Annotated in this window: 57 protein-coding genes (2 of these 57 only partly in view); 42 read left to right on the top strand and 15 right to left on the bottom strand. The window is 49.6% G+C overall.

The features are described from left to right. Both AJ81_RS10480 and AJ81_RS10475 read left to right on the top strand, forming a co-directional pair. Positions 1–16 carry the 3' end of a bifunctional enoyl-CoA hydratase/phosphate acetyltransferase gene (locus AJ81_RS10480; protein WP_031502833.1) on the top strand. Its footprint begins 872 nt before the window's first position, so the window shows 16 of its 888 coding nt (coding positions 873–888); the start codon falls outside the window, past its left edge; it ends in the stop codon at positions 14–16. 2 nt (positions 17–18) lie between these two features. Continuing rightward, positions 19–951 (top strand): helix-turn-helix domain-containing protein, encoded by a 933-nt coding sequence (locus tag AJ81_RS10475; protein WP_031502832.1) that lies wholly within the window; start codon positions 19–21, stop codon positions 949–951. Here the strand turns inward: AJ81_RS10475 and AJ81_RS10470 are convergent. After that, positions 938–1,699 carry an IclR family transcriptional regulator gene (locus AJ81_RS10470; protein ID WP_031502831.1) on the bottom strand — a complete coding sequence of 254 codons (762 nt, stop codon included), beginning with the start codon at positions 1,697–1,699 and terminating at the stop codon, positions 938–940. The genes AJ81_RS10475 and AJ81_RS10470 overlap by 14 nt on opposite strands. Before the next feature lie 5 nt (positions 1,700–1,704). After that, positions 1,705–2,727 carry a sugar kinase gene (locus tag AJ81_RS10465; RefSeq protein ID WP_031502829.1) on the bottom strand — a complete coding sequence of 341 codons (1,023 nt, stop codon included), beginning with the start codon at positions 2,725–2,727 and terminating at the stop codon, positions 1,705–1,707. Between the two features lie 129 nt (positions 2,728–2,856). Between AJ81_RS10465 and mnmA the strand changes: the two genes are divergently transcribed. The 11 genes from mnmA to AJ81_RS10410 are packed head-to-tail and all read left to right on the top strand — an operon-like array spanning position 2,857 to position 17,842. Beyond that, complete coding sequence (gene mnmA, locus AJ81_RS10460) at positions 2,857–3,906, top strand: tRNA 2-thiouridine(34) synthase MnmA (protein ID WP_031502828.1); 1,050 nt, start codon at positions 2,857–2,859, stop codon at positions 3,904–3,906. A 40-nt stretch (positions 3,907–3,946) separates the two neighbouring features. Then, positions 3,947–4,651, top strand: a complete 705-nt coding sequence (locus tag AJ81_RS10455) for a rhomboid family intramembrane serine protease (protein ID WP_031502827.1) — start codon at positions 3,947–3,949, stop codon at positions 4,649–4,651. 12 nt (positions 4,652–4,663) lie between these two features. Next, on the top strand, positions 4,664–6,076 hold the full coding sequence (gene gatA / locus AJ81_RS10450) for an Asp-tRNA(Asn)/Glu-tRNA(Gln) amidotransferase subunit GatA (RefSeq protein WP_031502826.1): 1,413 nt from the start codon (positions 4,664–4,666) through the stop codon (positions 6,074–6,076). After that, on the top strand, positions 6,073–7,512 hold the full coding sequence (gene gatB, locus AJ81_RS10445; protein WP_031502825.1) for an Asp-tRNA(Asn)/Glu-tRNA(Gln) amidotransferase subunit GatB: 1,440 nt from the start codon (positions 6,073–6,075) through the stop codon (positions 7,510–7,512). Before gatA ends, gatB begins: the two co-directional genes overlap by 4 nt. Next, entirely contained in the window at positions 7,509–8,270 is a 762-nt protein-coding gene (locus AJ81_RS10440; RefSeq protein WP_031502823.1) for a hypothetical protein, read from the top strand. Before gatB ends, AJ81_RS10440 begins: the two co-directional genes overlap by 4 nt. Further along, positions 8,203–9,369 (top strand): coproporphyrinogen-III oxidase family protein, encoded by a 1,167-nt coding sequence (locus tag AJ81_RS10435; protein WP_231845426.1) that lies wholly within the window; start codon positions 8,203–8,205, stop codon positions 9,367–9,369. Before AJ81_RS10440 ends, AJ81_RS10435 begins: the two co-directional genes overlap by 68 nt. A 5-nt stretch (positions 9,370–9,374) precedes the next feature. Then, positions 9,375–9,956, top strand: a complete 582-nt coding sequence (locus AJ81_RS10430; protein WP_031502818.1) for a flavin reductase family protein — start codon at positions 9,375–9,377, stop codon at positions 9,954–9,956. Then, positions 9,953–10,933, top strand: coding sequence for a DHH family phosphoesterase (locus AJ81_RS10425; protein ID WP_031502817.1), 981 nt, complete (start codon positions 9,953–9,955; stop codon positions 10,931–10,933). The genes AJ81_RS10430 and AJ81_RS10425 overlap by 4 nt, the downstream gene beginning before the upstream one ends. Continuing rightward, positions 10,920–14,975, top strand: coding sequence for a diguanylate cyclase (locus AJ81_RS10420; RefSeq protein WP_031502816.1), 4,056 nt, complete (start codon positions 10,920–10,922; stop codon positions 14,973–14,975). Before AJ81_RS10425 ends, AJ81_RS10420 begins: the two co-directional genes overlap by 14 nt. Further along, on the top strand, positions 14,956–17,118 hold the full coding sequence (gene rnr / locus AJ81_RS10415; protein ID WP_031502815.1) for a ribonuclease R: 2,163 nt from the start codon (positions 14,956–14,958) through the stop codon (positions 17,116–17,118). The genes AJ81_RS10420 and rnr overlap by 20 nt, the downstream gene beginning before the upstream one ends. Then, on the top strand, positions 17,090–17,842 hold the full coding sequence (locus AJ81_RS10410) for an alpha/beta hydrolase (protein WP_031502814.1): 753 nt from the start codon (positions 17,090–17,092) through the stop codon (positions 17,840–17,842). Before rnr ends, AJ81_RS10410 begins: the two co-directional genes overlap by 29 nt. Positions 17,843–17,844: 2 nt before the next feature. On the opposite strand, the gene AJ81_RS10405 is transcribed toward AJ81_RS10410, so the two are convergent. Genes AJ81_RS10405 through AJ81_RS10380 form a run of 6 tightly spaced genes read right to left on the bottom strand, consistent with a single transcriptional unit; the run spans position 17,845 to position 22,135 of the window. Continuing rightward, positions 17,845–18,672 (bottom strand): LysM peptidoglycan-binding domain-containing protein, encoded by an 828-nt coding sequence (locus AJ81_RS10405; protein ID WP_407636276.1) that lies wholly within the window; start codon positions 18,670–18,672, stop codon positions 17,845–17,847. A gap of 47 nt (positions 18,673–18,719) precedes the next feature. Further along, the gene (locus AJ81_RS10400; RefSeq protein ID WP_031502810.1) at positions 18,720–19,760 is read right to left on the bottom strand and encodes a protein-glutamate methylesterase/protein-glutamine glutaminase; all 1,041 of its coding nucleotides are present in this window, start codon (positions 19,758–19,760) and stop codon (positions 18,720–18,722) included. Further along, positions 19,742–20,194, bottom strand: a complete 453-nt coding sequence (locus AJ81_RS10395) for a diacylglycerol kinase family protein (RefSeq protein ID WP_031502802.1) — start codon at positions 20,192–20,194, stop codon at positions 19,742–19,744. Before AJ81_RS10395 ends, AJ81_RS10400 begins: the two co-directional genes overlap by 19 nt. Continuing rightward, complete coding sequence (locus AJ81_RS10390; protein ID WP_031502800.1) at positions 20,187–20,789, bottom strand: 2-oxoacid:acceptor oxidoreductase family protein; 603 nt, start codon at positions 20,787–20,789, stop codon at positions 20,187–20,189. The genes AJ81_RS10395 and AJ81_RS10390 overlap by 8 nt, the downstream gene beginning before the upstream one ends. 4 nt (positions 20,790–20,793) lie before the next feature. Beyond that, a complete protein-coding gene (locus AJ81_RS10385; RefSeq protein ID WP_031502799.1) occupies positions 20,794–21,615 on the bottom strand; it encodes a 2-oxoacid:ferredoxin oxidoreductase subunit beta in 822 nt (273 codons plus the stop codon). Continuing rightward, positions 21,605–22,135: a deoxycytidylate deaminase gene (locus AJ81_RS10380; protein ID WP_031502795.1), complete on the bottom strand. Its 531-nt coding sequence runs from the start codon at positions 22,133–22,135 to the stop codon at positions 21,605–21,607. The genes AJ81_RS10385 and AJ81_RS10380 overlap by 11 nt, the downstream gene beginning before the upstream one ends. Positions 22,136–22,439: 304 nt before the next feature. Between AJ81_RS10380 and AJ81_RS10375 the strand changes: the two genes are divergently transcribed. From AJ81_RS10375 to hisS, 10 genes are read left to right on the top strand one after another with little or no spacing between them, the layout of a single operon-like run. After that, complete coding sequence (locus AJ81_RS10375; protein WP_031502793.1) at positions 22,440–22,973, top strand: cupin domain-containing protein; 534 nt, start codon at positions 22,440–22,442, stop codon at positions 22,971–22,973. 16 nt (positions 22,974–22,989) lie between these two features. Next, positions 22,990–23,403 carry an adenosylmethionine decarboxylase gene (gene speD / locus AJ81_RS10370; protein WP_031502790.1) on the top strand — a complete coding sequence of 138 codons (414 nt, stop codon included), beginning with the start codon at positions 22,990–22,992 and terminating at the stop codon, positions 23,401–23,403. Next, positions 23,396–24,268 carry a polyamine aminopropyltransferase gene (gene speE, locus AJ81_RS10365; RefSeq protein WP_031502787.1) on the top strand — a complete coding sequence of 291 codons (873 nt, stop codon included), beginning with the start codon at positions 23,396–23,398 and terminating at the stop codon, positions 24,266–24,268. Before speD ends, speE begins: the two co-directional genes overlap by 8 nt. Further along, the gene (locus AJ81_RS10360; RefSeq protein ID WP_051673626.1) at positions 24,265–25,071 is read left to right on the top strand and encodes a 50S ribosomal protein L11 methyltransferase; all 807 of its coding nucleotides are present in this window, start codon (positions 24,265–24,267) and stop codon (positions 25,069–25,071) included. Before speE ends, AJ81_RS10360 begins: the two co-directional genes overlap by 4 nt. Next, the gene (locus tag AJ81_RS10355) at positions 25,041–25,556 is read left to right on the top strand and encodes a DUF501 domain-containing protein (protein WP_031502782.1); all 516 of its coding nucleotides are present in this window, start codon (positions 25,041–25,043) and stop codon (positions 25,554–25,556) included. Before AJ81_RS10360 ends, AJ81_RS10355 begins: the two co-directional genes overlap by 31 nt. A gap of 27 nt (positions 25,557–25,583) precedes the next feature. Then, positions 25,584–26,138 (top strand): RNA polymerase sigma factor, encoded by a 555-nt coding sequence (locus AJ81_RS10350; protein WP_031502780.1) that lies wholly within the window; start codon positions 25,584–25,586, stop codon positions 26,136–26,138. Next, positions 26,135–26,488 carry a hypothetical protein gene (locus AJ81_RS10345; RefSeq protein WP_031502778.1) on the top strand — a complete coding sequence of 118 codons (354 nt, stop codon included), beginning with the start codon at positions 26,135–26,137 and terminating at the stop codon, positions 26,486–26,488. The genes AJ81_RS10350 and AJ81_RS10345 overlap by 4 nt, the downstream gene beginning before the upstream one ends. Before the next feature lie 22 nt (positions 26,489–26,510). Continuing rightward, entirely contained in the window at positions 26,511–27,329 is an 819-nt protein-coding gene (locus AJ81_RS10340; RefSeq protein WP_031502776.1) for a hypothetical protein, read from the top strand. 10 nt (positions 27,330–27,339) lie between these two features. Then, positions 27,340–28,989, top strand: a complete 1,650-nt coding sequence (locus tag AJ81_RS10335) for a radical SAM protein (RefSeq protein WP_031502775.1) — start codon at positions 27,340–27,342, stop codon at positions 28,987–28,989. Positions 28,990–29,011: 22 nt separating this feature from the next. Next, on the top strand, positions 29,012–30,277 hold the full coding sequence (gene hisS / locus AJ81_RS10330) for a histidine--tRNA ligase (RefSeq protein ID WP_031502774.1): 1,266 nt from the start codon (positions 29,012–29,014) through the stop codon (positions 30,275–30,277). A gap of 88 nt (positions 30,278–30,365) precedes the next feature. Here hisS and glyA read toward each other — a convergent pair whose 3' ends face one another. Genes glyA through AJ81_RS10310 form a run of 4 tightly spaced genes read right to left on the bottom strand, consistent with a single transcriptional unit; the run spans position 30,366 to position 35,095 of the window. Beyond that, positions 30,366–31,640, bottom strand: coding sequence for a serine hydroxymethyltransferase (gene glyA, locus AJ81_RS10325; RefSeq protein WP_031502772.1), 1,275 nt, complete (start codon positions 31,638–31,640; stop codon positions 30,366–30,368). Positions 31,641–31,643: 3 nt separating this feature from the next. After that, entirely contained in the window at positions 31,644–33,038 is a 1,395-nt protein-coding gene (cysS, locus tag AJ81_RS10320) for a cysteine--tRNA ligase (RefSeq protein ID WP_031502770.1), read from the bottom strand. After that, on the bottom strand, positions 33,038–34,456 hold the full coding sequence (gene gltX / locus AJ81_RS10315; protein ID WP_031502768.1) for a glutamate--tRNA ligase: 1,419 nt from the start codon (positions 34,454–34,456) through the stop codon (positions 33,038–33,040). Before gltX ends, cysS begins: the two co-directional genes overlap by 1 nt. Positions 34,457–34,468: 12 nt before the next feature. After that, entirely contained in the window at positions 34,469–35,095 is a 627-nt protein-coding gene (locus AJ81_RS10310) for an N-glycosylase/DNA lyase (protein WP_051368910.1), read from the bottom strand. Between the two features lie 71 nt (positions 35,096–35,166). Here AJ81_RS10310 and AJ81_RS10305 point away from each other — a divergent pair, with 71 nt between their 5' ends. Then, positions 35,167–35,592 carry a Fur family transcriptional regulator gene (locus AJ81_RS10305; RefSeq protein WP_051368913.1) on the top strand — a complete coding sequence of 142 codons (426 nt, stop codon included), beginning with the start codon at positions 35,167–35,169 and terminating at the stop codon, positions 35,590–35,592. Here AJ81_RS10305 and infB read toward each other — a convergent pair. Continuing rightward, positions 35,576–37,597: a translation initiation factor IF-2 gene (infB, locus tag AJ81_RS10300; protein WP_031502762.1), complete on the bottom strand. Its 2,022-nt coding sequence runs from the start codon at positions 37,595–37,597 to the stop codon at positions 35,576–35,578. The two genes, AJ81_RS10305 and infB, sit on opposite strands and share 17 nt — an antisense overlap. Positions 37,598–37,717: 120 nt before the next feature. Here infB and AJ81_RS10295 point away from each other — a divergent pair, with 120 nt between their 5' ends. Next, positions 37,718–38,722 carry an SIS domain-containing protein gene (locus tag AJ81_RS10295; protein WP_031502760.1) on the top strand — a complete coding sequence of 335 codons (1,005 nt, stop codon included), beginning with the start codon at positions 37,718–37,720 and terminating at the stop codon, positions 38,720–38,722. On the opposite strand, the gene AJ81_RS10290 is transcribed toward AJ81_RS10295, so the two are convergent. Both AJ81_RS10290 and AJ81_RS10285 read right to left on the bottom strand, forming a co-directional pair. After that, positions 38,706–39,995 carry a B12-binding domain-containing radical SAM protein gene (locus AJ81_RS10290; RefSeq protein WP_231845427.1) on the bottom strand — a complete coding sequence of 430 codons (1,290 nt, stop codon included), beginning with the start codon at positions 39,993–39,995 and terminating at the stop codon, positions 38,706–38,708. The two genes, AJ81_RS10295 and AJ81_RS10290, sit on opposite strands and share 17 nt — an antisense overlap. Positions 39,996–40,036: 41 nt before the next feature. Further along, on the bottom strand, positions 40,037–40,801 hold the full coding sequence (locus AJ81_RS10285; protein ID WP_031502756.1) for a type III pantothenate kinase: 765 nt from the start codon (positions 40,799–40,801) through the stop codon (positions 40,037–40,039). Between the two features lie 38 nt (positions 40,802–40,839). On the opposite strand from AJ81_RS10285, the gene AJ81_RS10280 reads away from it, so the two are divergent. The 17 genes from AJ81_RS10280 to AJ81_RS10200 all read left to right on the top strand — a co-directional run. Then, complete coding sequence (locus AJ81_RS10280; protein ID WP_038059555.1) at positions 40,840–41,526, top strand: DUF554 domain-containing protein; 687 nt, start codon at positions 40,840–40,842, stop codon at positions 41,524–41,526. A gap of 11 nt (positions 41,527–41,537) precedes the next feature. Beyond that, on the top strand, positions 41,538–44,624 hold the full coding sequence (locus tag AJ81_RS10275; RefSeq protein WP_031502752.1) for an O-antigen ligase family protein: 3,087 nt from the start codon (positions 41,538–41,540) through the stop codon (positions 44,622–44,624). Then, complete coding sequence (hslV, locus tag AJ81_RS10270) at positions 44,621–45,151, top strand: ATP-dependent protease subunit HslV (RefSeq protein WP_031502751.1); 531 nt, start codon at positions 44,621–44,623, stop codon at positions 45,149–45,151. Before AJ81_RS10275 ends, hslV begins: the two co-directional genes overlap by 4 nt. Positions 45,152–45,165: 14 nt before the next feature. Further along, positions 45,166–46,554, top strand: coding sequence for an ATP-dependent protease ATPase subunit HslU (hslU, locus tag AJ81_RS10265; protein WP_031502749.1), 1,389 nt, complete (start codon positions 45,166–45,168; stop codon positions 46,552–46,554). A 10-nt stretch (positions 46,555–46,564) separates the two neighbouring features. Next, positions 46,565–47,812, top strand: a complete 1,248-nt coding sequence (locus tag AJ81_RS10260) for a carbohydrate ABC transporter permease (RefSeq protein ID WP_031502747.1) — start codon at positions 46,565–46,567, stop codon at positions 47,810–47,812. A gap of 10 nt (positions 47,813–47,822) precedes the next feature. Then, complete coding sequence (locus AJ81_RS10255; protein ID WP_031502745.1) at positions 47,823–50,057, top strand: carbohydrate ABC transporter permease; 2,235 nt, start codon at positions 47,823–47,825, stop codon at positions 50,055–50,057. Between the two features lie 10 nt (positions 50,058–50,067). Further along, positions 50,068–50,283, top strand: a complete 216-nt coding sequence (locus AJ81_RS10250) for a hypothetical protein (RefSeq protein WP_031502743.1) — start codon at positions 50,068–50,070, stop codon at positions 50,281–50,283. Further along, positions 50,280–51,050, top strand: coding sequence for a class I SAM-dependent methyltransferase (locus AJ81_RS10245; RefSeq protein ID WP_031502741.1), 771 nt, complete (start codon positions 50,280–50,282; stop codon positions 51,048–51,050). The genes AJ81_RS10250 and AJ81_RS10245 overlap by 4 nt, the downstream gene beginning before the upstream one ends. Then, a complete protein-coding gene (miaA, locus tag AJ81_RS10240; protein WP_031502739.1) occupies positions 51,047–51,955 on the top strand; it encodes a tRNA (adenosine(37)-N6)-dimethylallyltransferase MiaA in 909 nt (302 codons plus the stop codon). The genes AJ81_RS10245 and miaA overlap by 4 nt, the downstream gene beginning before the upstream one ends. Before the next feature lie 21 nt (positions 51,956–51,976). Then, the gene (gene hfq / locus AJ81_RS10235) at positions 51,977–52,255 is read left to right on the top strand and encodes an RNA chaperone Hfq (protein ID WP_031502737.1); all 279 of its coding nucleotides are present in this window, start codon (positions 51,977–51,979) and stop codon (positions 52,253–52,255) included. A gap of 25 nt (positions 52,256–52,280) precedes the next feature. Then, complete coding sequence (gene hflX, locus AJ81_RS10230; RefSeq protein ID WP_051369031.1) at positions 52,281–53,510, top strand: GTPase HflX; 1,230 nt, start codon at positions 52,281–52,283, stop codon at positions 53,508–53,510. Further along, positions 53,498–54,472, top strand: a complete 975-nt coding sequence (locus AJ81_RS10225) for a M23 family metallopeptidase (protein ID WP_031502734.1) — start codon at positions 53,498–53,500, stop codon at positions 54,470–54,472. Before hflX ends, AJ81_RS10225 begins: the two co-directional genes overlap by 13 nt. Before the next feature lie 5 nt (positions 54,473–54,477). Continuing rightward, positions 54,478–54,810: a hypothetical protein gene (locus tag AJ81_RS10220; RefSeq protein WP_031502732.1), complete on the top strand. Its 333-nt coding sequence runs from the start codon at positions 54,478–54,480 to the stop codon at positions 54,808–54,810. Further along, the gene (metK, locus tag AJ81_RS10215) at positions 54,807–55,997 is read left to right on the top strand and encodes a methionine adenosyltransferase (protein ID WP_031502730.1); all 1,191 of its coding nucleotides are present in this window, start codon (positions 54,807–54,809) and stop codon (positions 55,995–55,997) included. Before AJ81_RS10220 ends, metK begins: the two co-directional genes overlap by 4 nt. Positions 55,998–56,008: 11 nt before the next feature. Then, entirely contained in the window at positions 56,009–56,299 is a 291-nt protein-coding gene (rpsT, locus tag AJ81_RS10210) for a 30S ribosomal protein S20 (RefSeq protein ID WP_096325194.1), read from the top strand. Positions 56,300–56,402: 103 nt separating this feature from the next. Beyond that, positions 56,403–56,966, top strand: a complete 564-nt coding sequence (locus AJ81_RS10205) for a CPBP family intramembrane glutamic endopeptidase (protein ID WP_031502727.1) — start codon at positions 56,403–56,405, stop codon at positions 56,964–56,966. Between the two features lie 21 nt (positions 56,967–56,987). Continuing rightward, a protein-coding gene (locus AJ81_RS10200; RefSeq protein ID WP_031502725.1) for an ATP-dependent Clp protease ATP-binding subunit crosses the window boundary here: on the top strand, positions 56,988–57,671 show its start. Its footprint extends 1,770 nt past the window's final position; the window shows 684 of its 2,454 coding nt (coding positions 1–684); the start codon lies at positions 56,988–56,990; the stop codon falls past the right edge of the window.

Here is a 57,671-nt window from a genome sequence, read left to right as displayed (position 1 = left end):
CGCGAGCGAGGGATAGGTATGATAAAGGTCCTGCTGCCTTCGAACGTGCTCGGCAGTGTTGAACTTTCCTCGAGCAAAGAGAGGCTCTTCGTTGATTTCTATGATGAAGATGACTACGACAAAAAGCTACTCGAAGAGTTCTGGGACGTGGTGATGGGACCGAAGAAATTCGACAATCCCACCACGATCTTCGTCAGTTCGATGGACGGTGTGACGATGGCCATCAGGTATCTCGAGAGCAGGCTCGAACTGGATGAACTCAAGAGGAAGCACGAGGTGCTGTACAACTTTGCTGAACTACAGGGTTTAACCGCGCATGAGATCTTGAGGGAACTTCAAAAACTTCGCAACGGTTGTGAAAAGGCGATCGCTTTCGTGGCTGAAAGAGGAGTGCACCTGCTTGCGTATCTTGAATACTTCTCCGCGGGCAAGTACGTGCAGCACGAAGAGGGCATCTTCGAGGTCAATCTGAACGGTAAGACGAAAAAGATCGTTTTCAGCGATCTTCCCGTGGAAGGTTTTCACAACCTTCGCATTCCCCCCTTGAGAGAGCGTAAGAACGATATTCCCTACATGGTCGACTGGGTTCTTTCTTCGATACACCAGAAGCACAGATACCTACCATTGAAGTTCCCGAGTGAAGAGATCATGGACCTGTTTCTGAAATACGATTGGCCTGGGAACACGGAGGAGCTTGTCAAAGTGGTACACATGTATGCGGCAGGCTTGGACGTGGTCAGTTACTTCGTGAATTCGATCCCGAGTCGGGCCGAGCAAGACCTGAGATTGCCAGAGTACGTGAAGAAGGTTGTCACGAGCGTTGAAAAGAGAGCCATAAGACTCTTTTTGGAGAAGTACAACTGGAATCGCAAGAAAGTGGCCTCAGCGCTTGGCTTGAACTACAAAACGCTCTGTTACAAGATCAAGAAATACGGTATCACGAAACGATGACGGCCCCCAGCTTTTTCGAGATTTCTCTCGCTGTGTTCATGACCTCGCGAGCGATTTTTGGTATGGTCTCTTCGTTCAGCAGACCAGCCGCGCCTGTGACGCTGATGGCACCAATGACTTTGTTGGTGTAATCGAACACCGGTGCTCCAACGCACTTGACCCCGTATTCATTCTCCTCGTTGTCGATGGCGTAGCCTCTTTCTCTCACCAAGAGTAATTCTTGCTTGAGTTTTTCAGGGTTTGTGATGGTGTTTGGCGTGCATCTGCTGAGTGGTACGTTCTTCAGATACTGTTCGAGCTCTTCCTCGCTCAGGAAAGCGAGGATGGCTTTGCCGAAACCCGTTGAGTACAGTCTCATCTTCATTCCTATCCTCGAAACTGTTGGAATCGTTCTTGCACTCTCGACCTTGTCGACGTAAACACCTTCGAAACCATCTTTGAGGGCGAAATGGACCGTCATGTTGGTCTTCTCCATCAATTCGATCAAGAGTGGATGGGCTATCTCGCGCACTTCTATGTTCCTGAGGACTATGCTCCCGAGCTCGGCCAGCTTGTAGGAGGCGAAGTATCTGTGGGTGTACGGATCTTTGAACGCGTAGCCACACCTGACAAGTGTTTCAAGGTGCTTGAACGCCGCTGGTGCTGTTACGTTCAAAAATTCCGCAACGTCGCGAACCCTGACACCGTTCCTTTTCGAAGCGATGTACTCAAGGACTTTCAAAGATCTCTCAACCGAGTAGATGGACATGAATTTCACCTCACAACCCTTCCACTTCCAGAACCTTTCATCAGGCTCTTCACCTCGTCGACGGTGACCTCGTTGAAGTCTCCGACGATCGTGTGTTTCAAACATGAAGCAGCAACGGCAAACTCCAGAGTTTCTTCAGGTTTCATACCGTTCAGAAGACCGTATATGATGCCTGCAGAGAAGGAATCTCCCGCGCCAACTCTATCGACTATGTGAACTGTGTACTGCTTGGCACTGTAGAAATCGTCTCCGTCGAGCAAAACACCAGACCAACCGTTTAGATTGGCAACGATGCTTTCTCGCAGGCTTATCGCCACCTTTTTGAAACCGAACCTTTCCTTAAGCCTGCGACACACCTGCTCGTATCCTTTCAAACTGAGTTTACCCTCCACGACGTTGCTCTCGTCCGCCTTTATACCGAAGACTTTCTCCGCGTCCTCCTCGTTCGCGAAGAGAACGTCGACGTACTTAACGAGCTGTGACATCACCTCTCTCGCCTTTTCCTGGCTCCACAGTTTGGCTCTGTAGTTGAGATCGCACGACACAATTATGCCTTTCTCTTTGGCCTTCTTCAGAGCATCGAGACACGCTTGCACCAAGTTGTCCCCGAGTGCCGGCGTTATTCCGGTGAAGTGGAACCAGTTTGCGTTGTTCAGGATCCGATCCCAGTCGTACTCCTCGGGGCTGGAAAGGGCGAACGCGGAATTTGCCCTGTCATAGATCACTTTCGAAGGCCTTTGAGAATAGCCGGTTTCAAGGAAATAGACACCCAGCCTTCCCTCTCCAAAGATTATGTGAGACGTATCCACATTGTACTGTCTGAGATAGCGCAGAACTGCGATACCGAACTCGTTCTTGGGAAGTTTCGTCACAAATGATGCTTCCAGACCGAAGTTTGCGAGTGAGACGGCCACGTTCGCTTCCGCCCCAGCATAGGTGACATCGAAACTCCTCGTCTGGACAAACCTCAAGAAATTCGGTGTTGCGAGCCTCATCATGATCTCTCCGAAGGTAACAACTCTGGCCATAGTCGCACCTCCATAACTACTGGTTAATGAAACAAATCTTAAGTCAACGCTATGAGAATTCTACCACATGTTGCGTCATTCGAGCAAGAACACGATTTGAGGTACAATGAAAATGGGAGGAGTCGAGCATTGAGAGTCGGAGTTCTACTGAGTGGTGGAGTCGACAGCGCGGTGGCACTGTACAGTTTGCTCGAAGCAGGTCACGAGGTGATCGCCTATCACATGAAAACCATGCCGGACGAATTCTACCTCACCAGACAGATAAAACACAAAGTGTGTTGCTCTCCCGCCGACACGTTCGATGCTCAGCTGATAGCGAAACACTTTTCTGTGCCACTAAAAGTGATCCACGTGGAGGACGTCTTTCGTCGAACCGTGATCCAGTACTATCTGGAGGAATACAAAAACGGAAGAACGCCCAATCCATGCTATCTGTGCAACAGATTGATCAAGTTCGGTTTCGTGATGGATCTCATCCTGAACGATGGTGCGGACATGATCGCCAGCGGGCATTATGCGAGAATCGTCGAAGGTAAGCTTTACAGAGCGCTGGACAGAGAGAAGGATCAGTCCTACTTTTTGGCCTCAATCGAGAGACGCAGACTCGCCAAGATCATCTTCCCAAATGGTGACAAAACCAAGTCTCAAGTGAGAGAAATCGCAGTCAAGGCACGGATTCACGTTCATTCGAAACAGGAATCTCAAGATCTGTGTTTCATCCCGGACGGCGATCAGGAACGTTTCTTCAAAGAACACAACGTGGAATTCAGTGAAGGTCCGATCTACGATGTTCATGGCAGAGAATTGGGCAGGCACAAAGGTTTAATTCGTTACACTGTGGGTCAGAGGAAACTTGGAATCTCACTGGGGTCGAGAACGTACGTGGTGCGAATCGATCCGGGAAGGAACGCAATAATCGTTGGAAAAGAGGAGGATGTTTACCGAAAAAGCTTCTCGGTGAGCCGTCTCAACTTATTGGAGTACCTTCCCGAAGAGTTCACAGCAAGTGTAAAAGTAAGAAAGAACACATCAGAAGTGCCATGTTTCGTGAGACACAACGGAAGCGAAGCGCATGTTGAAACACAGCAACCCATTTTCGCAATCACACCTGGTCAAGCAGCGGTGTTTTACGATGGTGAGCTCGTGCTTGGTAGCGGAATTATCGAAGAAGTTTTGTGATAAAATTTGTTATTAAGAAGACAAACGGGGAAGTGGTGGTTTGATACCTCTGTACGACACCATACCGAGCAGGAGAAAACCGTACGTGGTCTATGGGCTGATCACGATCAATGTTGTGGTCTTCATCTACCAAGTCATGCTTAGCCGTGTCGAACTGATTGAGTTCCTGTACAATTTTGGACTCGTACCGGCGCGATTCACGTCGACGAGGTGGGCCACGGTGTGGCAGCTCCGCACGGGTTTGAGCTTGTATTCGAACAAGTGGTTGACTTTCTTGAGTCACATGTTCCTGCACGGTGGATGGTCCCATTTGATTGGAAACATGTGGTTTCTGGGATTGTTTGGAGATAACGTGGAAGACGAGCTTGGTCACGTTAGGTTTTTGATCTTTTATCTGTCTGGCGGTGTGCTCGCGAGTCTGGTACACTTTTCACTGAATCTGGGATCACAGGTTCCGATGGTTGGAGCTTCCGGTGCGATATCCGCCGTCATGGGGGCTTATTTCGTACTCTTTCCATATTCGCGTATCGTTTCGCTCGTGCCTCTATATTTCTTTATGCCTTTTTTGGTTGCCATACCTGCGTTCACGTACTTGTTCGTTTGGTTCATCTTCCAAGTGCTCAGCGGTTTGCTGGACAGCCCAACAGGTTCTGGTGTGGCGTATTGGGCGCACATCGGGGGCTTCGTCGTGGGTATGATCTATGGCTACGTGCGACGGTTGCGAAGAAGACGATATTACTGGTGAGGGAGGTTCGACATGTTTCAAAAGCTGACCATAGAGGACTGTCTCGAGGTCGAAAGGCGAAATCTGGTGAAAGAGTCTCTGAGCGAAATAGGAAGGGTCGATGGGGTCCTCAAGAGCTTCATCACAGTACTCAACGAAGAACAGATCGAAGTCAATGAAGGTCCATTCAAAGCCATTCCGATAGCCATAAAGGACAACATCGTCACGAAGAACATCAGAACGACCTGTGCATCGAAGATCCTCGAAAACTATGTACCTCCGTACGATGCTACGGTCGTGAGAAAGCTGAAAAAGGCCGGTTTTGCAATCGTTGGGAAGACGAACCTCGATGAGTTCGCGATGGGTTCGAGCACGGAACGTTCTGCATTTTTCGTCACGCGTAATCCTTGGGATCTTTCGCGCGTTCCGGGCGGCAGCAGCGGTGGATCTGCTGCAGCGGTTGCGAGTGGTGAGGTGGTGGCGGCGCTCGGCAGCGACACGGGTGGCTCCGTGAGACAGCCAGCGGCGTTCTGTGGCATCGTGGGTTTCAAACCCACGTACGGTTTGGTCTCTCGATATGGACTTGTGGCGTTCGCTTCCTCGTTGGACCAGATAGGACCGATGACCAAGAGCGTTAGGGACGCCGCCATCCTCATGCAGATCATTCATGGCAAAGATGAGTTCGATTCCACAACAGTCGATGTGAAAATGGATTTCTTGTCGCACATAGAGCAGGGAATCGAAGGTTTTCGTTTCGCCGTTCCTGTAGAAGTTTATGAGTACGAAGGTCTGGACAAAGAAGTCGCAGAAAGGTTCGAAGAGTGCATCAAACTCGTCGAGAAACTTGGAGGAAAGGTCGAGAAGGTGAAAATCCCCACGCTGAAGTACGCGGTTGCGACGTACTACGTGATCGCTCCTGCGGAGGCAAGCTCGAACCTCGCAAGGTACGATGGCGTCAAGTACGGTTTGCGCATTGAGAAAGCCGGTTTGAAGGAGACCTATTCGGTCACGAGAACGACCGGTTTTGGGGAAGAGGTCAGAAGAAGGATCATGCTGGGCACGTTCACTCTGAGCGCGACTTACTACGAAGCCTACTTCAACAAGGCACAGAAGGTGCGAAGGTTGCTTGCCAACGACCTGAACGCAGTGTTCGATCGATTCGATGCAATCCTCACCCCCACGTCTCCCATACCAGCCTTCAAGATCGGTTCAATAACGGATCCTCTCGCATATTATCTCATGGACGTGTTCACAACCTTCGCCAACCTGGCTGGCGTGCCAGCTTTGAGTGTGCCCTTCGGCTTTGCCCAGGGCCTTCCCGTAGGCATTCAGGTGGTGGGAAAGAGGTTTGAAGATCCAAAGGTGCTGAGGATCGGTAGATCGATCGAGAAATTCTCTCCGTACAACGAAAACGGTCGTATTCCCTTACCGGTGGTGAGAACATGAGGTTCAAGACCGTGATAGGTTTGGAAATACACGTACAGCTTTCGACCAAGACCAAAGCTTTTTGTAGCTGTCCTGCGGACGTTTTCGAAATGCCGGCCAACACGGCGATCTGTCCCGTGTGCACGGGTCAGCCTGGAGCCCTGCCAGTGGTGAACGCAGAGATGGTGGACTACGCCATTAAGCTCGCACTGGCACTGAACTGCAAGGTGAACGAATATTCGAGATTCGACAGGAAGAACTATTTTTATCCGGATTTGCCGAAGGGTTATCAAATAAGTCAGTATTTTTATCCACTCGCAGTTGAAGGTTATCTCGACATAGATGTTGATGGAACGACGAAGCGCGTGAGGATAAGAAGATTACATCTGGAGGAAGATGCGGGCAAGCTCATGCACGAGGGTGATTCGATAACGCAAGCCAAGTACTCTCTGGTGGACATGAACAGGTGTGGTGTTCCGCTGGTTGAGATAGTGACGGAACCAGACCTGTCGTCACCAAGAGAGGCACGCATCTTCACCGAAAAGCTGCGCTCCATACTGAGGTATTTGAAGATAAGCAGTGGTGACATGGAAAAAGGTGCCCTGAGGTGCGATGCGAACATTTCTGTCGTTGATGTCGAGAAGAAGGTTTCAAGCAACAGGGTCGAGGTCAAGAACATGAACTCCTTCAAGTTCATCGAAAAGGCGTTGGAATACGAGGAACAGAGGATCAAAGAAGCGCTCGTGAGAGGAGAAAACGTCGAGAAAGAAACGCGCGGTTGGGATCTTTCTACGAAAACGACCGTTTCGATGAGGGGCAAGGAGGAAGAAAGCGATTATCGTTACTTTCCGGAGCCCGACATACCACCGGTCGTTGTCAGCAGAGAGCGGATCGAAAGACTGAGGTTCAGTCTGCCAGAGCTCCCGGATCAGAAAAAGCAGAGGTTTGTTCAAGATTACGGGCTTCCAGAATACGACGCATCCGTACTCACGGCGGACGAATGGATTGCGAACTTCTTTGAGGTGTGCGTTGAACTGACCAAAAAACCCAAGGAAACGAGTAACTGGATCATGACGGAGATGCTGAGAGAAATGAAGGAGTTCGAGAGCGAGGAACTGAAAATCAAACCTGAACACATTGCGGAACTCATAAGGCTGGTCGACCGTGGTGAAATTTCTATAAAGACGGCCAAGGAGATCTTTCCAGAGATGTTCAGAACGGGTAAAATGCCAGGCCGGATCGTCGAAGAAAAGGGGTTGAAACAACTGAGCGACGAGCACACCATCACTGAGATTGCAAAAAAGATTCTCGAACAAAATCCACATGTTGTGGACCAGTATAGGTCCGGAAAAACGAACGTTATTTCTTTCTTCGTCGGTCAGGTGATGAAACAGACCAGGGGCACGGCGAATCCAAAAATCGTGAACGAGGTACTGAGGAGGTTGCTCGAGAGGTGAAGCGGTATCTCTTGGTGCTGTTGATTCTTCTGGGTTGGGTTACCGTATTCGGTGTGGAGATGCTCTATGTCGATGGCTTGGAGCACTTCATCGATGTTGGGAATTTTCTCATCAAAACTTCGGAGAACGACCTTCAACTCGGAGCGATTTACGAAAACGAGAAAACGATCCTGCGAAGAGTGGGTTTCCTCAGGATCAAAGAGGCTGACGCAAAGATGAGAGTTGGCTTCACCGTCGGGAAGAGTTGGTCCGTTCTTGCGACCTTCGACGTCGAGAGCTTCGGTTTGATGCCGTCACGCTACCGGATGCTCTTTTCTATCGCTCCTGAGAGTTCTTACGCTGTGATGGGTGCTGAACAAAAATTCTTTCTTGGTAATTACACGATCAACTTCTCTTCCTTCGACATCTTTGGTCCCGTCACCATGGGCATGAGCAGGTTGTATGTGAAGATGCAGAACCGAGAGATCGGTTTCTATGCACTCGACAAGGCACTGTTCGCAGGCTTCTATCCTTACTCGAGGGGGCAAACTGGGGACGAAGGGTTCTTCATGGGCGTGGGATGGAAAGATGGATTTTCGGGAGCCTTGGCGATGAAGTTCAGAGTTCCGATCTGGAACCTTTCAATAATGGTAGACTTCATTCTTGCACTCAGCCAAGACAGTGCATCGGTTGGAATCAGGAGTGAATGGATTGGAGAGAATTTCAAACTCGACACTTGTTTCATTGATGGAAAGTTTGTCTTCAACGTTAGTTTCTGAAAACATAGGTTTGTACCTCCACGTTCCTTTTTGCAAGCGCAGGTGCACGTACTGCGACTTCGTTTCATTCACGGATTTTTCTCAGGTTAAAGAGTACTTTGAAGCATTATGGAAGGAGATCGAACTTTGGTCGAAGTTTCTACCCAGAATTCACGTGGAGACGATATACGTTGGAGGGGGAAGTCCGAGCGACGTTCCGTTCGAGTTACTCGAGAAAACTCTCGAGCGCATTCGGGATATGTTTCTCATCGCGGATGATTTCGAGTTCACGATCGAGGTGAATCCGAATTGTGAGTTCGTCGAAAGGCTCAGATTTCTGGACGTGAACAGGGTGAGCATAGGTCTTCAAGCAGCGGACGATGAGGTACTGAAATGCGTCAGGAGAAGACATTCGGTCGGTGATTTCTTCAGAACGTTCGAAACGGCAAAGAACTTTGCCAAGGTCAACGTGGATTTCATCGTGGGTCTTCCGAATGAGAGCGATCGCACGATAGAGAACGACGTGCACGTGGTGGAAACGTTGAGGCCGGATCACGTATCGATCTACCTTCTGGAAACGCACGAAAGCGAGTTTGAAACCGCGATCAGCGAGGTAGTTGAGAATCGCTACGAACGTTTCGTCGAAGCGGTGAAAGAGATGGGTTATGATCGTTACGAGATTTCGAATTTTGCTCTCAACAACAGTTTCTGCAGACACAACTTGAAGTACTGGAGAAACGAGGATTACATCGGTCTCGGCGTGGCCGCAGGTGGGCATCTGGGCAGGATCAGGTACGTGAACAGTCCACGGCTCGGAGAGTACATCTCGAAGTTGAAGGAAGACGATTTCGTATTCGACTATTTTTCAAGGAACGACGATCTGCAAGAGTTGAAAGAAACCATATTCATGGGTTTGAGGCTGAGCGAGGGCGTGAACATCGAGAAGTTGAGAGAGATTTGGTGGATGTTCGATCCCTACGAGCTCTTTCACGACCTTTTGGGTGAGTTTTTGGAGATCGAGGATGGCTTTCTCAAACTCACCGAACGAGGTTTCGACCTGTCTGCTCGGGTCCTCGCCGATGTCATAGATCGTGTTTCTCTGATGGCCGTTGGGAGGTGATCGAAATGGTCTTTGTGGAAACTTTGCAGAAGTACAACTTACACTATCCTGCCAACGTTGCACTGATATGCAGTATGTACGAAGAGAGGATCAACGCGATGGCTGCTGCCTGGCACACGCAACTGTCACACGATCCGCCTCTGTACGGTGTTTCGATTTCACCCAAACGACTGACGCACGATCTGATTCTGTCTTCAAAGGAGTTCACTGTGAACTTCATAAGGTACGATCAAAGCAGACTCGCATCCTTCGTTGGAAAGACCTCGGGAAGGGACATCGATAAACTCAACGTTTTCGAGATAAACCTCACCAGTGGCAACAAGGTGAAGGTGCCGATACTGAGCGATTGCTATGCGGCGTACGAGTGCAAGCTGGTAGATTTCAGGCGTACTGGAGATCACACCTTTTTCATAGGTCTCATCGTAGGTGTTCATTACGATCCAAACGCTTTCACACAGGTTCTCAACGTTCAACCAACGCTGTACCTTGGTTCTGACAACTACGTCACAGTGGACTTTTCCACCAAGAGGGTGCACGATGAAAAACAGGTGAAGGATTATCTGTCGAAGTGGGTGCAGGGAGGATGACGAAGTTCTTGTCCGTAATCTCACAGCTCATATCGGAAGATAACATTCTCGTTTTGGGACACGTGATGCCGGATGGCGATGACATCAGCAGTGTGGCTTCTCTCGCCGAGGGGTTGCGAAGGCTTGGCAAGAAAGTCAGAGCCGCCATTGACGATCAGATTCCGTGGTATTACAAGCTCTTCTTCGCAGTGGATTCTATAGAGTCTTTCGAACAGTTGCAGGACTTTCATCCAGATTTGATAGTGGTTGTTGACTGTTCTTCACCCGACAGGGTGGGAAGGTTTCAACACTTGCTGAAGAACTCGAAAACGATTGTCATAGACCATCACGAAACAAATTCGATGTTTGGAGACTTGAACTTCGTCGACGTCACGAGTGCTTCGACAGCCCAGATAGTTTATAATATGAACAAAGCCATGGGTGTAGTGTACGATCCAGAGCTCGCAACGACCAACTATCTTGGCATCGCCACGGACACAGGCTTCTTCAAGTACTCCAACACGGATGCGAACGTGCTCAAGATCGCCGCAGAACTCGTAGAATTGGGTGCAAAACCATACTTTGTTGCATCAGTGATCCTGGAGAACAAAACGCCCCAGCAGTTCAAACTTCTTGCGAAGATGATCGAACACATGAAAATCGAGGGTGAATTGGTGTACTCTTGGTTGAGTTATGAAGATTACCTTTCACTCGGTTGCAACGAGGACGACAGCAGCGGGTTCGTCTCGGAACTGAGATCTATGAAGGATATAGAGGTCGCGATATTGTTCACGGAGTTTCCCAAGGGTGAAGTCCACGTGAGTTTCAGATCGAAGCAGTGGTTGAACGTGAGCAAGATCGCTTCGGCTCTTGGTGGAGGGGGGCATGCGCGTGCGGCGGGTTGTTCTTACAAGAACGTCGAGCTCGAGAAGGTCATCGACGAGGTTTTGAGCCTGACGCGCGAAGCCATGGTGGGAGGAAGGCATGAGGTTGGTTAAATTTTTACGGCAAACTTACAGTGGCGATGAGTTTTTGATCGTGGCGAACAACGTGTACAAGAGGCTCAAGGTTGTAAAGAGAGAGGCCGTGGAAGAAGGGCGAGAAGAGCTCATAGATTTTCTCACAAAGCTTTCAAGAATGAAACATCCCGCGATCGCACCGATCGAGGAATCTGACTTTCGTTCTGAACTGCCTCAGGTACAGTTCACCTACTACGGTGGAGAGCCCATCGAGATGAAGGAAATGAAGGATGCGCAAGAATTTGCCATGTTCTTGCTTGCTTTGCTGAGGGAGCTCGTCCATCACGGAATCGTCATTCCCGTGATTGGTTTTGAGGATTTTCTGAAGCGAGACGGTGATTATTCCATGATCGCACCGTGCTGGCGCAACCACAAAGAAATTCCTGAGAAAGAAGGTATATTCGTTGCACCGGAGTTTGCCAGTCATGGTGTTGCTTCGGTTGCTTCAACGGCCTACGTGTTCGGCAAGATGATCCTTTCTTTCTCTCAAGATGAGACGATCAGAGAGCTCGTCAGTCAATTTGTTCAGGAAGATCCTACCAGAAGAAGATTGCACTTCGTCATTTCGAGCTCCTCGGTGGGCAGCTTTGGTCGCGTCAGGATCAGGCCAGTCATCCTTGCCCGGCGTGAGGAGGAAGAAATCCTGAGTTTTGTCAAAAACCTTGCGCCGAAACTCAACACGATCTTGGTCTATGGACCACAGAGGAGTGGGAAAACCACGCTCTTAAGTTCGCTCGTCGATCAGTTCAGACATTCAAATATCCCAACAGTTTGGTTGACCAACGTGGATGCACTCGTCACGGACTTGGTTCAGCTGCTGGATGACGAAACCTATTTGAGTTTGGACGATGTGACGAAGAACAACGTTTCCAAATTCCTCTCATCGCAGCTATTGTCATCGGACGAGGTGATACTCACCGTCGCCAAACTTCTGAACAGAATGCGAACGCTGGTCCTTGTGGCAGATGACACGCACGAGTTGACGGCGAGCATGAAAACTCTCTTGAGACAACTGAACGAGTACGTTTATCCTCATGGGCATGTGCTGCTTCTGGCTTCGATCACCGAGGATGTTGGCCTGCCTGTTGATCTGAAGACAGGAGTGGGCCCGCTGAGTTTCGAAGAGACCAAAAGGTTGATCAGCCAATCACTTGCCATCGGTGAAGATAGGATACCCGGTGAGTTCCTTCGCTGGTTGTACACGGTCACACAGGGTCTGGCTGGAAAGATCGCAGAGGTGCTCAAGATCTTGGCTAAGGAGAATAAATTGAGCTTTTCAGAAGGGAATCTTCAAGTAGACAAAACATTCCTCGAGAGCGACATGAGTGGTGTGTTGGAATTGTCCCTGGAGAAATACATGTCTTTGAACGAGGCTTTGTTGAGCCTGTGTGGAGAGAAGTTCTCTCCCGAGGAAGTCCAGATACTCTGTGAGGCGCTCGATTTGAAGAGAGAGGAGTTGAACGACTCGCTACGAACGTTGATGAAAGATGGTTTGATCTACTACGAGAACGAACGTTTCAGGTTCACTTTGCCAGAGATCTGGCGTTCGTTCTACGACAGTGTCTCACCATCGATTCGGAACCAAGCGCACAGTTTCCTGGCCGCGAAGGTCTCTGACCGGGAGAAAAGGGCTTGGCATCTCAGAATGTTGGGCAAGACCATTTCTGCGGCAGCCATGTACCTTCTGGCGGCTCGAAGGGAGATCTCTTCGTACGGGGACATCTCGGCGGCGCTCGATTACCTTGCTCAGGCTCAGCAGTTGATGCGAGATAGAGAAAGTTACGCTTTGGTGAGTTTGAAGTTCAAAGCGTTGGGCATCAAGGGACAGTCGAACAGTCTGAAGCTCTTCGCGAAAGAACTTGAAAAGAAGGAAAAATTCGCTTTCTTCAGATACGCTGCACTCGTCATAGCGGGTGAAGTAAGAGAAGCTTCTGAACTCGAAAAAGAGATCGATTTTTCAGGCAGAGCTTCTTACTCTGAACTGTCCAGACTCATTTACAGAGCTCGAAGAATTCTCCGCTCGGGCGAGAGAGTCGATCAAGAACTCATCAAAAAGCTTTCATTGCTTGTTTCTAACTTGCTGGATCTACCACTGCACAAAAAATTGAAAGCTTCCACCCTGAACGTTCTCGCTCGTGCCAGGGGCATCGAATCGATGCGCAGTCTGGATTTGCTCAATACCGCCAGATCTCTCGCCGAAGAAGGACCTTTCTACGATGTTCTGGCGGACACGCTACTATTGCTTGGAACGCGTTTGACGGCCACGCCTGAAGCGCAGAGACTCTTTTCACAGGTTGTTGAAATCGCCAACAAGATAGGTTCTCAGGATCTTTTGATGACCGCGCTTAGTAACATGATGTGGACCAACCTGTACAGAGGCGAAATCGAGAAGATGTTCAGTGCGATGTACCAACTCAGGGAGTTTGCAAGGATGGTTGCGAACGGTGTGACCGAGGCTTACACGTACTTCGTGGAAGCGCAGTACCACACGTACAACAAACAATTGGAAGAAGCTTTGGAGGATCTCGAAAAAGAAAGGTCCATAGAGAAGTCACTCGGCATAGAAGAACGAGGGCTAAGGGCGATGGTTGCAGCACATGCGATCTGTGGAAACATCGATGAAGCAAGAAAAATTTTGAAGGAGAACATAGACAATCCCGCTTTGAACAATCCATTGTTCGTTGAATTCAGGGATCTTTTACTTGCTGAGAATGATGAAGAATTGTTAAGATCGTGGAAAAAGTTTTTGAGCAAAGATCATCTCTATTGGATGGAAGAAGCTTACCAAGTGTTTGGAGCGAAGATCGCAGTTCTCGACAGAGACTCTTTCTTCAGCTTTGCCGAGAGGCTTGAGAAGGAAGCGATAAAGTCTGGTGCATTTCTTTCACTCGCTCAAGTGCTCGAATCTCTGGCTCTGGCCTATAAAACGTTGGGGGAAGATTTGCTCGCTCTGAACTACGCAGAGAGAGCGACCACAATTTACAGGACTCACAGCTTCGATGCCGCAGCCGATTGGCTCGAAAACAGACTCGGCGTGGAATCAGAAATGAGTAGACTCATGCGAACGCTCGAGATGGGTTCTGTGAAAGAAGAAGATATCAAAGTGAAGCTTGGCGATCTGAGATCTTTGGTGAGAAGTTTTGTGGACAGCTATGCCGTCACGCAATACGCGTTTGACACGCTCAAGGTCGCGGATATTCAAGACGATTTGAAGTCCATCTTGGATTTTTTGCTCTCCAGAATGATGAACGTTCTACCTGTGAACTCGGCGGCGTTGATTTTGACCGATGGTTCTGGAAGGATTGTTGAGCTTTCGCAATTCAACGTGAAGGATATTCCAAAGAACCCGGCTGCGTCTTATGAACCGTTCGAGGTCTATCACACAATACAACTTGATCACAATTACAGATTGAGCCTGTATCTGGCGAACAAGTCGCTGTACGTCAACAGGATTCAGGGTGAGAACCTGATGAGGATCGTTTTGAACTTGCAGGATATCTCAACGCACATTCTGAAGAACGCACTCTCTTACAGACGTAGCATAACCGATCCTCTAACGGGCCTTTACACCAGATGGTACTTTCTTCAAAGACTGCGTGAGGAGTTCGAGAGAGCCAAGAGGTACAGCGGTAGCTTCTCGGTGGTCATGGCCGACATAGACGATTTCAAGAAGGTGAACGACACTTACGGTCACAAGATCGGAGATGAGGTTCTGAAATTCATCTCATCTGTGATGAGAACTTACACGCGTACGACCGACATAGTGGGTCGCTATGGAGGAGAAGAATTCATTTTGATACTGCCCAACACTGACAAAGAGAGTGCGGCTTTGGTCTGTCAAAAGATACTGCACGGTATGATAGCGATGAACCCGTTCGATTTCAGAATCACCATGAGTTTCGGTGTGGCGGGTTATCCGGAAGATGATGTGTTCGAACCCGACGAGCTCGTCAGCCTCGCTGACAAAGCTATGTACATCTCGAAAGAAAGGGGTAAAGCTTGTGTCACGGTCTATAGATGATCTGAAGAGAGAAATCCTGTCGCTCTTCGAAGCAGACAGCAAGTACACGTTGAAGGCCATCTACAAGGCACTCAAGGTGAAAGCAAAAGATGAAAAACGTATGGTGAGGGATGCGATCAGGCAACTGCTCGAGGAAGGGCAATTGATCAGGGACGGAAAAGGGTATTATCATTCGGCAGAGTCGAGCAACCTGGTGGCTGGCACCATCGAATTTTCCAGAAGGGGCACCATCGCCTTCGTCACCACCGATCAGGGGCAAGAGATCGCGGTACCGGTTGAATTCACATCCAGCGCCATGCATGGTGACAAAGTTTTGATAGAGATCGTGGGTAAATGGCGGAACCTGCCCATGGGGAAGGTCACGCGCGTTTTGAAACGTGGTAAGGAAAAGATCGTGGGCGTCTTCGAAGTGAGAAGAACTCGTGGTTTTGTTATCCCAGATGATCCAAAAATAATCTATGACTTTTACGTTCCCATTGAATGCATAAACGGCGCAAAACCCCATCAGCGTGTCATCGCGAGGATCACGAAGTGGCCAAGGAAGGGCAAAGATCCGGAGGCTTGTATTGAGACCGTTCTCGGTAACGTGGACGATCCGAAGACCGACGTACCTGCCGTGATGGCGAAGTACGATCTTACGGACCGATTCCCCGACGAAGTGCTCGCCGAGCTGGAACAACTCCCCGACGATGTGAGACAAGAAGACATCGATGGCAGGATGGATCTCAGAGACGAGATCGTCTTCACGATAGACGGTGAGGATGCCAAAGATTTTGACGATGCCGTGTCGATAAAGAAACTCCCCAAGGGGAAATACCTGCTTGGGGTCCATATCGCCGATGTTTCCCATTACGTGAAGGAAAATACGGCTCTTGACAAAGAAGCGTATCGTAGGGGAACAAGCGTGTATCTGCTCGACACGGTTGTTCCGATGTTGCCCTTCAAACTGTCCAACAATCTGTGCAGCCTGATGGAAGACAAGGATAGGCTCACCTTCACCGTCGAGATGATCATAGACGAAGAAGGACGAGTGCTCGATTTCGATGTCGCACCGAGTGTCATAAGGAGCAAAAAGAGACTGACTTACACCATTGTGAACAGGTTGCTCGAGGGTGACCAAACGATTGAGCGCGCTCTTGGAAAACAGATTACCGATTCATTGAAAATGATGCACGAACTTTCCTTGATCTTGAGGCAGGCTCGCCAGAAACGGGGTGCCATAACGGACATAGAGGGTGGAGAAGTTGAGGTAGTGATGGATGATAAAGGGCAGGTTGTGGACATCGTGCCGAGGAAGCGCGGACCTGCTGAAATATTGATTGAAGAGTTCATGATAAGGGCGAACGAGACGGTTGCCGAGATCTTTCACAATGCCGGGCTTCCTTTTGTCTACAGGGTTCACGAAGAGCCGGATCCGGAGACCATTCTCCAGCTGAAGGAGTACGTGGAGGCACTCGGACTGAAGGTGAAATTTCCAAAGACAATGCATCCGAGCATTCTGCAGAAGGTGCTCGAGTTGGTCAGGGATCATCCACTGCGCTCCAGCGTCGAGAAGTTGATGGTCAGGTCCATGAAGCGTGCGATGTACTCCTTCACGAACATAGGACACTTTGGACTTGCTTCTTATGCGTACACACACTTCACCTCGCCGATCAGGAGGTACCCCGATTTGGTCGTTCACCGTCTGTTGAAACTTTATCTCAGGCAGGGGAATAGGTTCACGGAAAAACAGATCGAGATCTATTCGAAGCTCTTGCCGAAGATAGCCCAGCACTGCAGCAAGCGAGAAAGGATCGCGGACGAAGCTGAATGGGACCTTTTGGCAATGAAAAAGGTGGAGTACATAAGCAGGCACATGGACAAGATTTTTGACGCAGTCGTGACGAACGTCACGCGCTTCGGTTTGTTTGTTGAAATACCAGACAAGCTCATCTCTGGGCTTGTTCATATCTCAACGCTCGATGATTACTACTTTTACGATGAGCGAAAAAACATACTCGTGGGAGAACGAACGGGAAGAATCTTCAAAATAGGTGACACACTCAAAGTCAGGGTCCTGCGTGCGGACAAGATCGCTGGGGAGATAGACTTCGAGCTGGTGGGGGAAGAGGAACGTGTGGATAAAAGAGTTTCAAGGAAATGAAGGGCACGTGATTTTGGTGCACGGTCTCGGTGAGCATGCGAAACGTTATCAATGGCTTGTCGATTTGCTCATTCCACGGTTCGGAGTGACCCTCTTTGACTTGCCGGGTCACGGAGAGAGCGAGGGAAAGCGTGGCCATGCGAGTTTTTCGGAAATCTTCAACATCATCGACGAGCTGGTCTCTCGTCATCCTGGCTGTTTCCTCATGGGTCACAGCCTGGGCGGGCTCATCGCGATCCGATACGTAGAATTGAGGAACAACGTGAAGGGTCTAATAGTCACCTCACCCGCACTGCATCTTCCTAACAGCAACATAGCTTTGAGAACAGTTGCTTCAATCTTTTCGATCTTGGCACCGGCGTTGACCTTCGACAACGGGATAAACCCGAACGATCTTTCCACCAATCCAGAGGCAGTTCAAAAGTACGTGGCGGACCCATTGGTCCACAGGAGAATTTCTGCAAGACTTGCAGCAGACCTTTTCAAACACAGTCAGATGGCTTTGAAAGAAGCTCACAGGATAAAGGTTCCAACCTTCGTTGCTGTAGGTAGTGAGGATAGAGTGACGCTTCCAACCGGGGCGAGGCAGTTCTTCGAAAACCTCACGGTGAAGGACCGGGTTCTCAAAGTGTACCAAGGATCTTACCACGAGCTGTTCGAAGACAGCTACAACGCCGAAGTATTTAAACTGGATCTTCTAAGCTGGCTAAATTCACACCGTTGATCTTACTGACCGCCCATACCCTCTTCGGCGCTTTCTCTCAGTACATAAACTTTCGTCGAGGAAGGCAGATAGGCAAGGGGATTCACGACCTCTCCCTTTGCCAAAACCTCGATTTCGAAGTGAAGGTGTGGCCCCGTACTCACACCCGTGCTGCCCACACGCCCGATCAATGTGCCTCTGTCGACCCTCTGTCCAACGTACACCGTTATCTTGGATAGATGAGCGTATCTGAAGATCTCTTTCGAACCCTTCACTTCCACGAGTAACCCATAGCCTGACTTTTCACCAGCGAAGATCACCGTACCGGGTGCAGAGGCAAAGACGGGCGTACCCTCAGGTGCCGCAATGTCTATACCCGAGTGGAAGGACATCTGCTTGGTTATGGGATGTCTTCGCCAGCCGAATGGAGAGGATATCACGCCGTAAGTCGGCCATATGTAACCTTTTTCGACGTTGAAAGCTTTTCCAATACAACTGATCGGGATGAAAAGCTTTTGACCGACGGTGATGCTGTCTGATCTCAGATCGTTCGCTGTCTTTATATCCGAAACGGTGGTGAAGAAGGACTTCGCTATGGAATAGAGGGTATCGCCTTTCCTCACAGTGTAGATCAATCCCTCGGGTTGCGGTATCAGCAGCCTCTGGCCGGGAGAAAGCCTCAAGGGGTTTATGCCGTTCCAATCCAGAATCGTCGAGGGAGAAACGTTGAACTTGCGCGCGATGTCATAAAGCGTATCACCCTGTTGTACGATATATGTTACCGTCAAATACCCCCCAAGTACAACGGTGAGGAGAAACACTATAAGCAAGAGACACAGAATCCTTCGCACGCCCATCTCCCCTCTGTCTTTTTATAATTATACCAACTGACCCCTCTTCAAACCAACTCGACCAACTTTTCAGCTATCTTGTCAGCAGGAAGTATGTAATCGGCGTATCCTTCCTCCACAACAGCCTTTGGCATTCCATAAACCACACACGTGGATTCGTGCTCCGCGATGACTTTCCCACCATAGTACTTTACCATGAAAGCACCCTTGGTGCCATCCCTTCCCATTCCAGTCAGTATGACCGCAATGGTGTTGCTTTTGTAGATTTCTGCGACTTTCGTCAGCGTGAAATCCACAGCGGGCCTTACGTTGTTGATCTTATCTGATCTATCCAGATAAAGCTGAACTGTTGAATTCATCGTTCGAACACCGAGGTGGAAATCACCGGGCGCCACGTAGACAGTTCCTTTGTTCACGGGCTCGCCATCTTCGGCTTCTTTCACGCGCACCTTGGAAATGGAGTTCAACCTCATGGCGAGTGATTTCGTGAACACCGGCGGCATGTGTTGTACCAGAAAGATAGGTGCAGGAAAATCTTCAGGCAACGCGGGTACGATCACATCAAGTGATCTTGGTCCCCCAGTCGAAGCACCTATGACCACCGCTTTGTTGCCCAGCAGAGGCATCTTGATTCTCGCTACCGTGGGTCTGGCGATCTTCTTTGTGAGAACACTCTTCGGATCAACGAGCATCGCGTTCCTGATTTTGCTGACCAGCGTGTCTGCTACCTCTCTGAAGGTGAGAGAGATCGAACCTGAAGGCTTCGTGAGGAAATCGACGGCACCCAGTGTGAGAGCCGTTATCGTGATATCGGCACCTTCTTCCGTCAGACTGCTGACCATGATCACTCTGACGGGATATCTCTGCGCAATTCTCTTCAGCACCTCGATTCCGTTCATTCTGGGCATTTCGACATCCAGCGTGACGACGTCAGGTTTCTTCTCCTCGATCAGCTGCAACGCTTCGAGCCCATCTTTCGCTACTCCAACCACCTGCATGTCCGGTTGTGAGTCGATGATGTCCTTCAAAACCATCCTCATGAACGCCGAATCATCCACGACGACGACCCTTATCTTCGTTTGCGCCATGAACTTACGACCCTCCAAATCAAAGAAACTGTTGGAAAGAGCAGAACAAAAATCAGAGCGATTAGTTTACCTACAGATTGGCTCCAACCAAACATGGCTCTACCCAGAACGATCACGCCAACGACCACCGCAAAAAGAGAATACCACAAAACTATGCCCGCCGCCACGTCTTTCACGAATTTCACCGTCGGGTGCGGCTTGATCTCGTACAGGTCCATGATGGATTCGACGAGCGTGTTGAGCAATTCCATACCGATCACTGAGAAAACTGCGAAAATGAGCCAGAGCAATTCGTTCGCTGTGAGCTCGAGAACGTAAGAGATCAGCAGCACAAATGAACCGATTGCGAAATGTAACTTCAAGTTCCGTTCTTTCCCGATCGCTTCGCTGAACCCTTCTACTGCGTGAATGAACGAAGACAGAGTTTCACTCAAAACCGAGCGTTCTAACCTTTTGCTCGGATCTGATCCTGTACTCTTTCGTGACAGATTCGTATCCATATTCGATCGCCTCGATGTTCATCTTTACGTACCTTTCCGAGACAGTTTCTTCAACAGCTTTGCGCAACGATTCTATGCTCACCAATCGCGTTGCCTTGACCAACGCGCCCAGACCTATCATGTTCGAAACGATGGGGGTTTTGAACTTATCTATGGCCATCCTTTCCAGTGGTAGTGCTATCACTTTCTTCGTCAGCGTAAAGATTTTCTGGGGCATGTTCTGAAGGTAGGTGTAATCGAGGAGCAGAACGCCGTTGACCCTGAGTAACTTGTAGTAAGTCCTGACAACATCAGGATGCATTAAGTACATCACGTCGAACTGTGTTGCCTCCGGAAAATCGATCCAGTTATCGTCTATGAGCACGTCGCAGTGGCTTATACCTCCACGCACCTGCGCACCGTACAGCTGAGTCTGAACGACGTACTTGCCGTCGAAGACAGCAGCCTGCGCGAGTATCCTTCCAGCCAAGACACTTCCCTGTCCACCACTTCCTGCCACTCTGACTGCGATAGGTTCCGACAGCGCCATGGTTTCACTCCTTTCTCGAGATGGTCTCCACAAGCTTCTTATACCTGTCGTGGAAGGTCGGTTTATCCTCCACGTGGAATTCTCCTATAATTATCTTGTCCTTCAACTCCTCTGCACTCACGTTCTTGGCTCTCTCCAGCGTGACAGAGTTCTTCTTGAAGTACTCGATCATCTGAGACGCATCGCCTATCCTGTTGTACCGGCCGTAATAAGTGTGGCAGTTCGTCACGGCCTCAACAACCGCCGTACCACGGTGGCTCAGCGCTCGCTTTATGTACTGTACCAAGAGCGGATAGTGGTACACCGTTGCCCTTGCAACATAAGTTGCACCCGCGGCGATGGCTACCTTCACCGTGTCGAATGGTGGTTCTGTATTACCGAAAGGAGCGGTGGATGCAACCTTTTCGACCGGAGTCGTGGGCGAAACCTGTCCTCCGGTCATACCGTATATCATGTTGTTGAAAACGATGATCGTCAAATCGATGTTCCTCCTGCACGCATGAATGAAGTGATTGCCTCCTATGGCGAGAATGTCTCCATCACCGCCCAGAACGACGACGTGAAAATCGGGCCTCGCCAACTTCACGCCCGTCGCAAACGCGATTGCCCTTCCGTGCAGAGTGTGCAACGTGTTGAAATCGATGTAGCCCGTCGCGCGCGAGGAACAACCTATACCGGAGACAGCGGCCATCTTATCTTTGCTGAGGCCGAGTTCGTGGACTGCTTGCAGGAACGCTTTCAAAACGATGCCGTTGCCACATCCAGGACACCATATCGTTGGCCACCTTTCACTTCTCAGATAATCCAAGAGGGCTTCAACCTTCAACTTCTTCACCTCCAGTTATTCTGTCGACCGTGATTCGGCACGCGTTGAAGAAGTAATCCGTGAGTGGATCTGGATAATCGTGTTCGTACACCACTCTGGTAATGCCCGCGTTTATGATCAGCCGGGCGCAAACGGAACAGGGCTTGGTCGTCACGTAAATGGTGGCACCTTGCGTTGATATACCAAACTTGGCTGCCTGCATGAGTGCGTTCTGCTCCGCGTGTAAACCGAAACACACTTCCTGGTTCCTGCCAGAGGGTATCGCCAACGCATCTCTCACACAACCGATGGAATCACAGTGTGGGAATCCTGAAGGTGGCTGATTGTAACCGGTCGCTAAGATTCTGTTTTCCCTAACGATCAGCGCACCGACTTTTCTGTGCAAGCATGTGGATCGCTCACTGATCATGTGAGAGATACGCATGAAATAAACGTCCCACGGTACTCTGTTGTCCGCAGTCTTCAGAAGATTCAGATTCTTGAGATACTCTTTCAGCCGGTCCGTGAGATCTGGTTTCATACCAAATACAATGATACACCTTCAACCCCTGCAAAAGTAACTATGAGTCGTTTTCTCCGCTCAGTGAGTGAACAAAACAATGATGCTCATGATAAGTGTCACAATCGGTCAAATATTCAAAACAGTCAACGAAGTACTGCGCGCCGAGTCTGAACCAGCGGAGATTTTGTAAAGATTTCTTAAAGAGGTTCTCATACCCATTGGGGCTACCCGGTCTTATAATGACTACGTAAGTTGACCAAGTGTGATTATAATACTTAACAGCACAGAGAAGTTGACAGGTCAAAGGAATTGGGGTGTTGTTATGAACGTGGGCGACAAGATCAGAAGATTGAGGATGTCCAGGGGTTTGACACAAGAGGAGCTTGCGATGCGAACAGATCTTTCAAGAAGTTTCATATCGCAGCTGGAGAGCAACAAGACGTCTCTGTCACTCGACACGCTCGAAAAGATACTCAGGGCGCTGGGAACTGATTTGAAAGCGTTTTTCTCGGATCAGGAAGAGGAAAAGATCGTATTCAAGAAGGAAGATAGAATTCCGCTCTACGATCAACCAGATGGTGTGTCTTCGTTCCTGTTGATGAGCGATGTGGAGACGAAGAAGATAGATCCTACACTCGTTGTGCTTGCACCCGGAGCTCAAACAGAGGAAGAGAGTTACCACGAAGGAGACGAGTTTGGATACGTACTTCAGGGCAAGGTCGATCTCTGGTTGGACGATGTCCGATACAGGCTCTCGCAGGGAGATTGTTTTTACTACAGAGCGGACAAGAAACACATGCTCAAGAACCCGAGTAAGAAAAGGGAGGCTGTGGTCCTCTGGATCGAAATAGACTGAAGGGGAGGGATTCAAAATGGAGAAAAGCTTGGGTAGGCACTTGATTGCGGAGTTTTACGACTGCGATCCTCAGGCTATCGACGATGTGGAATTCGTCGAGGAAAAAATGAAAAACGCAGCGATAATCGCTGGTGCGACGATCGTTGGTAGTTCGTTCCACCGGTTCCTCCCCTACGGAGTGAGCGGTGTGGTTGTGATCAGCGAATCCCATCTCACTATCCACACGTGGCCCGAATATCGTTATGCGGCGATCGACCTGTTCACGTGTGGTGAGGACACTGACCCGTGGAAGGCGTTCGAATACCTGAAGCAGGTCTTCAAGGCGAAGAGAACGCAGGTGTTCGAGCATCTCAGAGGAGATTACAGAACCATAGGCATACCGTTCGAAGCCTCGCACAAGGCTGTCAAAGGAGGAGTGAAACATGAATGAGAAGTTGCTCGCGGGTAAGCACCTGTGGTACTTCGAGTACTACACCGGCGGTGACGTCGGACTGTTCATGAAGATCGCCCGTATGGTTCATTCTGAGCAAACTCCGATCCAGAGGATAGACATCTTCGACAACCCAACTTTGGGTAGGGTGTTCGCCTTAGATGGCATCACTATGACCACAGACAAAGACGAGTTCATGTACCACGAGATGCTCGCACACGTGCCCATGTTCACTCACCCGAACCCGAAGAATGTGCTCATCATAGGTGGAGGGGACGGAGGAACGCTCAGAGAGGTACTGAGACATCCTGAGGTTGAGAGTGTGGTTCTCTGTGAAATCGACAGGCGTGTGGTTGAAGTTTCAAAACAGTACCTCAAGACGGGAGAGGCCTTCAACAGCGACAAGGTAGAGCTCGTCTTCGAAAACGGTGCCGAGTATGTCAAGAAAATCAAGAATCAATTCGACGTGATCATAATCGATTCGACAGACCCAACGGCCGGTGAAGGAGGACACTTGTTCACACAGGATTTCTACAGGGCGTGCTTTGACGCTCTGAAAGATGGTGGTGTTATGTGTGCCGAGGCAGAGAACGCGCTGTACGATTTCAACTGGACGAAGATAGCTTACAGAAGGATAAAGAGTATCTTTCCCGTTGTCAAGGCCTACGTTGGTTTCATGACGACGTACCCATCAGGCTTTTGGCTTTACATACTTGCTTCGAAGGGACTGGATCCGATCAAAGACTACAGGTTTGAAGCTGCGAGAGCGATGTCGCAGCAGTTGAAGTACTACAACGAAGAGTTGCACAAGGCGTGTTTCGTTTTGCCGAACTTTGTCAAGAGAACCTTAGAGGAAAGCCTGTGAGTGGAAGAAAGACGATCGAATGGTTGCTGACCTGTCCCGACCCAGAAGGAGTCGAGGAATTCCTTCTGGGTCTTAATTTTTTCAACTTCGCGCTCGAGGCCACTGAAAATGGAAACTTCGTTCGCGTCTACACGAACGATGAGGGTCTGCTCGAGCGGCTTCGACTCCAGTTTGGGTGCGAACTGATCGATAAGAAGCTGACTCAGGAGCGCGACTGGTTTTTGTACCTTCGCTTGAAGCCTTTCGAGATCGTCCCGAATGTCTGGATAGATCCGACGCACAGGTTCAGAAAGAATGCGATAGTGATCAAGATGAAACCGAGCGCTGCGTTCGGCACAGGAGATCATCCCACAACGAAACTGGCGGCACGGCTGATGTATAATCATTTGAAAAGTAAAGATCGTGTGCTGGATGTGGGATGCGGCACAGGAGTACTTGCCATCATTGCCAAAAAACTCGGTGTTAGAAAAGTCGTTGCGGTTGACAACGATCCTGTGGCTGTGGAGATAGCCAAAGAATTTGCGCGCAGGAACCGAGTCCAAATAGACATCAAACTGTCGGACCTTTTGGAGAACGTTTCTGGCACGTTCGATCTGGTCGTTGCGAATCTGACGACGAATCTGGTAATATCCTTGTTGAAACAGATTGACAGGGTTACGAAAGCCGGTTCCAGGATCATCGTGTCTGGTATTCCTCGTGTGGATGACGAAAAAGTTAAGATGGCCGTTAGAGAGAAAAGCCTTCAAATTGTTGAGGAGGCTGAGTTGGAAGATTGGAAGGCGTTCTGTTTGAAGACGTATTGATCATCGAAAGACAGATCGGCAGAAAACCTCTCGGCGTGAGGAGAGTCGTGCTCAGGTGCGAGCACAATTTTCCCGTGGTCATAGAGAACGAATGTGAAATCGATGGAAAGCCTTTCCCAACGCTCTTCTGGCTGGTTTGTCCAAAACTCTGTAGAGAGATATCCCGGCTCGAGCAACTCGGATGGATCAGCAGGTTTGAAAAGATCATCAACGAAGATCCGGACTTTGAAAGGGCGTACATCGACGCACACCTACAAGTACGAGAGCTCAGGGACAAGGTTGTACGTAACGAAGGTGCGCGGCAGATCCTGTCTCGACTCGGCACCGGTGGTATACGTAACCTGAGAACTGTTAAGTGTTTGCACCTTCACGTGGCCGATCGTCTCGCGGGTGTGAAGAACCCTGTCGGAGAGATGGTCCTTCAGATGATCGATCGGCCATTCTGTGAGGGCGACAGGATCCTTTGTCGTGAACTTCGTGCATAGCGCACTGGTCAAAATAGGAGGAAGAGGATGCGTGACGAAGAACTCGTCGAGGGACTGAGACACGGGGATGAGAGAGCATTCAGAATTCTCTATAGAGAATATGCCGGCAAGATCGGTTCCATAGCGAGGTCGTACCTTGGCTCAGACGATGTCGACGACGTGGTACAAGATGTGATGTTGAGAATCTTCAAGAGTATAAGGAAATTCAAAGGGGATTCCAAGCTGTCGACGTGGATATACAGAATCGCTGTGAACGTGTGCAAGGATTATCTGGCGAAGTACAAAAGAAGGAGCGAAATTTTGACGGATTTCACCGAAGATGAGGAACATCCGAGTCAGCATCCTGTTTCAGAGATCGATACGGAGGAGACCGTCACGGGAGAGCTGGAATACGAGAGGATCATGGATGCGCTGGAAAAGTTGTCACCCGAAGACAGGCTGTTGATAAAGTTGCGCGACGTCGATGGTTTGAGCTACGAAGAGATAAGCAAAATCGTGTCTAAACCTATCGGAAGTGTCAAGAGCAGTTTGCATTATGCGAGAAAGAGGTTGAAGAGATTGCTGGAGGAGGCTCGCGAATGAGCGAGGACAGGTTCAACGGTTTCCTCGACGGTGAGTTTGACGATGAAGTCCTGGACGAGAAAACGAAGAACGATATCAAACTCTACTCTGAAGCTTTGAAGGTCTTTCGAATGAGGTACGACTACAGACCGAGTGCAAAGCTCGAAGAAAAGATCATCCACAGATTCATGAAACCTCGAAGAATCCTCTGGGAAGTCGCAATGGGTGTCGCCGTGGTTGCAGCCGCGTTTTACATCACTTTCAACCTTGTCCCAAGACGGAACGTCGAACCCATGGTGCAAGAGAGTAAGGTTGTATCGGAAGTTTTTGACTATCTGAGCCTGGTCAAACTGGTGGGAGACGGATTTTGAAGGTCCAGGAGAGTACGTGTAGATGAGAAGAACTTTGTTCCTCGCAGCAATAGTTTTGGTAACGAGCTTAGTTCTCGCACAATCGTTCATTGAACTCTATTTGAACTCGTCCTACTTCGGTAGAAGGATCGTCGTTGAGAAAGGCCCAACGAACAAGACACGAGTCGAGATGGTTTACAGGTGGCCAAACGACAAGATCGTACACGTTCTTGACCCGGTCTTCTTGGTTTGGGCAAGGCGATCTGGCCTCTTCGTCATGGGACAACCCAACAACTATCGTAACTCGCCTCTGGAGATACTCGACCTTGAGGATCTGTTCATCAAACAACTGAGAGAGCAAGGCATCACGAAGCTGGAGAAAGTCGACAAGAAGTATAAGATCACCGTGGATTCTCCTTCAGGTTTGTTCACCGCGTTCATCACCCAAGAGGGTCTTCCAGAGAAAATTGTCAGAGTCTTCAACAACGTCACGACAGAACTGGTTTACGAGCACGTGGAAGTCCTCAAGGAGAGTTTCGAAGAGGTCGCGCAACGTTACGGAATCAAATCCGCAGAGGAGACGGTTAACCTTCCAAACGAAATAAAGTTGATCCTGAGCACTGTCAACTGGTACACGGTTTCGCGGTTGCAGATCGGTGGCGAACAAGTCGTCATGATCATCGCAAACCACAAATCTGGATCGGTGATAAAGATGGTGTGCTCATCGAAAGATGTGACGGTGAACATTGAACAGAACGAACAACTCCTCAGGATCAAAGGAAAGGATTACTATCTGTACATCATAGCTCAGGACCAATCTGTCCTCGAACAGGTGAAGTCCCTTCTCACCAAGGAGAGATGAAACAAAGAGGATGCGGGCGTTGATAGTTGACGGATACGTCGATGAGCCAGCCGCGCTCGGCGTTCCTCCCTACGTCAGTCATTACGTTCGATACGCTGCAGGCGTGCTGATGATGAAAAACTACTTCGTTGACTATCTCACGATAGATCAGCTGCGAAGGCTTCCTGACCTCAGCAGCTTGAAGGATTACGATTTGATCCTCGTTGTGGGTGGAGTCGCAGTGCCTGGAAAATACGTCGGAGGCGAGCCAATCAGACCTGACGAAGTGGAGAAGATCTTCGCGAGCTGTTCTTCATCATGTTTGCGCATCCTCGCCGGTCCTTTCGCTCGCTTTCAAGCGGTTCAGGGCGGAACGTTCGCGAAGCTAAGGACTCTGAATGCGGACGTCCGCCTCGGGCCCGATTTGACCGTCGAACTCTACAATCTTCTCTTCAATGCTGAAAGGCCTCGAAACGATTGGGAATTGGTGAAACAGGCGAGCCTCTTTGGCGCTTCCGTTATCAAGCAGCACCCTCGCTATCCAAACATCATCTGTGAGATTGAGCTATCCAGAGGTTGTGAAAGGCGCACGCACTGCTTTTTTTGCATAGAGCCGGTCTTTTATCCCCATTTCACTTCGAGGCCTGTAGACCACGTCGTTGAGGAAGTCAGAGAGCTGCACAGGCAGGGTTGCAGGGCTTTCAGGTTCGGCCGTTCTGCCAACGTTCTGGCCTACTGCTCGGACAAGAACGATGGAAAGCCAATCCCACAAGTTTTTGAAGAACTGTACGAAGGTGTGCGGAACGCGTGTCCAGAATTGGAAGTTCTCCATCACGACAACGCGAACCCGATGTACATCGTTCAACACGAAAGAGAGTGCGTGAAGATACTGGAAACGATAGTCAAGTGGAACACACCGGCAGACGTACTCTCTTTCGGTGTGGAGAGCTTCGACGTGAACGTTCTGAGAAAGAACAACATCGCGGTGGAACCAGAAAAGGTCTTGAGGGCGATAGAGATCGTCAACCAGATAGGAAAGGTCAGAGTGGATGGAGTTCCGAAGTTGCTTCCGGGTTTGAATTTGCTTTACGGCCTGATTGGTGAGACGAAACAGACTTACGAAGAGAACTTAAAGTGGCTCAGGATGATCCTCGAACGGGATTTGCTCGTCAGAAGGATAAACATCAGACAGGTCATCGTGGAGCCGGGTACGCCACTCTGGAGATACGCACAGCTCAGAAAACTGAAGGGACCAGATCAGAGGCTTTACAGGACCTACAAAGAGATCATTCGGCGAGAGATAGATATACCCATGTTCAAGCGCGTGGTTCCCGTTGGCAGTGTGTTGAGGAAGGTCTATCCAGAGTTTCGCGAGGGCAAGATCACTTTTGCCCGCCAGCTTGGAACCTATCCGTTTCTCGTTGGAGTAGTTGGAAAGTTCGAGAATCCCATCGATGTAGTCATCGTCGATCACGGACCACGGTCCCTCACCGCGTTGAAATATCCTGTGAATCTGAACAAGGCAAGTTACGAGGAACTGATCCATCTACCGGGAATTGGTGAAAAGAGGGCGAGCAGGATAATTCTATCTCGACCAATCGAAAACCTGGAGCGTTTGAAAAGTATCCTCGAAGACAACGAAGTTTTTGAAATGCTTCGTAGAATTGTCGTCGTGTTATGATGAACGGAGGAGGGAGCAGGGTTTGAAGTACGAACGGATCAAGGGAACGCAGGATATCTATGGCGATGAAGTGAATTATTGGTACTTCATTGAAGAAAACGCGCGCACTGTTGCGAATCTTTACGGTTACGAAGAGATCAGAACACCGATCATAGAACCCACGGAGCTGTTCGTGAGGAGTGTGGGTGAGGAGACGGACATTGTGCAGAAAGAAATGTACACCTTCACGGACAAAGGAGGTCGGAGCATCACGCTTAGACCCGAGGGTACAGCACCTACGGTGCGCGCGTTCATAGAGAATTCCATGATCAACGAAGGTTTACCTCAGAGGTTCTTCTACATAGGACCCATGTTCCGATACGAAAGACCTCAGGCAGGACGCCTCAGACAGTTCCATCAGTTTGGCGTCGAACTCATAGGTTCCGCACACGCATCGGCGGACGTCGAGGTACTGTTGATAGCCAAGCACTTTCTCGACAGGATAGGTGTTCGTGATTACATGGTGCATCTCAACTCCATAGGCTGTCCAAAGTGCAGGCCGATCTACAAACAGAAGTTGAAGGAGTACTACGAATCGCACGTGGATCTACTGTGTGATGATTGCGAGAGGCGCTTGAACACGAACGTTCTCAGACTCTTAGACTGTAAAATCGACGCACATCTCGCTGAAAAGGCCCCCAAGTCTTTCGAGTTCCTCTGCGACGAGTGTCGATCGCATTACGAGGAGCTGAAACAGAAGCTCACGGAACTGCATTTCGATTTTGTCGAAGACGGCACACTCGTGAGGGGGTTGGATTACTACACGAGAACCGTGTTCGAGATAAGACACAGGGAACTGGGAGCGCAGAACACGATCCTCGCGGGCGGCAGGTACGACGGTCTGTTCTCAGAGCTCGGAGGTCAGGCTATACCGGCGCTCGGTTTCGCCAGTGGAATAGAAAGGCTCGTCTTGACACTCAAGAGTCAGGGAACAAATGTTCCACGTAGGGAAAGGTGTTTCGCGTACGTTGCCAGCCTTGGGCTCAAAGCGTCGATCGAGGCTTTCAAGATAGCTGAGGAGTTGAGGAAGAAAGGAGTACCCGTCATCAACGAGGTGAACGACAGAAAACTCACGGCGCAGTTGAAGCATGCAAACAAAATCGGAGCGAAGGTGGTCATTATCCTCGGCGATGAAGAGCTTTCGCGCTCGGTCGCTCACGTCAAGTTACTCGAAAGCTTCACACAAGTAGAGGTCAGTCTCGACGTGGTGGTGGATTACGTTCTGGAACTCTTCAGCTCTCGTTCGTGAGAGAAATCTCGCAGACAGAATTGAACACGGCGATAAAGCTGGATAAGAATGCGAGGCCCCAGGAATGGGGCCTCTTTTCGAAGGTTGCTTAAAAGTTTATCTTGTTCACATACAGGGGAAATCTCTCACACAACTGTTTGACCTCCATCTGAACTTCGCTCTGCACATGATCTGGTATTGTACCTTCTTCGTCCGTGATGCTCGCCAGAACTCTGTATATGAGTCGTGCTATTTGCTTCATCTCCGCTTCGGTCATACCTCTTGTCGTGACTGCCGGTGTGCCAACACGTATGCCGCTGGCCACAAAAGGAGAACGCGTCTCGTTTGGAATCGTGTTCTTGTTCACAGTAATTCCGCATTTTTCGAGCGCTTTTTCTGCCGCCTTTCCGGTCACGTTCAGTGGGGTCAAGTCGACCAACATCAGATGCGTGTCCGTTCCACCCGACACGATTCTCAGACCCATTCTGGACAATTCTTCAGCGAGCGCCTTCGCGTTCGCCACGATCTGCTTCTGATACTCCACGAACCCCGGGCTCAGCGCTTCTTTGAAGCACACGGCCTTCGCCGCAATCACATGCATGAGCGGACCACCCTGAGTGCCGGGGAAGACCCACTTGTTTATCTGTTTGTACAGCTCTGGATCGTTCGTCAGTATGAGGCCCCCTCTGGGTCCTCTGAGCGTCTTGTGTGTTGTCGAGGTCACTATGTGTGCGTAGTCCGCAGGATTCGGGTACAGGCCCGCGGCGACCAAACCTGCGAAGTGCGCCATGTCCACGATCAGATACGCGCCGACCTCGTCGGCGATCTCTCGGAACTTTTTGAAGTCTATTATCCGTGAATAAGCACTTCCTCCGGCCACGATGATCTTGGGTTTGTGTTCGAGAGCCAGCTTTCTCACTGCGTCGTAGTCTATTATCTCGGTCTCTGGATCCACGCCGTACTGGACCACTTTGAAAAGTTTTCCTGAAAAATTGACGTTTGCCCCGTGGGTTAAGTGTCCACCGTGGGAGAGGCTCATGCCCATGAGCACATCCCCCGGTTCGGCGACGGCCAGATATGCAGCCATGTTCGCCTGCGAGCCGGAATGCGGCTGAACGTTGGCGTACTTCACCTTGAAGAGTTGTTTGACCCTTTCTCTGGCAAGTTCCTCTGCCTTATCGACCCATTCGCAACCGCCGTAGTAACGTTTGCCTGGATAACCTTCTGCGTACTTGTTGGTCAGAACGCTGCCCATGGCCTCCATGACCGCAGGAGAAACGAAGTTCTCCGAGGCGATCAGCTCGAGCCCGTATTCCTGTCTCTTCAGTTCGTTCACGATCACTTCGTACACTTCTGGATCCACGAGCTTCACGTGTTCCCACATCACTCATACCTCCCCGTGGAAAGAATACGTGGAGCCTTCGCGTGTATCGCGCACCTCGATTCCGAGTGACTTCAACCTGTTTCTGATCGAGTCGGCGAGATCGTACAATTTTCTTTCCCTCAACTCTTTTCGCACGTCAAGGATCAGACGCAACAGCGGATCGACATCTGTCTCTTCGGACCGTGTTCCTGCTTCGAACAGTCCCAGTACCGGACAAAACTCTCTTCGGAGCAAGTGGTATGCCCTCAGCGCACCTTCTTCGTTGCTTTCGTCCATGAATCTGTTCAGAAATCCTACGAGTTCGAAGATCTGTGCGATCGCTTCAGGCGTGTTGAAATCGTTGTCCAACGCTTCGATGAATTTCTGTCTTTGCTCGTTCATCCAGGGCTCGTTCTTTGGTACGGGGATTAAGGAGAATTTCGATTCGAAGCGCTTGAAAGTTTCGAGAACCCTCCTGGCCGCCTTCGCGTTCGCCTCGAGCGACTCTATGGAGAAATCGATGGGACTCCTGTAATGCTTGGACAAAAAATAAAGCTTCAAGCCATCGGCGCCGAACTTCTTCAAGGCTTCTCTGAGCACGAATATGTTGCCTAAGGATTTGCTCATCTTGTCACCTGAAATACGCACCAGAGCGTTGTGGAGCCAGTATCTCACGAATGGTTTTCCTGTCAATGCTTCACTCTGTGCTTTCTCGTTTTCATGATGAGGAAAGATGAGATCCTCTCCTCCAGCGTGGATATCGAGTGTGGAACCGAGAAGTTTCGTGGACATGATGGTACACTCGATGTGCCAACCCGGTCTTCCCTTTCCCCATGGACTGTTCCAGGCAGGTTCCTTGGGTTTGGCCGCCTTCCACAACGCGAAATCCAGTGCGAATCTCTTCTTTTCACTCACTTCGACCCTCGCACCAGCGATCATCTCATCCAAACTCCTGTGTGAAAGCTCTCCGTACTTTGGAAAGCTCTTCACATCGAAGTACACATCGCCATCCACGACGTACGCGTGTCCTTTTCTTATCAACTGCTCTATGGCGTCGATGATCTCAGGCACGAAGTCCGACGTCTTTGGAGTGAAATTCGCCGCTCTGATGCCAAGCGCGCTCGCGTCCCTCCAGTACTCTTGAATGAAGGTCTCTGCAACTTCCTCAAAGTCGACTCCCCATTCGTTGGCACGGTTTATGATCTTGTCATCGATGTCCGTGAAGTTCTGAACCATTATCACGCGATAGTTCCTGTACTCGAAATACCTCCTGAGGGCATCGAAGACGATCATGGGCCTCGCGTTGCCCACATGTATGAGTCCGTACACCGTCGGACCACACACGTACATTCGCACGACGTTGGGTTCGAGAGGTTCGAACTTCTCGAGCCGCCCCGTAAGTGTGTTTTTCAGAAACATCATCCTACCCCCAGTGCCTTTTTGATCCTCGCCACCGTTTCGGTTGGCCCAAGCAGCGTCACGATATCTATCAATTCAGGCCCCTCGCTCTTTCCCGTCAAGGCTTTCCTCAAGCTCATATAAAACTCTTTTGCATTCAGTTTCAAACCTTTAATCACTTCACGGAACACGTTGACCAATCCTTCTTTGGTCAGTTCAACCGCCTGTTCGAGCCTCGTTGCACACTCAAGCAAGCCTCCTCGGATCGCTTCATCGGCCTGTAACGTAACCTCAGGTCTGACGAAGAAAAAGTCCGCAAGGTCCGTGAATTCTTCGAGTGTGTGCATGCGATCCCTGACACACAAAAATACGTTCTCGAGCCATTCTTTGCTCGTGCAGGACCATCCCCTCAATTCTATGTATGGGATGAGTAATTCCACGATCCTTCTGGCGTCCGCCTTCCTTATGTAGTATCCGTTCATCCATCTGAGCTTTCCGGGATCGAATATGGCAGGATTCTTGCTCACACGGTCTATGGAGAACTTCTCGATCATCTCCTCCATCGACATGATCTCCTGAGCGTCAGGTGGCGACCAGCCGAGCAGAGCCAGATAATTCACCACCGCTTCCGGTAAATATCCTCTGGCCCTGAACTCTTCTACAGATGTGGCACCGTGACGTTTGCTGAGCTTCTTACCGTCTGGGCCGAGGATCATCGACACGTGACCTATCTGTGGAGGCTCAACACCGAAGGCCTCGTAAATCGCGAGCTGTTTGACCGTGTTTGGTAAATGATCGTCCCCTCTTATCACGTGTGTGATCTTCATGAGCATATCATCGACTACGCATGCGAAATTGTACGTTGGCATGCCATTGCTTCTTAGGAGAGCAAAATCTCCGACGGAGCCTTCGGTGAACACGACTTGACCCTTTATCAAATCGTTGTGAACGATCGTTTTCCTCGGCATCGAGAAATAGATGGCCGGTTCCAAACCTTTTTCTTCGTATTCTCTGATCCTCTCTCTTGTGGCAAACCGATCGAACATCTCGCGAGTGTAGTGTGGTGGCAAGTTTTTGCTCAGCAACTCTTTCCTGAGCTGTTCGATCTCTTCGGGGTACGCATAGACCCTGTACGCTTTGTTCTCTTTCACCAGTTTTTCGGCGTACTCTCTGTATATGTGGAGCCTTTCGCTCTGTCTGTAAGGACCGAAAGGTCCTCCAATGTCTGGTCCTTCGTCCCACTGAATTTTCAACCAGCGAAGCGAGTCCATCAATTTTTCCTCGAAGATTCGTTCTGAGCGCGCTATGTCCGTGTCCTCGATCCTCAGAACGAAGGTGCCGTTGAAATGCCTTGCAAACAGATGGTTGAACAGGGCCGTTCTTGCCCCTCCAACGTGCAGAAAGCCTGTGGGACTCGGTGCGAATCTGACTCTCACCATCGATCTTTCCTCCTATTTTTCAACGGTCTTCTTGACGAAGTACCAAAGGTACAGATCGAACTTTCCCGGTGGTTCTCCGAAGTATCGAGCTTCTTCTTTCAGCAAGGCTTCCAGACTCAGATATCTCTGTTTCGTGAGTGATTGCGGTATCGAATCGATTAAACCATAGTTTCTCATCAGAGAGAGTACGTGTCTGTCCAGTATCGCAAGATCCTCAACACCGACGTTCCTCAAAAAATGACTTGCCTCCTTGTAACCGATGCCGAGCACGTTCTTCACCAACCATTCTCGCGCGTCGGTTGGAGGTAACGAGAGCAGAGTTTTCAAACGATACACAACCCATCTGTTTTTGACTATGTACGAAGCACGGGCCTTCGGGTAACGATGGTGCAAACGCACCAACGACTCGGTCAGTTCTTCCTCACTCATCTTCATGAAGCCATCGACGCCGATCAACTGTTGCGCCTCCATGCCACCTCTGGCGCTCCAGTTCGCCGTGAGTATGCAGAAGCACAGCTCGCTGTACAGTTCTTCATTGGTTCCATTCTCGCCGAGCTCTTTGAACTGCCTGAAGCGTTCTTCAACGAGCGGTGCCGCCTCTTGCCTGATACTTTCAACGGCCTGGGCCAACCTAATCACAGAGCACCTCCGGTTAGATTATACATGCAAAAAGTTGGTGAAAGTGTTATAATTTTGTAGGAGGTTGACGGATGACAACAAGTCAAATTGCTGATATGCTCAGATCCAAAGGTCTAAAGGTCACGCCGCAGAGGGTTGAGATCATAAGGTTTCTTCAGACACACAGAACTCATCCCACCGCACAGCAGATATACGAACATGTGTTGCGCAAGGTCGGGAGCGTCTCTTTCACAACGATATACAACACCGTTCGTGTGCTCGAACAGATGGGACAGGTCAGAAAGATTCCCATCATTGAGACTGGCGCCATTTACGATATCGACACCTCTGACCACGGGCACTTCGTCTGCGAAGTGTGTGGGAGCGTCTACGACATAAGTTACGAAGTCTCGTTCCAAATTCTGGGACAGGTGAAGCGAACGGAACTCGTTGTCTATGGAGTCTGCGAAAAGTGCGCTGGAAAAGACTCAGCGACAGATATCAAAGCACCCTCTTGATCTCCTTGAGCTGGTAGAATTCCAGTTCATCGCCCTGTTGGAAATCTGCTCTGCTTTTGAACTTTATACCGCACTCTTGCGGTGCTTCTACTTGGCTGACGTCCTCTTTGAAGTGTTTGAGGGTCTCTATTTCGTCTGTGAACAACAGCATACCGTTTCTGTACACTTTGACTTTGCTGTCGCGGGTCGCTTTACCTTCCAGTAACTGTACTCCTGCGACTTTGCCAACTTTCTTTATGTCGAAGACCTTCTTGATCTCGCCACGGCCTATGAGTTCCTCCACGATCTGTGGTTTGAGCATACCTTCCAAGGAGAGCTTCAGGCTGTCGATCAGATCGTATATGATCTCGTAAGTTTTCACCTGGATGGCTTCTGTTTCGGCCACTTTTCTCGCCTGTGGTTCGACCTTCACCCTGAAGCCAATCACAATGCCATCACAGGTGGAAGCGAGCATGATGTCACTCTCTGTCACGGGTCCCACCCCGGCGTGCACGACGTTAACTTTTATTTCATCCGATTTCAGAGATTCAACCGCACTCTGAGCCGCACTCAGTGAGCCTAACGTGTCAGCCTTCAGAATGAGGTTCAGTTCTTTCTTCTCCTTCTCTTCCATCATCTTCAAAAGCTCTTCAAGCGTCATTCTCCGTTTTGAGCGCCTTTCTTTCTCGATACGAGCCTTTATCTCCTCGCTCACCTCTCGGGCAGTTTCGAGGTCCTCAACAGCATAGATCGCGTATCGCAAATTCGGTAATTCTTCGAAACCAACGATCATCACAGGTTGCGATGGTTCAGCATATTTTATGTGCTTGCCCTTGTCGTCGATCAACGTCCGGACTTTTGCGTAGATGGGTCCTGCGACAACGTAATCGCCGACTTTCAGGATTCCATCCTTCACGATCACGTTCGCGACCGGCCCGAGACCCCGTTCGATCTTCGATTCTATAACGACACACCTGGCAGGACCTTTGGGATAACACTTTATCTCTTTCATCTCCGCGACCAAAAGTATCATCTCGAGAAGCTCGTCTATACCCTGCCCCGTCCTTGCGGATATGGGTACGACGATCGTATCACCACCCCAATCCTCGGGGATGAGGTTCAACTTCGACACCAGTTGTTGCTTCGTCGCTTCGATGTTCGCATTGGGTTTGTCTATCTTGTTTATGGCAACAATGACCGGCACGTTCGCAGCCTTCGCATGGTTGTACGCCTCAATGGTTTGGGGCATCACACCATCGTCTGCGGCCACGACCAGTACTACGATGTCTGTTGCCTGAGCACCCCTGGCCCTCATCTCCGTGAACAGTTCGTGGCCGGGCGTGTCTATGAAGGTGATCTTCTTGCCGTTGTAGCTGATCTGATATGCGCCTATCGACTGGGTTATGCCACCAGCTTCTTGTTCTGCCACCCGAGTCTTCCGTATTTTGTCCAGCAACGTCGTTTTTCCATGGTCCACGTGTCCCATCACGGTAACGACCGGAGGCCTTGACACCAGCTCGCCCGCATGCTTGGTGTAGAGTTCCTCAAAATATTTCTCGATCTGTTGAAGCTTGCTCATCTGCTCTTCTACATGCTCCGTCTTCGTTTCCTGTTGCAGCCTCAGCTTGTATCCGTACATCTTCGCGATCTCTCTGGCTGTTCTCTCGTCCAGTTTTTGATTTGGCTTGAGCACAATGCCTTTCATGAACATGTCCTGAATGACTTTGTTCAATGGAACTCCTATCTTCAGAGCGAGTGTGTTGACCTGGAGTTCGTCCGGCGCGACAAGGACCTCTTCCCTTACTTCATCTTCAATCTCTTCCTCTTTCTTGGGTTTGGCGGCGGGTTTGGACTTTTCTACGTCCTCCTCTTCCTCAAAGAGTTCGAGCAAGAGTTTGACGGTCTCTTCGTCTATGTAACTCATATGATTCTTGATATCGAGTCCAAGCTCCTCGAGCTCCTGCAGAAGATCTTTTGTGGGCATGTTCAGTTTTTTCGCAAGTTCGTACACTCTCAATCTCGGCATACACATCACCCCTTCGAACCGCATATATTTTACACAACTTGTATGCCTTTTTGCTGAACTGATTTTGAAGTGATGTGTTATAAATTGGTAGGACATAGTAACAAGGGAGGTTCGATGTAGATGTCAATTTTTGCACAGGATTGCTCGGAACAACCAAGGGCCGTTCGTGAGCTGATCGTACACGCAGAGGAGACGAAGAGAAAAGCGGATCTTTTCAAACCGGTCAGTCTTTTGATCTTGGGAATGGGAGCTTCGTACTACGCAGGATTGTACGCCACGGTGTACGCCAACGAATCTGGCTTCAACTGTAGGTGTGAGGAACTTTCGGAAGTGCTGTGGTACTGGGATGAAAAGAATTTTGATTTGTACGATACCATCGCGTTGGTTTCTCAGTCTGGTGAGACAGTGGAGCTGAGAAAGCTCATCGAAAAGTATCCAAAGATCAGGAAAAAATCCATCCTCGTCACGAACAACCAATCCAGCTCCGTTGCGAAAGCCTTGAGTCAGGACAGAGTCTTTCTGATACACGCCGGGCAGGAACGCGCCATGGGCTCAACCAAGACTTTCGTCAACAGCATTTTGACCTTGCTCCTCATCACATCACGATGGGCGGGACGTTCTCTGAGCTTCGAAGGTTTGGACGAGCATTTGGAGTATGCGCTTGAACTGGAGATCCGAGACTATGTGGAGAGTGTGGCTGCAAACGGACAGCTTGTTCTGGTCGGACGAGGTTTTTCAGTGCCGATCCTGCGCATGGCACAGCTCACGCTTGCAGAAGTTGCCAGACTCAACAGTTCCTGGTACAGTGGTGGAGGCTTTCGTCATGGTGCCATGGAGCTGTTGATCGGTGGTGCAACTGCGACGCTTGTTCATCTTGAGGGAAGAACTGAACGCGTTGTTGGCAAGATGCTGAAAGATCTTTCGGATCTCGAAAGAGTGTGGGCGATCACCAACGTTCGAGAGGACTCAAAAAGAACGATCCAGTTGAAGTCTGGCCTTCCTGAAGAACTCGCCGCAATACCAATCATCGTCGTTTTCCAGAAGCTCGCGGACCAGCTCGCTCAAAAGAGGGGTTACCCGAGTGGGGTTGGTATGATCGCGACGAAGGTCACGAGCGAAGAGTAGAAGTTCTTCCGTGAGCCAGGTCCTTGAGCCGTTGTACGGTCGCAACATCCATACCGGCTTTCCACCAGTAAGGTAAAACGGTGTTGTTCAACAGAAAAGGATCGACGTCGGCTGGCAGCATGCCGGCGCTCGTCAATTCGAGCCAGTCTGTCGTGTTTGGAATCGGTGTGTACTCGTTCAGAGAGATCGATATGCCCGCTTTTCTACAGGTTTCGATGGCGTTCATCACATCCTGCTCGGTTTGTCCCGGCATGTTCACCATGATGTACGCCTGGATTTCGCTGGATGTGAAACCGACGGACCTGAGCATTTGGGCTGCCCTGAGGATGTCTTCGTCTTGGACCTTGCCACCCGTTTTGTTCTGAAGAGGACCGGAGGTTTCGTAACCGAGTTTGATCGTAACGAAGTTCGCCTGCTTGAGCAACCAGGCAAGCTCTTCGTCTATCAATCTTGCGTGAATGCCGTTGGGAAGATGATACCTGACACCGAGATTTGCACGGATAAGCTTTCTCAATAGAGGTTTGAAGTGGTTTTCCTTGTCTATCAGGGCGGCATCGTCGAAGAACACGACGTCTTTCACGTTGAAGATGTGAACGTATTTTCGAATCATTCTCAATATTCGCTCATGATCCCGGTATACCCACTTTCCGTACAGCTTGGGCGTCAGACAGTAACTGCAGTTGTACACACACCCAAGCGACGTGAAGAAAACCAAATAACCCAGCCTGTCGTACAGCTCGTAGGCAGGATCGAACCTTTCGAACCAGTCGCTGAGATCATCATCAAAGCTCTCTCCAAAAAGATCAGAAAGCAGAGTGTTCAGCTGCGACAGATCCGCGCTGTAGACGATGTTCGCTCCACTGTGGAGTCTCGCATGATCCGGATAGATTCGTGCGTACACGCCACCGAGAACCACAAGTGCATTCGGAAACACCCGCTTAATCACTTCTATCGTCTGGCGAACCCCCGGCCACCAGTAGGTCATGGAAGACGTGACGAAGAAGGCGTCGGGCTTTTCGATTCCTTTCAACTCATGAATGAAGAACTCCTCGGGCGCGCCGTAACGTTTGTACTTCCTCGGAACGAACGACAGTTGCGGTGGTTTGGAGATTTCAACGGTGTGAAATTTCCCCGTGCCGTACTGCTTGTCAGGTTTGGGCTTAACAAAGGAAGCGATCTTCGGATCGTGCCTGTTGAGAAGATCGATTAAGGTCACGTCGAATCCGTAGTGTAAAAGCACGGATCCGACGTACAGCAGTCCAACGGGCTTCAACCAGAAATCGTACGCCGCAAAGTCACATATCCAGGGATTTATCAGAACGATCTTCTTTTTACTTGCCAGAATTTGAACATCCCCCTCAACGTCAGATCAGGATCGAGATGATCATGCTCCACGAGCTTCTCCAAAACCTTGCTCTGACCACCCGTGAGGAACACCATTGGAGGTGTATCGTAAATGGTCTTCATTTCCTTGATCAGACCGTTCAGTGCGTAAGCGGTACCTTTCACGATGCCTATCCTGATGTTCTCGGAAGTATCTTTGCCCACGCAGTTTGTCGGCACGTGGAGATCGACTTGAGGAAGCTTCGCAGTCTTTTCGAACAGGCTGTAGGCCGCGGTCATCAGTCCTGGCATTATCACTCCACCTTCGTAGTTTCCATCCTTCAAAACATCTATCGTGATGGCAGTTCCAGCATCTATCACCAATGCGTCGGGATGGTCGAACACAACGGCGAAGACGTTCGCCACCCTGTCCGCACCTATCTCAGAAGGATTCTTCACGTTCCATTTCACCATCGACGAGTTCACTGCTTCCACCCACGTGCACTCGATGCTGAAGTACTTCTCAACCAGTCTCTGAAAAACGTAGTTCAGAGACGGTACGACCGAAGCGATCACGGCACCTTCGAAGTGTGGTATCGTTCCAAACAGTTTTTCGAGTAAAATGGATGCGACGGCGAATATCTCGTCCTCCGTTCCCGATCGTTGCGTGGAGAACCTCCACTTGTGGAATGTCACACCGTCGTCGGTAACGCCCAGCACAGTTTGCGTGTTTCCAATGTCGAACAGGATGACCATCGCTCCACCTCCAAAGGTATAATAAACCTCGAGAGGAGGTGCTTCAAATACATCCTTCGGTCTTGATCAATTCCGCGTGCGTGCTCGCTGGTTCTTTGCTGGGCATGGCTCTTGGCAAAGCGATTTCCGAAAGGTTCAAGAAGGTCCTCTTCCAGGCAGTGGGTTTGACCACGGTTGGTGTTGGGATCAAGATGACTCTCGACACTTCGAACTTCATAATCGTTCTGCTCGCTCTCGCACTCGGTGCAATCCTTGGTGAAACACTCGACATAGAAGAGAAACTGTCGAGGGTTGGTAAGTTCTCGAAGGATTCGACCAGGTTCGCGAAGGGTTTCGTGGCAGCGACCACGCTGTTCCTCGTCGGTCCCATGACGATCGTTGGTTCTGTGAGAGCTGGCCTGCTGAACGATGGTACATTGATCTATGTGAAATCTGTACTGGATTTCATTTCCTCGATCGTTCTGGCCTCACTCTACGGCGTCGGCGTGCTTCTCACGAGTGTCGTCGTTCTGCTCGTTCAGGGTGGTATGGTATTGTTGGCATCGCAACTTTCGTTCCTGACGCAGCAGACTTACCTCGCAAACTTCACGGGCGCCGGGGGTCTCATCGTTCTTGCGATCGGATTGAGGTTGCTCGAGGTCAGGGACATCAAGGTGGGTAACTTGCTACCCGCTTTGGTTTTGTCCCCCATAATAGATTACTTAGTGCTGATTTTCAAAGGGTGAGGAGGAAGCGCATGAAGAAATTGGAAGAAGCGATGCTGCATGTCAGCATAATCGTGATCGCACTTTTGGCGAACAGGAAAATCACTTACGAGTTCAGCGTGCCCAAATACGCGTTCATCACTCTTTTCGCACTGTTGATAGTGATATTGCTCTTGATAGAATGGTCCAAGAGAAACAAGTTCGAACTGAGCTTGCATCTATCCTTTGCGAACCTGCTTTGGTTCATCTTCGCTGCGTGCGCTCTGCTCTCCACGCTGTATGTGTTTCAGAACAACCGTTTTTACTTCAGATACTCCATCGACATAGCCCTCTACACTCTCCTCACGGCATTCATGGCGCTTTATTTTTCGAACAGAACACGCTCGAGGGACGTCATAACGAGACTTTTACTGACATTCCTCGCATCTGGCATGGTTGTGGCGATAGATAGTTTGCTCAATTTCTACACCGGAACCAGTATTTTCTTCGGAAACGTCGGTGCACCTTTCGACAGGGTCACGATAAGATCGAGCGTTGGGAACGTCATCTTCGTGACGAATTATCTTGGAATGCTGTTACCCGTCAGCCTCTATTTCATCATTTCGAACAATTACGGTTGGAAGAACGCGAAGAAGAAAGAGTATGTGATGGTCAAGATCTTTTCTCTGGTTTACTTCCTTTTGGCGTTGATCGTGATCGCCATAGGCCAAACCAGGTCAGAATACATAGCGCTCGCGATCATGATCTTTCTCTTCGTTTTCTTTTATCTCATCTATCGTAGGAACAAAGAGAGAGAAGAGGCGCCGTTCGGAGAACAGTTAAAACGCTTCAACAGAATCATCTTTGTTCTCCTTGTGATCCTGTCGATAGCGGTGCTTGTCGTTTACAACACGGACAATCCGCTGACGAGGTATGGAACAGTTTCACTCCTTGGAAGGTTCGCCCCCCAAGTTTTCGCTTCGAACGCGGAAGAAAGGCTCTTAGCGTGGCTTTCTGCCGTTGAACAGTGGAAAAAAAGCAAGTGGATAGGTACAGGTATAGGTACCTACCAAATTCTCGCCATCGAAGAGCTGGCGAAAGTGATGGAGAAACATCCTCGATTCCTTTACGTATGGAACAACTTCAAACGCACGCACAACGATTATTTCCAGGTGCTGGGTGAAATGGGTGTACTCGGTTTTGTCACGTTGTTGGTTTTGGCCGTCTTGCTCGGTGTGTACGCCCTGAACCGTTTCAAGAAGTTGAAGAGCTTTGAGGACTTTCTCTTGTTCTTGGCCATGAGTGTGGGCTTTGTAGGGTTCATGGTTCAAAGCTTTTTCAGCTTTCCAGGCCATCTTTTGCCGAACTCGTTGCTTGCGATCTTCTACGCTGCGGTTGCGACAGGAGTTCATTTCAATCCCATTGAAAACGGGTTTCTGTCATGGAGAATCAACCTGCGTGGTTTCAAGCTCGCCGTGGCGTTGGTCTTAGCTTTGTTCACAGTGTTGTCGACGACCTATCTTAAGTGGAACTACTTCGTTTCTGAAGTCTACTTCAAGAGTGGGAACAGCTCGTACAGCTTCCTCGCCAATCTGGAAGGTGAGAAGAACAGATTGGAGCAACTTGAAAAAACGCTCTTGACGAGGTTGGAGGAGCTCGAGAACCTGTCTGGCCCGTTCGTCAACTTGAGGCCTGAGAACTTCAAGATCGAGAACCTCGATCCTGTAGAGGTAGAAAAGAGGAGAATAAATCAAATCGTTTCGATGAGAACCAGCATCACGAACGACCTTGAAAAGGTGAGAAACGGCTTGAAGGAGATACAGCGACTGCAGCAACAGCATTCGAAACTGGCCATGGAGAACCTCTTGAAATCCGTCAAGCTGAACCACACGTACGGAAAATCACATTTCTATCTTGCTTCTCTGGCGCTGAGGGGGGAAAGGATCAGTGGGCTTACGAATGCTCTGAAGGATGGAAAAACGTCGGTTCTGACTCAGAACTACGATGATTACCAAAGTGTCATCGCACCTCAGTTCAAGACCTCAGATCTGCTCTTCTTGATGGATTTGAGGAGGTCCAATCCCAATTCGATCGATGAGAGCACCATAGCGTATCTTCAGGCGATGATCGATTCCTGCGCGCTGTTCAAAACATCGTTGCTGAGTTTCAACGAGCGAAACACCTACAAGGCTCTCGCCGCGAGGTACGCAACGCTCGCGGGTGCTATCAAACAGTTGAGACGCCAGTTGGACTATCTCCAAGAAAATGAAACTGGTAAAGCGGTACTGCAGAAGCTCGAAGGGCTCTACGAAAAGTATCGAGACGAGTTCATATACTGGGCGAAGGGCACAGTGTATCGTTTGCCAGACTCTTGGAACAGATATCCCGAATGGAAAAATCCCGATACGCTGAGGGCGATTCAGGGTGAAGACATCTACAGGGTGTTGGCAGTACAGTTGGCGAGCTTCGAATCTTTGACGAACGATAAAGCCATAGAATTTCTGCAGTACCTGGCTCGTAAAGAGATTTGGGCGTGCGAAGCCGTTGCTTCTAAGGGGGTCTGGGGCGTTCCAGATGGCGCTGCATTGATCTATCTCGTCGCAGTCCAGTTTTTGAGAGCACACGATCCTGTTCGTGCAAATGAACTTCTACAAACAATGCGTGAAGATTACAAACCGAGTTTCGAGCGAATAGCGAGCGAACTACAGAGATTGGATCTCAAGAAAACCATAGACGAGTACCTCCAGAACGTGTCGAAGGCGATCGAACGGATACTATCGAAGGAGAACGTACCGAGCGTGAGGATAAAGAGCGTGCAATCGATCGTCGAGGGACTTTCAGATCAAATCGAGTCGCAGTTCAAATCCGCAGACTGGAAAATGGCGATAAACAATGAACTGACGGCGATTCAAGGCGGTGATGTGAACAAGGCTCACAGCCTGGTGTCGAGTCTTACGAGCGCGATGATCAACGAAGTGCAGAGATTGCTATCAAACGTGATCAAAGATCAGAACAAGCTCAACCAGGCAGTTCAGGAGATAAAGGTTGTGGTGAACAACGTGCCCATGGCACTGAAACTTTGGGAAAGGTATTCCAGATTCGTAGCATTTTACAACGTTCTCGAGGAGGTGAGCCAATGAGTTGGAGATCTACAACTATACTCGTTGTTTCGAGAAACGGTAAAACCGTCATGGCGGGAGATGGTCAGGTAACCTATGGCAACACGGTACTCAAACATGGCGCCAGGAAGATCAGGAAAATCGCTGATGGTCAAGTCTTAGCGGGTTTCGCAGGTTCGGTCGCAGATGCCATGGCCCTGTTCGATCGTTTCGAGGCGAAACTCAGAGAGTGGGGAAACAATCTGTTGAAAGCCGCGGTGGAACTGGCGAAGGATTGGAGGACGGACAGGATCTTGAGAAGGTTGGAAGCTCTCTTACTCGTTGCAGACAGGAACAACGTGCTCATAATATCTGGTACGGGAGAAGTCGTTCAGCCCGACGACAACGTGGCGGCCATCGGCTCTGGTGCGCCGTATGCGCTGGCCGCTGCGAGGGCTCTAATGCGAAACACCGACCTCGACGCAAGAGCGATAGCGGAGAAATCTTTGCAGATCGCGAGTGAGATATGCATATACACAAACAGCAACATCACGATCGAGGAACTTTAAAGGAGTGAGGCGAGATGACGAACTTCGATGAACTGACCCCGAAACAAATAGTGGCGGAGCTCGACAAGTACATAGTTGGCCAGCATCAAGCAAAACGTGCCGTTGCGATAGCCATAAGAAACCGCATAAGACGGCAGAAGTTACCAGAGAAGTGGCAAAAAGAAGTGCTTCCCAAGAACATCCTCATGATAGGTCCCACGGGCGTTGGAAAAACGGAGATTGCAAGAAGACTCGCGCAACTCTCTGGTTCTCCCTTTCTCAAAGTGGAAGCAACCAGGTTCACGGAGATAGGATACGTGGGAAAGAACGTTGAATCGATGATAAGAGATCTGGTCGAAATAAGTGTGAACATGGTCAAGAAGGAAATGATGGAACAAGTCAGAGAGAAGGCTGAAGCGATGGTGGAAGAGAGAATCTTAGATGCTCTGGTGCCAGAAAGCAGGAAACCTCAGCCTCTCGGATTGATGGGACTTTTTGGCATGCAGCAGCAACCACAGCAGAGTGTCGAGGAAAGAAGGTTGATCAGACAGAAACGGGAAGAAATGAGGCAGAAACTGAGAAGTGGGGAACTGGAAAACGAAATGATCGAGATCGAGATCGAGAAAGAAGCCACACCTTTCATGGGAATCGTTGGATCCGGAGAGCTGGAAGATCTCGGTATCGATCTGAGCAACATGCTCGGTAGTCTGCTGCCGAAGACGAAGCAGAAAAAAAGGCTCACCGTTGCCGAAGCGCGTAAAGTTCTTTTGCCCATCGAAGCTGAGAAGCTTTTAGACCTGGACAAGGTCGTTCAAGAGGCGCTCGATAGGGCTCAGAACAGAGGTATAATCTTTATAGACGAACTCGACAAGATAGCGGTCAAATCTTCAGGCAGTGGACCGGACGTTTCAAGACAGGGTGTTCAGAGAGACCTTCTGCCCATCGTCGAGGGTACAACGATCATGACGAAGTACGGGCCCGTTAGGACGGATTACATACTCTTCATAGGTTCCGGTGCGTTCCACATGAGCAGGCCATCGGATTTGATGCCGGAGCTTCAAGGTCGATTCCCCATTCGAGTTGAACTTTCACCACTGAGCCAGAAAGATTTTGTGAGGATACTCACCGAACCAGAGAACGCAATTACCAAACAGTACCAGGCCCTGCTGGCAGTTGAGGGTATCGAACTGATTTTCACACAGGACGGGGTAGAAGAGATAGCCAGGATTGCGTATGACCTCAACCAGAGACTCGAGAACATCGGAGCGCGAAGGCTGTACACAGTCGTGGAGAAAGTGCTCGAAGACATCGCCTTCGAGGCTCCCGATGTTTCTGAAAAGAGCATCGTCGTCGACGCGAAATACGTGAAGGAAAAGATCGGGGCCATAGCTGCGGACGAGGACCTGAGCTCTTACATCTTGTGAGGCGATCTCTGTGAAGAGAAGGGTCCGCGAGGCGTTGCTGGCCTATCTGTTCTTGGTGCCATCGTTCTTGATTTTGGGCACGTTCGTGTTCTGGCCCGTTGCCTTTTCGTTCGTTCTCAGCTTCTTCAGATGGGATTTCAGGAACATGAGAAATCCTGTTTTTGCAGGATTCGAGAATTACAGGGAAATATTCAGGTTCTTTCCACCGATGGACCACAGCTTCGCGGAGGCTCTTCTTTGGACGTGCTTTTTGATCTTCGTTTCGATGTTTATCGTCGTTGCGTTGTATGGCGCCGTCAGAAAAAGTAAAGTGGCGTGGTTTCTTCTGGTCGTATCGATTCTTCTCTACGTTTTCAATGAGTCGATCTTTCGAACCTTCGTCCTTGGTCTTTGCCTGTTGCTTTTCATCTTTACAGTTTTGAGGACCAAACAATATCTTTCCAGGCACATTCCGGGTTTGATTGCGGGTGTCATGGGTTCGGTAACGCTCATGCTCGCGTTCGACACACGTTTTTACACCGTCATCGATTTCTTGTTAGAGGGTAGGGACAGAAATCTCTTCGTGAAGGCAATGTTCAACACGTTTTACTACGTAGTGCTCACCGTTCCTATCACGATTGGCCTGGCGCTCGGGATCGCGTTGATGCTGAACTCGAACATCAAACTCAGAGCTTTCTTTAGAACCGCATATTTCGTACCCTTCGTGACCTCCGTTGTGGCCATATCGCTCGTGTGGAGATGGATCTTCGACGACGCGTACGGTTTGCTGAACTACTTTCTTTCGTTCTTCAACGTTCAGAAGATCGCGTGGTTGAAGGACGAACGGTGGACGATTCCCACCATCGCCATCGTGTCCATCTGGAGAACCGTTGGCTACAATGCGGTGATCTTTCTTGCAGGTCTTCAGAGCATCGATCGTTCTTACTACGAGGCTGCGGAAGTTGATGGAGCCAGCGTTGGCCAGAAGTTTCTCTACATAACTTGGCCTCTGCTCAGTCCCACCACCTTTTTCTTGCTGATTGTGTCTCTGATAAACGCGTTCAAAGTCTTCACAGAAATCTATGTGTTGTACAGTGGCTTACCCGGGCCATACAACAACAGTGGCCTGACCATGGTCTATTACGTCTTCGACAGATTTTACGTTCAGCAGCGAATGGGCATAGCGTGCGCGGCTGCATACGTATTGTTCGCAATAATTCTTCTTTTCACACTGATCCAGTTCAAGGTCGGCAGGAGCGTTGTGGAGTACGTGTCATGAGGTGGAGAAAATGAGACGTCCGTTGAGTAGTTTTCTGATTTACACCTTGCTCTCGATAGGTGCTGTGGTGATGCTCATGCCGTTTGCGTGGATGGTCTCCACGTCTTTCAAAACGCGGAGCGAGGTGGAACGCTGGCCTCCGATCTGGACGAGCAAGAATTTTTCCAGAACGTGGCATTTGAAAACCAACGTGTCACGAGGTTCCATCGGTGGTCTGGATTGGAAGGGTTTGACGCTGAGAGAAGCGCTCGTGCTCGTTCAGAGTGAGACGGAAAAGAATGTCTTACGAATTCAGATAGACGATGATCCCGTGTACAGGGGTACGATGACGATTTCTTTCCCAACAGATGCGGGGTTCCTTCGTGGCAAACTGGAGAGTAGCGTGTTCGAAGAGTTTTCCAGCGCTCTGGTGAAAAACACAAAACAGAAAGAAGTGTTGCAAATTCTCGACGAGAGCTCCGACGCAGAAACTTTCTTCAGCAGATTCTTCGCTCTGTATTTGCACGGAAAAGATGCGTATCTCGATCGGAGAAACTACGTCGAGCTGGTCGAAAAAACAGCGAATTCTTCCATCGAACAGATCGAGATTCTATCACGCTATGTGTCGAGGATACCCGAAGATAACAGGAGCGAATTTTCTAAGTTCATGGAATCGGTTAAGAAAGCCTGCGCAGACGTCGTTGGATCTGTGACGATCTTCAAGAAGGGAAAGACAGCGATTCTGGATCTAACGGAAATGGATAGTATCCGTCGTGAACTGAACGTTTGGATGGAGAAGCTCGACACCGTCAACCTGAGTGAACCATTAAGGAACAATCCCGTGATCCGGCTCTACGAACAGAGAGTCTTGGAAACGGTTCGAACCGTGCTGGATCGACTCGAGACTTATCTGTTCGTGCATGATTTCTTCCAGTCGGTTCAGAAAGAACGTGTTGGCTCAGTCGTTGTGAAGTTCAGATTCATGGATGAACGAGAAAAGAAAGACGAATTTTTGTTGTCTCTAAACCAGATCGATGTGCCAGAAGAACTGAAAGCGATCGTTGAGCAGGAGCTGAACAGATCTCTGGATGGGCTTGCAGAAAGAGTGGAAAAGAGAATCGACGAAAAACTGTACTCCGAGTTTCTCACTTTCGGAATTGAGAGCATTAGAGTCTACGTTCAGCAAATGAAACAGTTGGGTTCACAGCTGTTGAACCTTTTGAATTCGAAATCTTTGAGTCTTCAAGCTTTCGAGGATGCTGAAAGCTTGAAACAGTGGTTGCGATCACAAGACAGCATGGCTGCAGCTTTAGTGCTGGGTAGGATGGAGCAGTTGACTCAGAATGTGGAAGAAAACGAATTCTTCGAAGCTTTGAAGAAAGTGTGCAGTGAGATAGACACGATAGGCAAGCTCAGATCGCTCCAATCAAGGGTTCAAAGCCTGATGAAGATCGTCCAGGCTCCCGATTTCGTCAACGAGGCGAGATTGAAACAGAACCAGACGATAGAACTCGTGCTGCGAGACGTTGATCCGGTTTATCTCGAGGATGAGCGTTACGATGTGCGGGTGGATTACACGTTCGGAGAAATCCTTGGCAATGTCTTTCACAATTACGTTGCCGCTTGGCGGAGCGCACCGTTTGGTATCTACTACATCAACACCGTGTTCGTCTCGACCGTGACCACAGTCGTTGAGATTATCCTCTGTGCCATGGCAGCGTATGCGTTCGCTTTGATGAGTTTTCCGGGTAAAGGATTGATCTTCAGCTTGTTTTTGAGTACGATGATGATACCTGGAGAAGTTCTGCTTGTTCCAAACTTCATAACGATTTCGAGGCTCGGTTGGATTGATACCTACTATGCGCTCATAATACCGTGGATCGTGAGTGTCTTTGCGATCTTTTTGCTCAGACAGCATTTTCTGACGCTTCCCAGAGAACTGCAGGACGCTGCCAAGATAGACGGCTGTTCCCACTGGAGGTTCCTCTGGACAGTGGTCGTTCCTTTGTCGAAACCCGCGATCGTGACATCCGCACTCTTGAAGTTCGTTGGAAGCTGGAACGCGTTCTTGTGGGTGCTCATCGTGACCAACAAGGACAAGTTCAGAACGCTGCCTGTTGGCCTTCAAACCTTCAGCACGGACGTCGGCACGGTGTACAACATGCTCATGGCCGCTGCCACCTTCTCGATCCTGCCGATAATCGTGCTGTTTCTTTTCACGCAGCGGTACTTCGTTCAGGGTATCGCAAGGACGGGTTTGAAGTGAGGTGTTTCTGGTGAGACCGACCAAGGGGCGAGAAAAAGGCTTCCTGCGTCATGTGGTAGTCGTTTCATTCCTCGTGATCGCTTTTCTCTGGCTCGCAACTTACCTTCACTTCGTTGTCGAGTCGAGACGAAACGTTGAGTTCAAGATCAAAGACAGAGAGCTTTCTCAACAGATCGAGGAACTGACAGAGCAGATAAACAGGATAAAGGGGAGCAAAGCGCAATGATCTTCGTTACGACTTCTCATAAGCCGACGAAAGAGCAGGCGCTGAAAGCCAAGCAACTCGCACAGGAATTGAACTTACCGTACATACCGCGAAGAAGCTTTCGCGATCTATTGGAGGTTGTTGGGAACGATTACTGCTACGTTGTCGAATCGGACAGGATCGTTGTTAAGTACCGAGAAGGATCGCTGTTCTTTCACCCATCCACTGCCAAAGTGAGAATGAGGAACGTCAGGAAGGGACTCAAAGATCACCTGATTGAGTGTCTGCAACTTAAAGGAAACGAGTGGATTCTGGACACAACTTTTGGTCTCGGCGCCGAAGCCATACTCATGGCCGGTTTCCTGAAAGACGGCAAAGTCGTTGGCTTGGAAGCTTCTACGCCCATATACATCGTCGTGAGGGAGGGCCTGAAGAATTACAGAGACAAGGAAGACTGGGTGAACGACGCGATGAGAAGAATAGAAATTTTGAACATCGACTACAGAAAGTATTTTGCCAATTGCTCGGACGATTCTTTCGACATCGTTTACTGCGATCCAATGTTCGAGAATCCCGTTTACGAATCTTCCTCAATGAACCCGTTGAGACCTTTCGCCGTCTATGATACTGTGACAGATGAAGATATCGAAGAGATGTTGCGTGTCGCACGTAAAAGAGTGGTTCTGAAAGCACACGCCTTCGATTCGTTGTTCGACAGGATAAGAGTCGATCGAATAACTGGCAGCAGGAAAAGCCAGGTCCTGTATGGAGTGATCGAAAAGAAATGATCGTAGTCACCGGTCCAACCGGTGTCGGTAAGACAAACATTGCGATCGAACTGGCATTGCGCTTGAACGCAGAGATAGTCTCGGTTGACTCGAGACAAATCTATAGGTTCATGGACATAGGAACAGCCAAGCCAACATTGGAGCAGAGACGACTCGTACCTCATCACCTGATCGACATTGTTTCTCCGGACGAATACTACAGTGTTTACAACTTCAGGAACGATGCTTTGAAAACGATCTCACAGATAAGAGCAAGAGGAAAGATACCCTTGTTAGTTGGGGGAACTGGTCTCTACATCGATGCACTGACGAGAGGTATCTTCGAAGGCGCACCTCGCAACGAGCAACTCAGGCAAGAGCTTTTGGAGAAAGAATCCAGAGAACCTGGTCGGTTGAGGAAAATGCTTGAGGGAATCGATCCTGAGGCAGCAAGCAGGATCCACGTGAACGATCTGAAACGCACGATCAGAGCACTCGAGGTTTGGTTTCAAACAGGATGCACCATATCGCAGCTTCAGAGGGCCTCCAAACCTTCTGGAAACTTCACGATAGTCGTTTTGACAAGAGATCGCAGAGAACTTTATGATAGAATTAACGAGAGAGTAGAAAGGATGATCGAAGAGGGCCTCGTCGAAGAGGTAAAATCTCTCTTGAAAATGGGATACTCGAAGGATCTGAACGCTCTCAAAACCATAGGCTATCAGGAAGTCATCGACTATCTTGAAGGGAAGGAAAGTTTCGAAAGGACTGTGGAAAAGATTAAACGCAACACGAGGCATTTTGCCAGAAGACAGATCATCTGGTTCAGAAGATATTGCGATGCGACCTGGCTGAATGCGAGTGATGAGAAGGTTCTTGAGAAACTCATGGAGATGGTGAGTGAAGATGCACAGAAAAATTCGTGATTTGGTTGGGGGGTCTGGAGGATGGCAGAGAAGTTCAATCTTCAGGACAGGTTTCTCAACACTCTACGCACCAGCAAGATCGAAGTCAAAGTTTACCTGGTGAACGGTTTTCAAACCAAAGGGATCATTCGTTCTTTCGACAGTTACACGATCTTGCTGGAGAACGAGAACCAGCAGAGTCTCATCTACAAGCACGCGATAAGCACGATAATGCCAACATCGTTCGTCAGGCTTGTGAAAACCGAACAGAAGGAAAAGGAGGAAGCATCACAGGCTCAACCAGATGGTTCGGACGAATGAAGCTGTCGGTTTAAAAAAGGTTCTGATGCTGACAATAGAAAACAGTGAGACGTCCTGTGAGGAACTGGTGAGTCTCTTGGCAAACATTGGTGCAGAAGTCGTTGAACTGATCAAACAGAAGCGCGAGTTTCCCGACTCGCGCTTTTATCTTGGACGTGGAAGAATTGAGTCCATAGCGGAGAAGATCGCCCATTTAGGTATCGACTACGTCGTGGTCGACAGTGAACTCACACCAGTTCAGGCGAAGAATCTCGAGAAGATCCTCAAAGTGCCGGTCAGGGACAGGACCCAGGTCATCTTGGACGTGTTTGCGAAGCATGCGACAACGAGGGAAGGAAAAATTCAGGTTGAGCTCGCACGACTTCAGTACGAGCTACCGAGGCTTGTTGGTGAAGGAAAAAGTCTTTCGAGACTCGGGGGAGGCGTGGGAACCAGGGGACCTGGTGAACCAAGGCTCGAAGAAAGGCGAAGACGAATACACGAGAGGATCGCTGAGTTGAGAAAGGAACTGCAGGAGCTCAGAAAGAACAGAGAGCAACAGCGAAAACTGCGTTTGGACAGTGGGCTTGCCACGGTATCGATAGTGGGCTACACGAACGCCGGGAAATCCTGTCTGCTCGCCACGCTTTCCTCAGACCGATCCATACTGGTGAGTGGAAAATTGTTCAGCACTCTCGCACCCGTTGTGAGGCGTGTTAAACTGCCAGACGGAAGAGTCGTTCTGTTCAAGGATACCGTCGGTTTCATAAGAAAAGTGCCACACTCGATCATAGAGGCTTTCAAGTCCACCTTGGAGGAGATTTCGTATTCGGACCTCATAATCTTGCTTGCCGATGTTTCGGATCCAGAAGTTGTTCAGAAAATCGAGGTTGCCGAGGATGTTCTGAGCGAGCTTCAAGCTGAGAAGATTCCGCGACTGCTGGTTTTCAACAAGATAGATTTGCTTTCTAAGGAAAGCCTCGAGCGTTTGTCCGATGCCTATCCGTCAGCAATATTCATAAGCGCCCTGAAGGGAGAAGGTATCGATCTGCTCCTCGAAGAGGTCTCCCGATTGCTGGGAAAAAGCGAGACCGAGAGGGAATTCTTTATCGATGCAAAGCGCTTGCATCTGTTAGAGAAGTACCGCGAAAAGATAACGATTAAAAGAAGTATCTTCACCGATGAGGGCGTTGTTGTTAGAATAAGAGCTCGCGAGGGTATGTTGAAAAAACTTGCCACGCTACTCGATGGAGGGATGGAAGCGTGCGAAAGCTGATCTCACTCGTGCTGATAGTCGTATCGATCATCTCTATGGCGATGTTCATGCCACCCGTTGGCGGACAACTTCTGATCACTTCGAGTTTCGGAGAGTTCCGCGGAACGGGAAACAGGGGCCCACACTTTCACATGGGGGCCGACTTTTCCACGCAGATGCGTTCAGGAGTTCCGATACTTGCAGCGGCTGATGGCTGGCTCGTTAGGGTCGAGATCGACGAAGACGATATCTACGGAAACGTTGTTGTATTACAGCACGAGAATGGTTTTCGAACCCTGTACGCACATTTGAGCGGTTTTTCAGAGAAGATCAAGAGCATCATCGACAGCGTTGTCGCTGAATTTGGGAGGAGAAGGATCGTGGTGGAATTTCCAGAGAGGAACATTTGGTTCAAAGCTCAAGAAGTGATAGGCTATTCTGGACAGACGGGCGAGGCGGCCCAGCCTCACTGTCATTTCGAGATCAGAAACATCGACGAGACCGTTTGCTACAATCCTTCTGATATGTTGAACATTCCCAAACCTGCGGACGCGAACTTCACCGTCAGAGGTTTAATGATAGACGGAGAAAGGTTGAACTATACCGAGAACGAAGTGTACAGATTCCGTGGTAGTTGGCCAAAGATCGCGATCGATGCGGTCGCGAGCGTGGGCAGGAACGTCATTGGTCTCAGATCCCTAAGACTTTATTTCAACAACGATCTGGTTTACCACATCGACTTCAGTGAAATACGTCTCGAAGAGTTCAACAACGTTTGGGCGGTGTATACCGAAAATTCTGTGGCAGATGGATACAGATACACCGCTTACTACAAACTGTATCCGGACAAGAGCAGCAATGTTGTGAAGCTGAACAGATTCCCCGAACTGGGTCAGATTCCCTCGAGAACGAACGTGACTATAGTCTGTGAAGACGTGTGGAAAAACGAGCACGAAGTGAAATTCGTTCTGGAAAGAAGGTAGAGAGCATGTGGTTCTTCAGGCGAAAGAGAGTGAAGAACCTGTCAGTTGATCCGTTCTACAGACAAGGGAACAACCTGGTGGTGTACTTCAAATGTTCGCGATGCGGAGAGTACTTCCGCAGTCATTTGCGCATGGGTTACGACTTCATAAACGATTACGACAATCCGTCCACTCCGTACAGGATTGATAAAATCTACGTTGGTTCGAAGTGTCCGAACAAGTTGCACCTCACCGCAGCCTTCAGTTCGAGCTACAAGGTCAGGACCTTCAGCCTGGAAGGTGGAGAGTTCGTGAGCAAAGAAGAATATGAGCAAAACACAAAGGAGGCGGAGAAATGAAGAGGTTGTTCACAAGCGAGAGTGTCACAGAAGGTCACCCGGACAAGCTGGCAGATCAGATATCGGATGCGATCTTGGACGCAATCTTGCAGCAGGATCCCAACGCAAGGGTTGCGGTTGAGACTCTCGTTACAACGGGTTTGGCCGTCGTGGCAGGAGAGGTCACAACCGAGGCATACGTGGACATACAGGACATCGTGAGACGCACTATTCTCGACGTCGGTTACACGAGGGCAAAGTACGGCTTCGACGGTGAAACGTGTGGAGTTCTGACTTCGATCCACAATCAATCTCCCGACATAGCTATAGGAGTAAACAAAGCACTCGAGGCGCGGGAGAAAAACCACCTTGAGGACGAATACGACAAGATTGGTGCGGGCGATCAGGGCATGATGTTCGGTTATGCGACGAACGAAACACCCGAATACATGCCCCTTCCGATAGTTCTTGCCCACAAACTTGCGATGAAACTCGCTGAGGTCAGAAAGAAAAAGATTGTACCGTTCCTCAGACCCGACGGCAAGACGCAGGTCACGATCGAGTACGATGAGAACTGGAAGCCCGTGAGGGTTGACACCGTCCTCATATCTGCACAGCATGAGCCCGACGTGACGATCAACGAGCTCAGAGAAGCTCTAATCGAGCATGTCATAAGACCAACGATACCTCAACAGTATTGGTCCGATGAAATAAAGATCCTGGTGAACCCAACCGGTAGGTTCGTGCTCGGAGGTCCGTCGGCGGACACGGGTTTAACGGGCCGAAAGATCATAGTGGACACCTACGGTGGATGGGTGCCACACGGTGGCGGGGCGTTCAGTGGGAAGGATCCTACGAAGGTCGACAGATCCGCCCACTACATGGCCCGCTACGTTGCGAAGAACGTCGTTGCCGCAGGCCTTGCGGATCGTTTCTTGATACAAGTAGCTTACGCGATAGGTAAAGCCAGGCCAGTGTCCCTCATGATAGACACCTTCGGAACGGCAAAAGTGGAAGAAGAAAAGTTGAAGAAGATCATCCTTGAAGTGTTCGATTTCCGTCCTTTGGCGATCATTGAGAAGCTGGATCTGCGCAGGCCTATCTACAGAAAAACTGCGGCTTATGGCCACTTCGGCAGGAACGATCCCGACTTCACTTGGGAGAAGCTCGATGCCGTTGACGAGCTCAAGAGATACTTCAACATGTAGGGGAGGGAAGAATTGTGGCGAAGAAGGTCAACAAGTCGGCTCTGAAACGTGTGAGGCAGTCCAGTGAAAGAAGAGAGAGGAATAGATCCTACAAGACGAGGATGAAGAACGCCATCAAGCGGGTTGTGGAAGCCGTCAAAGCCAACGAAGAAAAGGATAGGATCATGCAACTGGTCAGAGAAGCGATCTCGGCGATAGACAAGGCTGCATCCAAGGGTGCCATTCATAAGAATCAGGCCGCACGCAGGAAGTCCCGCCTCATGAACTTCGTGAACAAGAGCCTGCAGGCGGTTCAAAACTGAAAAATCGACAAAACTTAAGGTGTTTTTTCTTGTCTGTTCCAGCACCTGGAATTTCAGGTGCTGGTTTTGCTTTGATGGTAAAATTTTAATGGAGAAGTGAAACATGAGGAGCCGAACTCTGTTCCTGCTGTTCTTGCTGGTGCTGTTTTCAGGACCACTGATAGTTGGTTCGAGCGGTTCTGTATGGACCGCAGTGGCGTGGTATGCTTCGCTTTTGACCGTGACCCTGACCATCATGAAACTGGAACGTCTCGGTCCGTTGTTCGTCTACAGAAAGGGGATCGTATTGAGGAGCTTGCTGTACTTACTTCTGCTTTACGGTTTGCTCGCCGTAACGAGTTTGGTCTTTCCGCAAGAATCGAGCGCAGTTCAAAAACTGAGTTTGGATCCAGCCATGATCGTTCTGCTCGTAATCCTTGCGCCTTTGGCAGAAGAAGTGGCCTTCCGTGGCTACACGCAAGCGATCGCCAAAAGGCGTTTGGGCACAAACGGTGCGATAATCGTGACATCGTTGTTGTTCTCGTTCTTTCATCCATTTTCTGTCTTTCCCCAGATATTCGTAACATCGTTGCTACTTGGAACGATAAAGGAGGTTCACGGTTCTCTTGTACCTTGTATCATAGTGCACTGTCTAAATAATGTGGTGGCACTGGCTGTGTCTTTATAAAGAGAGAAAGGAGTGATGCGAATGTTCGATAAATTTTCAGAAAGCTCAGCAAGGTTGATCGTGGAAGCTCAGAAAGAAGCCATCGAAATGGGCCATTCCTATGTTGGAACTGAACACATTCTGCTTGCGATACTGAAGCAGGATTCTCCGCTGAGCGAGTCGCTTGGTGAGATGGGAGTCACCTACGCGCGTGCGAAAAACGAGATCATATCAATGGTCGGCATGGGCATGAGGGGCTATTCAAGCTCACCTCAGATGACGCCCAGGGCCAAGCGTGTCATCGAACTTGCATACGAGGAAGCAAAGTACCTGGGGAGCGAGAAAATACAACCCGAGCACATTCTCTTGGGGATCATAAGAGAAGGCGAGGGAATAGCCGTCCACGTGCTCAGGAAAATGGGCGTAGACCTTGGAACGCTCAGAAGGATAGTGGTCGAAAGCTCCCAGCAACGAGAGTCGGATTACGATGTTGAGAGAACGTCAGACAATCCGTCCGTCAGGCACCTGGAAGGTTTTGGCATAGACCTCACGGCTCTTGCGATGAAAAATCAGCTGGATCCAGTTATAGGCAGGGAAGAGGAAATAGAGCGTGTGATGCAGATTCTGGTGAGAAGGAAGAAGAACAACCCGGTACTCATAGGTGAGCCAGGCATCGGTAAGACTGCCATCGTTGAGGGTCTGGCGCAGCGGATCGTCGCAGGCGAA

Origin of the sequence: Pseudothermotoga hypogea DSM 11164 = NBRC 106472, from assembly GCF_000816145.1 — a bacterium.
Classification (GTDB): domain Bacteria; phylum Thermotogota; class Thermotogae; order Thermotogales; family DSM-5069; genus Pseudothermotoga_A; species Pseudothermotoga_A hypogea.
This window is presented reverse-complemented; position numbering and strand designations above follow the sequence as displayed.

Coding starts and splice junctions, on each gene's coding strand:
- AJ81_RS10475 (WP_031502832.1), top strand. CDS start 19: ATGATAAAGGTCCTGCTGCCTTCGAACGTGCTCGGCAGTGTTGAACTT.
- AJ81_RS10470 (WP_031502831.1), bottom strand. CDS start 1,699: ATGTCCATCTACTCGGTTGAGAGATCTTTGAAAGTCCTTGAGTACATC.
- AJ81_RS10465 (WP_031502829.1), bottom strand. CDS start 2,727: ATGGCCAGAGTTGTTACCTTCGGAGAGATCATGATGAGGCTCGCAACA.
- gatA (WP_031502826.1), top strand. CDS start 4,664: ATGTTTCAAAAGCTGACCATAGAGGACTGTCTCGAGGTCGAAAGGCGA.
- gatB (WP_031502825.1), top strand. CDS start 6,073: ATGAGGTTCAAGACCGTGATAGGTTTGGAAATACACGTACAGCTTTCG.
- AJ81_RS10430 (WP_031502818.1), top strand. CDS start 9,375: ATGGTCTTTGTGGAAACTTTGCAGAAGTACAACTTACACTATCCTGCC.
- AJ81_RS10425 (WP_031502817.1), top strand. CDS start 9,953: ATGACGAAGTTCTTGTCCGTAATCTCACAGCTCATATCGGAAGATAAC.
- AJ81_RS10420 (WP_031502816.1), top strand. CDS start 10,920: ATGAGGTTGGTTAAATTTTTACGGCAAACTTACAGTGGCGATGAGTTT.
- AJ81_RS10400 (WP_031502810.1), bottom strand. CDS start 19,760: ATGGCGCAAACGAAGATAAGGGTCGTCGTCGTGGATGATTCGGCGTTC.
- AJ81_RS10390 (WP_031502800.1), bottom strand. CDS start 20,789: ATGGCGCTGTCGGAACCTATCGCAGTCAGAGTGGCAGGAAGTGGTGGA.
- AJ81_RS10380 (WP_031502795.1), bottom strand. CDS start 22,135: ATGAAACCAGATCTCACGGACCGGCTGAAAGAGTATCTCAAGAATCTG.
- AJ81_RS10375 (WP_031502793.1), top strand. CDS start 22,440: ATGAACGTGGGCGACAAGATCAGAAGATTGAGGATGTCCAGGGGTTTG.
- speD (WP_031502790.1), top strand. CDS start 22,990: ATGGAGAAAAGCTTGGGTAGGCACTTGATTGCGGAGTTTTACGACTGC.
- speE (WP_031502787.1), top strand. CDS start 23,396: ATGAATGAGAAGTTGCTCGCGGGTAAGCACCTGTGGTACTTCGAGTAC.
- AJ81_RS10350 (WP_031502780.1), top strand. CDS start 25,584: ATGCGTGACGAAGAACTCGTCGAGGGACTGAGACACGGGGATGAGAGA.
- AJ81_RS10345 (WP_031502778.1), top strand. CDS start 26,135: ATGAGCGAGGACAGGTTCAACGGTTTCCTCGACGGTGAGTTTGACGAT.
- AJ81_RS10340 (WP_031502776.1), top strand. CDS start 26,511: ATGAGAAGAACTTTGTTCCTCGCAGCAATAGTTTTGGTAACGAGCTTA.
- AJ81_RS10335 (WP_031502775.1), top strand. CDS start 27,340: ATGCGGGCGTTGATAGTTGACGGATACGTCGATGAGCCAGCCGCGCTC.
- glyA (WP_031502772.1), bottom strand. CDS start 31,640: ATGTGGGAACACGTGAAGCTCGTGGATCCAGAAGTGTACGAAGTGATC.
- cysS (WP_031502770.1), bottom strand. CDS start 33,038: ATGTTTCTGAAAAACACACTTACGGGGCGGCTCGAGAAGTTCGAACCT.
- gltX (WP_031502768.1), bottom strand. CDS start 34,456: ATGGTGAGAGTCAGATTCGCACCGAGTCCCACAGGCTTTCTGCACGTT.
- AJ81_RS10305 (WP_051368913.1), top strand. CDS start 35,167: ATGACAACAAGTCAAATTGCTGATATGCTCAGATCCAAAGGTCTAAAG.
- infB (WP_031502762.1), bottom strand. CDS start 37,597: ATGCCGAGATTGAGAGTGTACGAACTTGCGAAAAAACTGAACATGCCC.
- AJ81_RS10295 (WP_031502760.1), top strand. CDS start 37,718: ATGTCAATTTTTGCACAGGATTGCTCGGAACAACCAAGGGCCGTTCGT.
- AJ81_RS10285 (WP_031502756.1), bottom strand. CDS start 40,801: ATGGTCATCCTGTTCGACATTGGAAACACGCAAACTGTGCTGGGCGTT.
- AJ81_RS10275 (WP_031502752.1), top strand. CDS start 41,538: ATGAAGAAATTGGAAGAAGCGATGCTGCATGTCAGCATAATCGTGATC.
- hslV (WP_031502751.1), top strand. CDS start 44,621: ATGAGTTGGAGATCTACAACTATACTCGTTGTTTCGAGAAACGGTAAA.
- hslU (WP_031502749.1), top strand. CDS start 45,166: ATGACGAACTTCGATGAACTGACCCCGAAACAAATAGTGGCGGAGCTC.
- AJ81_RS10255 (WP_031502745.1), top strand. CDS start 47,823: ATGAGACGTCCGTTGAGTAGTTTTCTGATTTACACCTTGCTCTCGATA.
- AJ81_RS10245 (WP_031502741.1), top strand. CDS start 50,280: ATGATCTTCGTTACGACTTCTCATAAGCCGACGAAAGAGCAGGCGCTG.
- miaA (WP_031502739.1), top strand. CDS start 51,047: ATGATCGTAGTCACCGGTCCAACCGGTGTCGGTAAGACAAACATTGCG.
- hfq (WP_031502737.1), top strand. CDS start 51,977: ATGGCAGAGAAGTTCAATCTTCAGGACAGGTTTCTCAACACTCTACGC.
- hflX (WP_051369031.1), top strand. CDS start 52,281: ATGCTGACAATAGAAAACAGTGAGACGTCCTGTGAGGAACTGGTGAGT.
- AJ81_RS10220 (WP_031502732.1), top strand. CDS start 54,478: ATGTGGTTCTTCAGGCGAAAGAGAGTGAAGAACCTGTCAGTTGATCCG.
- metK (WP_031502730.1), top strand. CDS start 54,807: ATGAAGAGGTTGTTCACAAGCGAGAGTGTCACAGAAGGTCACCCGGAC.
- AJ81_RS10205 (WP_031502727.1), top strand. CDS start 56,403: ATGAGGAGCCGAACTCTGTTCCTGCTGTTCTTGCTGGTGCTGTTTTCA.